The 56,112-nt window shown below is 68.1% G+C and carries 56 protein-coding genes and 1 tRNA gene (2 of these 57 only partly in view); 38 read left to right on the forward strand and 19 right to left on the reverse strand.

Annotation, left to right across the window (positions count from 1 at the left end):
• The 6 genes from KO481_RS06225 to KO481_RS06250 all read left to right on the forward strand — a co-directional run.
• Positions 1 to 351: the 3' portion of an LLM class F420-dependent oxidoreductase gene (locus tag KO481_RS06225; protein ID WP_215916045.1), read on the forward strand. 687 nt of this gene lie to the left of the window's left edge; the window shows 351 of its 1,038 coding nt (coding positions 688-1,038); its start codon lies off the left edge, out of view; it ends in the stop codon at positions 349 to 351.
• Between the two features lie 203 nt (positions 352 to 554).
• Complete coding sequence (locus KO481_RS06230; protein WP_215916046.1) at positions 555 to 2,201, forward strand: acyl-CoA synthetase; 1,647 nt, start codon at positions 555 to 557, stop codon at positions 2,199 to 2,201.
• Between the two features lie 201 nt (positions 2,202 to 2,402).
• Positions 2,403 to 3,380 carry an aldo/keto reductase gene (locus KO481_RS06235; RefSeq protein ID WP_215916047.1) on the forward strand — a complete coding sequence of 326 codons (978 nt, stop codon included), beginning with the start codon at positions 2,403 to 2,405 and terminating at the stop codon, positions 3,378 to 3,380.
• Positions 3,381 to 3,439: 59 nt separating this feature from the next.
• A complete protein-coding gene (locus KO481_RS06240; RefSeq protein ID WP_215916048.1) occupies positions 3,440 to 4,204 on the forward strand; it encodes a DUF3658 domain-containing protein in 765 nt (254 codons plus the stop codon).
• Positions 4,205 to 4,357: 153 nt separating this feature from the next.
• On the forward strand, positions 4,358 to 5,344 hold the full coding sequence (locus KO481_RS06245; protein ID WP_215916049.1) for a sigma-70 family RNA polymerase sigma factor: 987 nt from the start codon (positions 4,358 to 4,360) through the stop codon (positions 5,342 to 5,344).
• A gap of 206 nt (positions 5,345 to 5,550) precedes the next feature.
• The gene (locus KO481_RS06250; protein WP_245400581.1) at positions 5,551 to 5,964 is read left to right on the forward strand and encodes a DUF4189 domain-containing protein; all 414 of its coding nucleotides are present in this window, start codon (positions 5,551 to 5,553) and stop codon (positions 5,962 to 5,964) included.
• Positions 5,965 to 5,973: 9 nt separating this feature from the next.
• Here KO481_RS06250 and KO481_RS06255 read toward each other — a convergent pair whose 3' ends face one another.
• Entirely contained in the window at positions 5,974 to 7,317 is a 1,344-nt protein-coding gene (locus KO481_RS06255; RefSeq protein ID WP_215916051.1) for a serine/threonine-protein kinase, read from the reverse strand.
• 354 nt (positions 7,318 to 7,671) lie between these two features.
• On the opposite strand from KO481_RS06255, the gene KO481_RS06260 reads away from it, so the two are divergent.
• Complete coding sequence (locus tag KO481_RS06260; RefSeq protein ID WP_215916052.1) at positions 7,672 to 9,027, forward strand: pyridoxal phosphate-dependent decarboxylase family protein; 1,356 nt, start codon at positions 7,672 to 7,674, stop codon at positions 9,025 to 9,027.
• 6 nt (positions 9,028 to 9,033) lie between these two features.
• On the opposite strand, the gene KO481_RS06265 is transcribed toward KO481_RS06260, so the two are convergent.
• From KO481_RS06265 to KO481_RS06275, 3 genes are all read right to left on the reverse strand, one after another.
• Positions 9,034 to 9,447, reverse strand: a complete 414-nt coding sequence (locus KO481_RS06265) for a VOC family protein (RefSeq protein ID WP_215916053.1) — start codon at positions 9,445 to 9,447, stop codon at positions 9,034 to 9,036.
• Positions 9,448 to 9,663: 216 nt separating this feature from the next.
• On the reverse strand, positions 9,664 to 10,137 hold the full coding sequence (locus KO481_RS06270; protein WP_215916054.1) for a hypothetical protein: 474 nt from the start codon (positions 10,135 to 10,137) through the stop codon (positions 9,664 to 9,666).
• A gap of 149 nt (positions 10,138 to 10,286) precedes the next feature.
• On the reverse strand, positions 10,287 to 10,805 hold the full coding sequence (locus KO481_RS06275; RefSeq protein WP_215916635.1) for a TetR/AcrR family transcriptional regulator: 519 nt from the start codon (positions 10,803 to 10,805) through the stop codon (positions 10,287 to 10,289).
• A 426-nt stretch (positions 10,806 to 11,231) separates the two neighbouring features.
• Here KO481_RS06275 and KO481_RS06280 point away from each other — a divergent pair, with 426 nt between their 5' ends.
• The gene (locus tag KO481_RS06280; protein WP_215916055.1) at positions 11,232 to 12,128 is read left to right on the forward strand and encodes an aldo/keto reductase; all 897 of its coding nucleotides are present in this window, start codon (positions 11,232 to 11,234) and stop codon (positions 12,126 to 12,128) included.
• Between the two features lie 246 nt (positions 12,129 to 12,374).
• Here KO481_RS06280 and KO481_RS44680 read toward each other — a convergent pair whose 3' ends face one another.
• The 3 genes from KO481_RS44680 to KO481_RS06295 all read right to left on the reverse strand — a co-directional run bounded on the left by KO481_RS44680 (position 12,375) and on the right by KO481_RS06295 (position 15,088).
• Positions 12,375 to 12,596, reverse strand: coding sequence for a PIN-like domain-containing protein (locus KO481_RS44680; RefSeq protein ID WP_215916056.1), 222 nt, complete (start codon positions 12,594 to 12,596; stop codon positions 12,375 to 12,377).
• A 157-nt stretch (positions 12,597 to 12,753) separates the two neighbouring features.
• A complete protein-coding gene (locus KO481_RS06290) occupies positions 12,754 to 13,878 on the reverse strand; it encodes an acyl-CoA dehydrogenase family protein (protein WP_215916057.1) in 1,125 nt (374 codons plus the stop codon).
• 16 nt (positions 13,879 to 13,894) lie between these two features.
• The gene (locus KO481_RS06295; protein ID WP_215916058.1) at positions 13,895 to 15,088 is read right to left on the reverse strand and encodes an acyl-CoA dehydrogenase family protein; all 1,194 of its coding nucleotides are present in this window, start codon (positions 15,086 to 15,088) and stop codon (positions 13,895 to 13,897) included.
• A 175-nt stretch (positions 15,089 to 15,263) separates the two neighbouring features.
• Between KO481_RS06295 and KO481_RS06300 the strand changes: the two genes are divergently transcribed.
• The 12 genes from KO481_RS06300 to KO481_RS06355 all read left to right on the forward strand — a co-directional run bounded on the left by KO481_RS06300 (position 15,264) and on the right by KO481_RS06355 (position 26,993).
• Positions 15,264 to 15,452, forward strand: a complete 189-nt coding sequence (locus KO481_RS06300; protein WP_215916059.1) for a ferredoxin — start codon at positions 15,264 to 15,266, stop codon at positions 15,450 to 15,452.
• A 43-nt stretch (positions 15,453 to 15,495) separates the two neighbouring features.
• On the forward strand, positions 15,496 to 16,401 hold the full coding sequence (locus KO481_RS06305) for a 3-oxoacyl-ACP reductase (protein WP_215916060.1): 906 nt from the start codon (positions 15,496 to 15,498) through the stop codon (positions 16,399 to 16,401).
• Between the two features lie 271 nt (positions 16,402 to 16,672).
• Positions 16,673 to 17,437 carry an MlaE family ABC transporter permease gene (locus tag KO481_RS06310; RefSeq protein ID WP_215916061.1) on the forward strand — a complete coding sequence of 255 codons (765 nt, stop codon included), beginning with the start codon at positions 16,673 to 16,675 and terminating at the stop codon, positions 17,435 to 17,437.
• 4 nt (positions 17,438 to 17,441) lie between these two features.
• Entirely contained in the window at positions 17,442 to 18,293 is an 852-nt protein-coding gene (locus KO481_RS06315) for an MlaE family ABC transporter permease (protein WP_215916062.1), read from the forward strand.
• Between the two features lie 5 nt (positions 18,294 to 18,298).
• Positions 18,299 to 19,504: an MCE family protein gene (locus tag KO481_RS06320; RefSeq protein WP_215916063.1), complete on the forward strand. Its 1,206-nt coding sequence runs from the start codon at positions 18,299 to 18,301 to the stop codon at positions 19,502 to 19,504.
• Positions 19,501 to 20,532 (forward strand): MCE family protein, encoded by a 1,032-nt coding sequence (locus KO481_RS06325; RefSeq protein ID WP_215916064.1) that lies wholly within the window; start codon positions 19,501 to 19,503, stop codon positions 20,530 to 20,532. The genes KO481_RS06320 and KO481_RS06325 overlap by 4 nt, the downstream gene beginning before the upstream one ends.
• Positions 20,529 to 21,587, forward strand: a complete 1,059-nt coding sequence (locus KO481_RS06330) for an MCE family protein (protein WP_215916065.1) — start codon at positions 20,529 to 20,531, stop codon at positions 21,585 to 21,587. Before KO481_RS06325 ends, KO481_RS06330 begins: the two co-directional genes overlap by 4 nt.
• Complete coding sequence (locus KO481_RS06335; RefSeq protein WP_245400524.1) at positions 21,584 to 22,843, forward strand: MCE family protein; 1,260 nt, start codon at positions 21,584 to 21,586, stop codon at positions 22,841 to 22,843. Before KO481_RS06330 ends, KO481_RS06335 begins: the two co-directional genes overlap by 4 nt.
• Complete coding sequence (locus KO481_RS06340; RefSeq protein ID WP_372451927.1) at positions 22,840 to 24,075, forward strand: MCE family protein; 1,236 nt, start codon at positions 22,840 to 22,842, stop codon at positions 24,073 to 24,075. The genes KO481_RS06335 and KO481_RS06340 overlap by 4 nt, the downstream gene beginning before the upstream one ends.
• On the forward strand, positions 24,072 to 25,499 hold the full coding sequence (locus KO481_RS06345; protein WP_215916067.1) for an MCE family protein: 1,428 nt from the start codon (positions 24,072 to 24,074) through the stop codon (positions 25,497 to 25,499). The genes KO481_RS06340 and KO481_RS06345 overlap by 4 nt, the downstream gene beginning before the upstream one ends.
• A 73-nt stretch (positions 25,500 to 25,572) precedes the next feature.
• Positions 25,573 to 26,499 carry an Rv1363c family protein gene (locus KO481_RS06350; RefSeq protein ID WP_215916068.1) on the forward strand — a complete coding sequence of 309 codons (927 nt, stop codon included), beginning with the start codon at positions 25,573 to 25,575 and terminating at the stop codon, positions 26,497 to 26,499.
• Positions 26,496 to 26,993, forward strand: coding sequence for an Rv1363c family protein (locus KO481_RS06355; RefSeq protein WP_215916069.1), 498 nt, complete (start codon positions 26,496 to 26,498; stop codon positions 26,991 to 26,993). Before KO481_RS06350 ends, KO481_RS06355 begins: the two co-directional genes overlap by 4 nt.
• Before the next feature lie 20 nt (positions 26,994 to 27,013).
• On the opposite strand, the gene KO481_RS06360 is transcribed toward KO481_RS06355, so the two are convergent.
• From KO481_RS06360 to KO481_RS06370, 3 genes are all read right to left on the reverse strand, one after another.
• A complete protein-coding gene (locus tag KO481_RS06360; protein ID WP_215916070.1) occupies positions 27,014 to 27,988 on the reverse strand; it encodes a hypothetical protein in 975 nt (324 codons plus the stop codon).
• A gap of 223 nt (positions 27,989 to 28,211) precedes the next feature.
• Positions 28,212 to 29,771 (reverse strand): alpha,alpha-trehalose-phosphate synthase (UDP-forming), encoded by a 1,560-nt coding sequence (locus KO481_RS06365; protein WP_215916071.1) that lies wholly within the window; start codon positions 29,769 to 29,771, stop codon positions 28,212 to 28,214.
• A gap of 69 nt (positions 29,772 to 29,840) precedes the next feature.
• Complete coding sequence (locus KO481_RS06370) at positions 29,841 to 30,014, reverse strand: hypothetical protein (protein WP_215916738.1); 174 nt, start codon at positions 30,012 to 30,014, stop codon at positions 29,841 to 29,843.
• Positions 30,015 to 30,212: 198 nt separating this feature from the next.
• Here KO481_RS06370 and KO481_RS06375 point away from each other — a divergent pair, with 198 nt between their 5' ends.
• The 3 genes from KO481_RS06375 to KO481_RS06385 all read left to right on the forward strand — a co-directional run bounded on the left by KO481_RS06375 (position 30,213) and on the right by KO481_RS06385 (position 31,733).
• A complete protein-coding gene (locus KO481_RS06375) occupies positions 30,213 to 31,046 on the forward strand; it encodes an alpha/beta fold hydrolase (protein WP_215916072.1) in 834 nt (277 codons plus the stop codon).
• A 228-nt stretch (positions 31,047 to 31,274) separates the two neighbouring features.
• Entirely contained in the window at positions 31,275 to 31,517 is a 243-nt protein-coding gene (locus KO481_RS06380) for an MbtH family protein (protein ID WP_215916073.1), read from the forward strand.
• A 141-nt stretch (positions 31,518 to 31,658) separates the two neighbouring features.
• Positions 31,659 to 31,733: transfer RNA gene (locus KO481_RS06385), tRNA-Thr, on the forward strand.
• Positions 31,734 to 31,782: 49 nt separating this feature from the next.
• On the opposite strand, the gene KO481_RS06390 is transcribed toward KO481_RS06385, so the two are convergent.
• Positions 31,783 to 32,841, reverse strand: coding sequence for an AraC family transcriptional regulator (locus KO481_RS06390; RefSeq protein WP_215916074.1), 1,059 nt, complete (start codon positions 32,839 to 32,841; stop codon positions 31,783 to 31,785).
• Between the two features lie 553 nt (positions 32,842 to 33,394).
• On the opposite strand from KO481_RS06390, the gene KO481_RS06395 reads away from it, so the two are divergent.
• Positions 33,395 to 34,132, forward strand: coding sequence for a response regulator transcription factor (locus KO481_RS06395; protein WP_215916075.1), 738 nt, complete (start codon positions 33,395 to 33,397; stop codon positions 34,130 to 34,132).
• Positions 34,129 to 35,655: a sensor histidine kinase gene (locus KO481_RS06400; RefSeq protein ID WP_245400525.1), complete on the forward strand. Its 1,527-nt coding sequence runs from the start codon at positions 34,129 to 34,131 to the stop codon at positions 35,653 to 35,655. Before KO481_RS06395 ends, KO481_RS06400 begins: the two co-directional genes overlap by 4 nt.
• Before the next feature lie 15 nt (positions 35,656 to 35,670).
• Here the strand turns inward: KO481_RS06400 and KO481_RS06405 are convergent, their stop codons facing one another.
• Positions 35,671 to 36,096 (reverse strand): HIT family protein, encoded by a 426-nt coding sequence (locus KO481_RS06405; protein WP_215916076.1) that lies wholly within the window; start codon positions 36,094 to 36,096, stop codon positions 35,671 to 35,673.
• 102 nt (positions 36,097 to 36,198) lie between these two features.
• On the opposite strand from KO481_RS06405, the gene purD reads away from it, so the two are divergent.
• Positions 36,199 to 37,476: a phosphoribosylamine--glycine ligase gene (gene purD / locus KO481_RS06410; RefSeq protein WP_215916077.1), complete on the forward strand. Its 1,278-nt coding sequence runs from the start codon at positions 36,199 to 36,201 to the stop codon at positions 37,474 to 37,476.
• Between the two features lie 253 nt (positions 37,477 to 37,729).
• Here the strand turns inward: purD and KO481_RS06415 are convergent, their stop codons facing one another.
• A complete protein-coding gene (locus tag KO481_RS06415; RefSeq protein WP_215916078.1) occupies positions 37,730 to 38,683 on the reverse strand; it encodes a M23 family metallopeptidase in 954 nt (317 codons plus the stop codon).
• Between the two features lie 459 nt (positions 38,684 to 39,142).
• Between KO481_RS06415 and KO481_RS06420 the strand changes: the two genes are divergently transcribed.
• The 4 genes from KO481_RS06420 (at position 39,143) to KO481_RS06435 (ending at position 43,372) form a co-directional block, all read left to right on the forward strand.
• Positions 39,143 to 40,303 (forward strand): pyridoxal phosphate-dependent aminotransferase, encoded by a 1,161-nt coding sequence (locus KO481_RS06420; protein ID WP_215916079.1) that lies wholly within the window; start codon positions 39,143 to 39,145, stop codon positions 40,301 to 40,303.
• 187 nt (positions 40,304 to 40,490) lie between these two features.
• Positions 40,491 to 41,213 carry a TetR/AcrR family transcriptional regulator gene (locus tag KO481_RS06425; protein WP_215916080.1) on the forward strand — a complete coding sequence of 241 codons (723 nt, stop codon included), beginning with the start codon at positions 40,491 to 40,493 and terminating at the stop codon, positions 41,211 to 41,213.
• A gap of 253 nt (positions 41,214 to 41,466) precedes the next feature.
• Entirely contained in the window at positions 41,467 to 42,888 is a 1,422-nt protein-coding gene (gene purB / locus KO481_RS06430) for an adenylosuccinate lyase (RefSeq protein WP_215916081.1), read from the forward strand.
• A 46-nt stretch (positions 42,889 to 42,934) separates the two neighbouring features.
• Complete coding sequence (locus KO481_RS06435) at positions 42,935 to 43,372, forward strand: HIT family protein (RefSeq protein WP_215916082.1); 438 nt, start codon at positions 42,935 to 42,937, stop codon at positions 43,370 to 43,372.
• Positions 43,373 to 43,454: 82 nt separating this feature from the next.
• Here the strand turns inward: KO481_RS06435 and KO481_RS06440 are convergent, their stop codons facing one another.
• Complete coding sequence (locus tag KO481_RS06440) at positions 43,455 to 43,667, reverse strand: DUF397 domain-containing protein (protein WP_215916083.1); 213 nt, start codon at positions 43,665 to 43,667, stop codon at positions 43,455 to 43,457.
• Positions 43,668 to 44,015: 348 nt separating this feature from the next.
• On the opposite strand from KO481_RS06440, the gene KO481_RS06445 reads away from it, so the two are divergent.
• Both KO481_RS06445 and KO481_RS06450 read left to right on the forward strand, forming a co-directional pair.
• Positions 44,016 to 44,228 (forward strand): hypothetical protein, encoded by a 213-nt coding sequence (locus KO481_RS06445; protein WP_215916084.1) that lies wholly within the window; start codon positions 44,016 to 44,018, stop codon positions 44,226 to 44,228.
• Between the two features lie 147 nt (positions 44,229 to 44,375).
• Positions 44,376 to 46,550 (forward strand): S9 family peptidase, encoded by a 2,175-nt coding sequence (locus tag KO481_RS06450; RefSeq protein WP_215916085.1) that lies wholly within the window; start codon positions 44,376 to 44,378, stop codon positions 46,548 to 46,550.
• 117 nt (positions 46,551 to 46,667) lie between these two features.
• Here KO481_RS06450 and KO481_RS06455 read toward each other — a convergent pair whose 3' ends face one another.
• A complete protein-coding gene (locus tag KO481_RS06455) occupies positions 46,668 to 46,961 on the reverse strand; it encodes a hypothetical protein (RefSeq protein ID WP_215916086.1) in 294 nt (97 codons plus the stop codon).
• A gap of 110 nt (positions 46,962 to 47,071) precedes the next feature.
• A complete protein-coding gene (locus tag KO481_RS06460) occupies positions 47,072 to 47,365 on the reverse strand; it encodes a hypothetical protein (RefSeq protein WP_215916087.1) in 294 nt (97 codons plus the stop codon).
• A gap of 177 nt (positions 47,366 to 47,542) precedes the next feature.
• Here KO481_RS06460 and KO481_RS06465 point away from each other — a divergent pair, with 177 nt between their 5' ends.
• The gene (locus tag KO481_RS06465; protein WP_215916088.1) at positions 47,543 to 48,244 is read left to right on the forward strand and encodes a DUF2334 domain-containing protein; all 702 of its coding nucleotides are present in this window, start codon (positions 47,543 to 47,545) and stop codon (positions 48,242 to 48,244) included.
• Positions 48,245 to 48,393: 149 nt separating this feature from the next.
• Here KO481_RS06465 and gad read toward each other — a convergent pair whose 3' ends face one another.
• Entirely contained in the window at positions 48,394 to 49,809 is a 1,416-nt protein-coding gene (gene gad / locus KO481_RS06470; protein ID WP_215916089.1) for a glutamate decarboxylase, read from the reverse strand.
• 358 nt (positions 49,810 to 50,167) lie between these two features.
• Between gad and KO481_RS06475 the strand changes: the two genes are divergently transcribed.
• Positions 50,168 to 51,538 carry a dipeptidase gene (locus tag KO481_RS06475; RefSeq protein ID WP_215916090.1) on the forward strand — a complete coding sequence of 457 codons (1,371 nt, stop codon included), beginning with the start codon at positions 50,168 to 50,170 and terminating at the stop codon, positions 51,536 to 51,538.
• Positions 51,539 to 51,602: 64 nt separating this feature from the next.
• On the opposite strand, the gene KO481_RS06480 is transcribed toward KO481_RS06475, so the two are convergent.
• Positions 51,603 to 52,247 carry an MBL fold metallo-hydrolase gene (locus tag KO481_RS06480; protein ID WP_215916091.1) on the reverse strand — a complete coding sequence of 215 codons (645 nt, stop codon included), beginning with the start codon at positions 52,245 to 52,247 and terminating at the stop codon, positions 51,603 to 51,605.
• Positions 52,248 to 52,388: 141 nt separating this feature from the next.
• Here KO481_RS06480 and purS point away from each other — a divergent pair, with 141 nt between their 5' ends.
• Together purS and purQ are read left to right on the forward strand one after the other, a co-directional pair.
• A complete protein-coding gene (purS, locus tag KO481_RS06485; RefSeq protein ID WP_215916092.1) occupies positions 52,389 to 52,622 on the forward strand; it encodes a phosphoribosylformylglycinamidine synthase subunit PurS in 234 nt (77 codons plus the stop codon).
• Positions 52,622 to 53,299 carry a phosphoribosylformylglycinamidine synthase subunit PurQ gene (gene purQ, locus KO481_RS06490; protein ID WP_215916093.1) on the forward strand — a complete coding sequence of 226 codons (678 nt, stop codon included), beginning with the start codon at positions 52,622 to 52,624 and terminating at the stop codon, positions 53,297 to 53,299. Before purS ends, purQ begins: the two co-directional genes overlap by 1 nt.
• 12 nt (positions 53,300 to 53,311) lie before the next feature.
• Here purQ and KO481_RS06495 read toward each other — a convergent pair whose 3' ends face one another.
• Positions 53,312 to 54,397 carry a substrate-binding domain-containing protein gene (locus KO481_RS06495; protein WP_215916094.1) on the reverse strand — a complete coding sequence of 362 codons (1,086 nt, stop codon included), beginning with the start codon at positions 54,395 to 54,397 and terminating at the stop codon, positions 53,312 to 53,314.
• Positions 54,398 to 54,445: 48 nt separating this feature from the next.
• On the opposite strand from KO481_RS06495, the gene KO481_RS06500 reads away from it, so the two are divergent.
• The gene (locus KO481_RS06500) at positions 54,446 to 54,886 is read left to right on the forward strand and encodes a MarR family winged helix-turn-helix transcriptional regulator (RefSeq protein ID WP_215916095.1); all 441 of its coding nucleotides are present in this window, start codon (positions 54,446 to 54,448) and stop codon (positions 54,884 to 54,886) included.
• 14 nt (positions 54,887 to 54,900) lie between these two features.
• A protein-coding gene (locus KO481_RS06505) for a M18 family aminopeptidase (RefSeq protein WP_215916096.1) crosses the window boundary here: on the forward strand, positions 54,901 to 56,112 show its 5' portion. The gene runs 78 nt beyond the window's last position; only the first 1,212 of its 1,290 coding nucleotides appear in the window; it begins with the start codon at positions 54,901 to 54,903; its stop codon lies off the right edge, out of view.

Consider the following 56,112-nt stretch of genomic DNA (forward strand, 5'->3'; position numbering starts at 1 on the left):
GTCATCCTCACCGACGACGTGCGGGCCGAACTGGATCGGCTGCGGCCCTTCATGGCGCTGTACATCGGCGGGATGGGTGCGCAGGAGCTGAACTTCCACGCCGAGGTCTATCGCCGCATGGGCTACGGAGAGGAGGTCGAGGAGATCACCCAGCTGTTCCGCGCCGGCCGCAAGGACGAGGCGGCCGCGGCGGTGCCGGACCGAATGATCCTGGACACCACCATCATCGGCGACGAGGCGCACGTGCGCGAACAGCTCGCGGTGTGGGAGAAGGCCGGAGTGACAATGCTGCTGGTGGGCGTGCAGAGCTTGGATCAGATGCGCCGGCTGGCGCCGATCGTCCGAAGCTGATGCGGCGATTCTGCAATTGCGGTGCGGGGCACACCGATACGCTGATGGGCACCGCGTCCGGCACGGCTGAACTCTGAGCGCCCGCCCGCAGTCGCGGGCGGGCCGACACTGCTGGGTGGTGGCCCGCCGCCGTGCTGCCGGGAATTAGTGAACCCTGTAAACCGAGGGTTGCCAGGCGCAAGAACACGTTCTATTTTTGTCCTGTGAGCCACAACATAGCGGACCTTGTCGAACATGCCATCGACCTCGTGCCCGAGCGCGTCGCACTGGCCGACGACACCCGCTCGGTGACCTACGCCGAGCTGGAGGATCGGGCGAATCGTCTCGCGCACTACCTGCAGTCCCAGGGCGTGCGGCCCGGCGACAAGGTCGGCATCTACTCGCGCAACACCATCGAGGCCGTGGAGGCCATGGTCGCGGTGTTCAAGGCGCGGGCGGTGATGATCAACGTCAACTACCGGTACGTCGAGAACGAACTGCAGTACATCTTCGACAACTCCGACATGGTCGCGCTGATCCACGAGCGCCGCTACACCGACAGGGTGGCCGCGGTCCGGCCGACCTCGCCGAAGCTGAAGACGGTCATCGTCGTGGACGACGGCACCGACATCCCCACCGCCGAGGGCTCGGTGGAATACGAAGCGGCACTGGCCTCCTCGTCCGGGGAGCGCGACTTCGGCGACCGCTCGACCGACGACGTCTTCATGATCTACACCGGCGGCACCACCGGCATGCCCAAGGGCGTGATGTGGCGCCAGGAGGACTGGTGGCGGGTGCTCGGGGGCGGTATCAACTTCGTCACCGGCGAGTACGTCGACGACGAATGGGAGCAGGCGAAGATCGGCGCGGAGAACGCGCAGATGGTGCGCTTCCCGATTCCGCCGATGATCCACGGCGGCGCGCAGGCGGCGGTGTTCCACAGCCTCTTCGGCGGCGGCAAGGCGATCATGCTGCCGGAGTTCAACGCGCACAAGGTGTGGCAGGCCATCGACCGGCACGAGATCAACCTGATCTTCATCACCGGCGACGCGATGGCCCGGCCGATGGTCGACGCCCTGGATGTGGGCAACCCGGAAACCGGTGAGCCGTACCAGCATTCGAAGCTGTGGGCGCTGGCCAGCAGCGCCGCGCTGTTCTCCCCGGCCCTGAAGGACCGGCTGATGGAGCACCTGCCCACCACGATGATCACCGACTCGATCGGCTCCTCGGAGACCGGATTCGGTGGTCTGTCGGTGGCGGCCAAGGGCGCCACCCACACCGGCGGCCCGCGGGTGAAGATCGACGCGGCCACCGAGGTTCTGGACGAGAGCGGCAGCCCGGTCACGCCCGGTTCGGGTCAGGTCGGCCTGCTGGCTCGCAAGGGGCACATCCCGCTGGGGTACTACAACGACCCGGTCAAGACCGCGACGACGTTCAAGGAGTTCAATGGGATTCGATACTCGATCCCCGGCGACTTCGCCCGGGTGGAGGAGGACGGCACGGTCACAATGCTGGGCCGCGGCTCGGTCAGCATCAACAGCGGCGGCGAGAAGATCTACCCGGAGGAGGTCGAGGGCGCGCTCAAGTGTCATCCGCAGGTCTTCGACGCGCTGGTGATCGGCGTCGCGGACGAGCGCTGGGGCCAGCGGGTGGTCGCGGTGGTGCAGTGCCGCGACGGTGCGCGCCCGACCCTCGAGGAGCTGCGTCCGGTGCTGTCGCAGGAGATTTCGGCCTACAAGCTGCCCCGCAGCCTGTGGTTCGTCGATGAGATCAAGCGCTCGCCCGCGGGCAAGCCCGATTACAAGTGGGCGCACGCGGAGGCGGAGTCCCGTCCGGCGGACGAGGATGCTCCGGCGCCGGTGGGCAAGTAGGGTTCACCGCACATTTCGGTCGGGGGCCGTTGTGCGGCAACGGCTTCCGATCGGATAGTGACTGTCAGCGTTTCACAGGCGGCGGGACCGCGTGGGATCGAGCCGACGTCGTGGCCGGCGTGCTCGGATCCATTGGTGTGCCGATGAATCGTATCGGCCTGCCTATTGGCGCGGCCGGAGTTTTCCGGCCAGGATTGTGGCATGCAGCAACGCGAACTAGGCGGCAACGGACTCGGCGTCTCGGCCGTCGGCCTGGGATGTATGGGCTTCTCGCAGGGGTACGGCGCCACCGACGACGATGAGTCGGTCGCGGCGATTCACACCGCGATCGACTCCGGCATCACCCTCTTCGATACCGCGCAGAGCTACGGCGCCGGGCACAACGAGCGGCTGCTCGCGCGCGCACTGCGTGATGCGGGTGACAGTGTCCGGGTCGCAACGAAATTCGGCATCGTGCGCGGTGAGAACGGCGTGTACCTGGACGCGAAACCCGAACGGGTGCGCGAGTATTGCGATGCCTCGCTGGCCCGGCTCGACCGCGAGGTCATCGACCTGTACTACCTGCACCGCATCGACCCGGAGGTGCCGGTCGCCGAAACCATCGGCGCCATGGCCGAATTGGTCGCCGCGGGCAAGGTTCGGCACCTGGGCATCTCCGAGGCCACCCCGGAACAGCTCGCGCAGGCCGCCGCGGTGCATCCGATCGCCGCGGTGCAGTTCGAATGGTCGATGCTGTGGCGCGAACCCGAGAGCGACGTCGTCCCCGCCGCGCGCGAGCTGGGCATCGCGCTGGTGCCCTACAGCCCGCTGGGCCGCGGCCTGCTCACCGCGACCCTCGACACCACGACGGTCACCGCCAGCGATTTCCGCCGCAACGATCCGCGCTTCTCCGGCGACAACCTGGCCAGCAACATGGCCCAGGTGGGCGCGCTGCGCGACTTGGCCGCCCGCCTCGGTCTCACCGCGGGCCAGCTGGCCCTGGCCTGGCTGCTGGCCCAGGGGCCCGATGTGGTGCCCATCCCCGGCAGCCGTCGCGCCCAGCGCATCGTCGAGAATGCCGCCGCGGCCGCGGCCGACCTGACCGCCGACGACCTCGCCGAGCTGGAGAAGATCGTCCCCGCCGACGGGTGGGCCGGGGACCGGCAGTCCTTCGCCGCGCACGGCACCTCGCGCTCGTAGGTGCGGCAGTCGCTGCGCGGCTTCGGGCGTCTCGAAATCGCTTGGGGCACAATGACGGCATGACGACCGTGCATGTCGCGCCGAACGGCTCCTCGGCGGCCTCGATTCGTACCGCGCTTGATGCCGCCGGGGCGGGCGAGGTGGAGGTGGTCGCGTGTAGCGACGATTTGAGCTACGGACCGATCGATGGAGCCGACCGGCGCGAGTGGTGGACCAGTGCGGTCACCGGAGACTTCGGGCGCCGGGTGTCGGGCTGGGGAGAGTCGTTCGAGCTCGACCTGCCGCGGCTTGCCGCACTCGGGCCGGACGTTCGGATCGTGCTCTGGGTCGGTCGGCGGTCCCCGCAGGAGTTCGCCACCTATCTGTATTTGGTCGACTTTTTCCGGATGCGGTCGCTGCACGTCATCGAGGTGAGCGGGCCGCGGGAGCCGGCCGCTGCGGCGGGGCGGGCCGCCGCGTTGCCACCCTCGGAGATCGGGGCCCTGCTGGGGTCCGAGCGAGCGCTCGACGCCACCGAGCGCGAGGAGTTGGTGCGGCAGTGGGCGGTGTTGCGGGCGGAGAACGCACCATTGCGCGTGATGTCCGACGGGCGGCTGGTGTCCGCGCCGATCGACTGGTTCGACGAGGTCATCGTTTCTCATGTCCCCGCGGAGCCGGCGCCGATGCCCAGGGTGATCGCCGAGGCCATGGGTGGGTATCCGGCCGAGACACACGACTACGTGTTGCAACAGCGCGTTGTTGCCCTGATTGATTCCGGGGTTTTGGCCGCCGAGGGCGACCCGTTGACGGCGCGGATGTGCCGGATACGGCGAGTGCCGCGCTGATCAGGGCCCGGAGGTCACACCCTGAGAGTGTCCCACGTCACGTTTGAAGTGTCGTAGCCCCGAAAGCGGGGGTGTTTACTTGTCGGTGCCCTATGCCACAGTGTGGGAATGACCGATCAATGTAGCTGCCCGGCCGGGCGATAGCGAGGGATCATGACCGAGTCGCGTTCTGTCGCCATCGAAGAGGTGCTGCAGCAGTTCGAGGGGTATCGGCGGGAGCTGTGTGCTTACGCCTACCGGATGTTGGGTTCGTCGTTCGAGGCCGAGGACGCCGTGCAGGAGGCGTTCACCCGGGCGTGGAAGGCGTACGACTCGTTCGAGGGCCGGGCGAGCGTCCGGTCCTGGCTCTACAAGATCACCACCAATGTCTGCCTGGACATGCTGGATGGCCCGCAGCGGCGGGCCCGGCCGATGGATCTGTCCGGTCCCTCGCGTCCGGACAGCCCGATGCCGCCGCCGCAGCCGGACTACGTCTGGATCGAGCCGATTCCGAACGGCCTGGCCTTCGGCGCCGATCCGGCCGAGCACGCCACCGCGAAGGATTCGCTGCGCCTGGCCTTCGTGGCCGCGGTGCAGCATCTGCCCGCCACCCAGCGCGCGATCCTGATCATGCGCGAGGTGCTGCGCTTCTCCGCCAACGAGACCGCCGACCTGCTCACCATGTCGCCCGCCTCGGTCAACAGCGCCCTGCAGCGGGCCCGCGCCACCATGTCCAAGGTGCAGCCCGCCGAGGGCAGCTCCTACGACGAATCCGATTCCGAGCAGCGCAAACTCGTCGACGGCTTCGTCCAGGCCTTCGAGGCCTACGATATGGACGCCCTCACCGCCCTGCTCAAACAGGATGTGGCGCTGTCGATGCCGCCGCTGCCACTCTGGGTGTCCGGTCCGGCCGATGTCGCCGCGTTCATGACCAGCCCCGGCCCCGACGGCTGCCGCGGCTCCCGGCTCATCCCGCTCGAGGGCGCGAACGGCCTGCCCGCCTTCGGCCAGTACAAGCCGAGCGAGGTGTCCGGCGTGCTGGAACCATGGGCCGTCATCGTCCTGGAACTCGACGGTGACCGGATCATGGGCCTGAACTTCTTCCTCGACCACGAGCGCTTGTTCCCGCTGTTCGGCCTGCCACCGGAGCTGCGGGTGTAGTCGTGATGCGGCGCTGGGGAACTCGTCGGCTCGCTGCCCGTCGGTGAATCCGGCCCCCAGGCGAACGGCTCGTCCGGGGCGATGCGTCCCGGCGGGGCGGAGAACGGGGGTGGACAGTCGGTGCGATTGCCGCGATGATCGCTCAGGGACAGGTTTTCGACCGTGGGGGTTGCCGCATGTCGTTGTTGGGAAAGTCCGTGCTGGCCATGGTGATTGCCGGTACCGGAGCGTTGGTGGCCGTCGTGCCCGGGACTGCGCACGCGGCCGAGGGCAATCTGTACGCCGCCATCGCCCTCGGGCATCGCAACGTCGGCGAGGCCAAGGACTATCCGGACCAGATTGAGGCCGACCAGGCCGCGCTGGACTCGTGCGAGAAGGGGGCTATTCTCAGCTGCACGATCAAGGCACGGATCCACAACGCGTGCGGCTCGGTGGTCGAACGCGACGAGCAGGAATTGCTGGGTCCGGGGCCGGATTACTTTGTCGGAGTTGGTTACACGGCCGCCGGTGCGGAACACGATGCCATGCGGCGCGAGAGCTCGGTCCTCAACATGTCGCTCACGAAGGTGACGAAGCCCGCGTTCGTCCTGGACACCATTTGCACGTCGAACGTCCGCTAGGACGCGGCGTTACCCGGACCACTGAAACGACCGCGTCTGCGGAACCACCGGTGGCGGTTGGGAGGACGTGAGGCCGCGCGCCGGCGCGGGGATCGCGGGCTGCGGTTGTTCGGCGGTCTGCTGCTCACTGGGCTGCGCGGCGATGGACAGCGGGATGTCGGTCGACGGCGTTCCGGTGGGCGGCGCTGCCGGTTGGGAGGTACTCCGGATCGGAACGGCCGATGATGAAGTCCGTTGCGGTGCAACGGCTACCGACGTCGGAGTGTGGGCTGATTCGGACTCGCTGCGGAGGGCGAACGTGAGGCCGACCGCAAGGCCCGCAGCGGCCAGTAGCATGCCCGCCCCTATCGCGACCCTCCGTCGACGGCGCGAGCCGCGAGGTGTCACATGTAGTCCGGGGCTGATATGCACCGGCCATACCGTATCCCCGATGGAACTGGCGGTGACCGTCTCGAACTGCCTCGGACCACCCGGAACGCTGGTCCGGCGGCGTGCTCGCGGGCGCGTCGCCGAAGCGGGTGTCGTCAGGGCGTACGCCGCCGCCTCGGCGAGGGCGAGGCAGCTGGGGTACCGCTCCCGCGGCGCCTTCGCCAGCGCGGTGGCGATCACGGCGTCGAGCTCGGCGGGCAATTCGGGTCGCAGCTCGCTAGGTGCGGGCGGTGGCTCGGTCAGATGCGCGCCGACCACGGCGGCCTGATCCTTGCGTGGGAACGGCGGCTGCCCGGTCAGCAGCTGAAAAAGGGTGCAGCCCAGCGAATAGATATCGGCGCTGTGGTCCGACGGCGCATTGGTGAACCTCTCCGGTGCGGCATAGGCGAAGCTCGCGGCGATGCCGGACAGGGTGACGGTGTCGTCGAGAGTGCGGGCGATACCGAAATCGGTGAGCATCGCGCGTTCGCCGAGGCGCTGGTTGTTCTCGATGAGCAGATTCGCCGGTTTCACGTCCCGGTGCAGCACGCCCCGCGCATGGGCGTGGTCCAGCGCTCCCGCGGCATCGGTGATCAGCCGCACCACGCGGTCGGGGGCCAGCCCGTCCGGGGTGGCGTCGAGCAGTGCGGCCGCGTCACCGCCGTCGATATAGCGCATTGTCAGCCACAGCTCGGGATCGTCGACGGCGCTGCGGTCGTACACCGGGACGATATTCGGGTGATCCAGCCCCGCGGCAAGCGCCGCCTCGCGGTCGAACGCCGCGCGCGTCTTCGGTGCGGCGCTGAAGGATTCGGCAAGCACCTTCAGCGCGACTAGCCGCTGCAATCGCGGCTGTCGGGCCAGATACACCGTGCCCATGCCGCCCGACCCGACCACTCGCTCGACCGTGAACCCGGCAAACTCGGCACCCGGCTGCAACCCCACTACGCCCTCCCCGGCATACGCATAAGTCCGTGCACCCTAACAGGAGTGCGGCTTCAACGAAGGAGGAAGGCAACCGTCGATACCCGGCACTGCCTACGCTTCAACGGGTTCGCCCTGCCGCATCCGATTGTGGCGCATAGGGCAGTGAACTCGGTGCCAGGTGCGGGGCTGGGTGCGGTCAGCCCAGATTTCGGCGGCTGGCGCAGGCCGCAAAGGCATCGAGGGCAGTTTCGTCGGCACCCAGGGAGGTTGTTCCCGATCGAGGCGCGGCCATGGGGAAATCACTGCCATTCCATGCAGGTCAACGCCGACATCCCTCGAATTCCCCGCCGGCCGAGGTACTACCGTTGGCTGATGTTCGAAGCACTGGCGCACGATCTTGCCGAACTGCCCGCGCTGCTGGAGGAGACCCGCACCTATACGGCGCGGATTCTCGCCGGACTCGACGAGCGGCCCGTCACCGCGGCCGCGGTCGAACACGTGGCGGCCGCGCTGCCCGAGGACGGCGGCGGTCTGCGGGCCGCGCTGCGGGCGTTCGAATCTCGTTGGGAGCCGGGGTTTTCCGCCAGTGCCGGACCCCGCTACCTGGGGTTCGTCACCGGCGGCACGACCCCGGCCGCGCTGTCCGGCGACTGGCTGACCGCGGCGCTGGATCAGAACGCGCACGGCGCGGTCGGTTCCGCCGCAGCGGCGCTGGAACGGGAGACGGTGGCCCGGCTCGGCGAGTTGTTCGGGCTGGATATGCCCGGGGCCTTCGTGACCGGGGCAACCATGTCGAACCTGGTCGGGCTGGCGATCGGGCGGGAGTGGCTCGGGTCGCTGCGCGGGGCGTCCACCGCCGAGGAGGGGGTGACCGCACCGGTGCGGGTGTTGTCCGGCACGCCTCACTCCAGCATCGGCAAGTCGCTGTCGGTGCTGGGTATCGGCCGCAGGCGGCTCGTGTCGGTGGCGACGCTGCCCGGGCGCGAGGCCGTCGACATCGTCGCACTGGAACGGGAGCTCGCGGCCGGACCGGCGATCGTCGTGGCCAATGCCGGGACCGTCAATACCGTTGACTTCGACGATATCCGGGCCATTGCGGCGCTGAAGTCCCGCCACGACTTCTGGCTGCACGTGGATGCGGCCTTCGGCGGCTTCGCGGCCGCATCACCCGCGCACGCGCCGCTGCTGGACGGCTGGGCCGAGGCCGACTCGGTCTGCGTCGACCTGCACAAGTGGCTGAACGTGCCGTACGACTCGGCCGTGCAGTTCACCCGGCGGCAGGATCTGCAGCTGCGGGTATTCGAGAATGTGTCTCCCTATCTCGGAACGCCCGGCGCCACACCGGATTTCATGCATCTGACGCCGGAGACCTCCCGCCGGCTGCGCGCCCTGCCGGCCTGGTTCACGCTGGAGGCCTACGGACGGTCGGGGTACCGGGAGATCGTCGAGCGCGCCATCGAGTGTGCCCGGGAGATGGGCGCGCGGCTCGAGCGCAACCCCCGGTGGCGGCTGCTGGCTCCGGTCCGGCTGAACGTCGTGTGCTTCACCCTCTCCGGTGCCGTCACCACCGAGCGTGTCGCTGCGGTTCTGGAGGAGTTGACCCGCAGCGGCGAGGCATTCCTGACGCCCACCGTGTATCAGGGCGCGCCGGCGATCCGCGCCGCCTTCAGCAACTGGCGCACCACCCTCGCCGACGTCGACCGCGTCTGCGCGGCCCTGGGCGCCTGAGGCGTCTCAGCGCGGATAGTTCATCCAGAACGACTCCCACTGATGCCCGTCCGGGTCGATGAAGGTGCGGCTGTACATGCCGGCCTGCTGTTCCAGCGCGCGCTTGTCCGGATTGACCTCCTCGGTGCCGCCGGCCCGGATCGCGGCCTCGGTGAGCTCGTCGACCTCGTGCGTGCTCCCCAGCGCGAGCCCGTAGATGGATCCGATCGTGATGGTGGTGTCCGACAGCGGGCGCTGGGTGAAGTTCTCGAAGAACGGCTCGATCAGCAGCATCACGCAGATGTTGTCGTCGATGACGACGCAGGCCGCATTGTCGTCGGTGAACTCCTGATTCACCTTCCAGCCCAGCATCTCGTAGAAGGTCTTGGACCGCTCCAGATCAGCGACGGGCAGGTTGATGAAGATCATCTTGCTGGCCATGTCGGTCCTCTCCCCGGACGCCCGGACAGTCGGAAGGTTGTCACCAATACCGACGATCCAGGCCGCGAAAACTCATCGGATGACCGCGCTGCCGGGCATCACTTCCGATGTCGACCGCGCTGCCGGGCATCACTTCCGATGTCGACCACGCTGCCGGGCATCACTTCCGATGTCGACCACGCCGCCGGGCATCACTTCCGATGTGGCGCAGGCGGGTCAGTTGTCGTCGTAGGAGGGAGGGTTCCATTCGTTCGAGCACTCCAGGGCCGGTTTCACCTGGTAGCACTGGTCCTTCAGGTGTTGCTCCTGTGCCAGCAGCGCGGGGTTGCTACCGGCCGCGATGGCGCCGATCGCCGCGCCCGTGGCCGCGCCGACACCGCACCCGACGACGGCGCCGCCGATTCCGAGCGGTATCGAGGCGACGCCCAACCCGACGCCAACACCCGCGGCCCCGCCGACTCCGCCGCCGACCAGGCAGCCGATCCCGGCCCCGGCGGCCGCGCCCTGCCCCTCGGCGGCCTGGCTCTGCGCGTGCCACGCGTTGTCGGCACTGTTGTAGTCGGACCAGGCGTCCACGGGACGAACGGTCGGCTGTGCGGGCGCGGCGGCGTTCGCCGCGGCCACCGCCGGTACACAGAGGCAGCCTGCCGTTGCCGCGACGGCGAAGACTCGGGTGAATATTCTGTTCATGGAGTTGTCCTTGCTCTGAGCGGTCTATGTGCCACGGGTAAGTAAAAGCTGTGAACCCCAATAACTTAGGGGGATGGCGCTGTGAACTTGCTGAGAGCGCGCGACCGTCGCGCGGCCCGGCCAGTCGCGGAACATGTTCGGCGGCACCGTCATCGGCGCAGCCCGGCGATCAGCAGATCCATCATGCGCCCGGCCTGCTCGCGCTGCTCCGGTCGTCCGCAGGCCAGGAAGATTCCCACCAGGCTGGCCACCACGTCCTGGGCTTGGACGTCGTCTCGCAGTGTGCCCGAGGCGATTCCGGCGTCGAGCAGGCTCCCGATGGCGCTGGACAGCTCGGCGCGCGCCTCCTCGGCGGTGATTGCCCCGGAGGCGATGATCTCCCGGAGAGCCTCGGCCATATCGCGTTTGGCCGCGAGATAGTCCCCGAAGCGGTCCATCCAGCTGCGCAGGGCGGTCGCGGCGTCGTCCTCGGGGGTGAGCGCGGCGGCGAATTCGATGGCGGTATCGCACAGGCGGCGGCGCTCGGCGCGATAGACGGCCTCGACGAGTGCCTCGCGGGTGGGGAAGTGGCGGTAGAGGGTGCCGATGCCGACGCCGGCCTCCCGGGCGATCGATTCCAGCGCCACCTTCTCGCCGGAGGTGAAGGCCGCGCGCGCGACCTCGAGCAGGCGCCGGCGGTTGCGTTCGGCGTCGGCGCGCGTGGGTTTGCCGCCGGTGCTCGGCGGTGCAGAGACGGCCCGCCGGGCAGCCGTCGGCGAAGGGGCGGCGGATCGGGCGTCCGTCCGCGAAGGGGGTGCGGACCGCGCAGATGTCGGCGAGGGGGCGGCGGACCGTGCGTCCGTCGGCGAGGCGGCGGCGGACCGGGGAGCCGTCGGGGTGACGGACCGTGCGTCCGTCGGCAGGGCGGCGGCAGACCGGGGAGCCGTCGGGGTGGCGGCGTCCGCGGGGGCTTCGACGGGTAGGCGGCTCGCTCGGGCGTCGCGATTACCGGAAGACAAGCGGAGGGCCCTCCGTTTCTGTTAGGCTCGTGTCTATGCGGAGGTTCCTCCGCATAGCTTCGATTCCACTATCCCATCCGGAACAGGAATGCGCAGATGGCAGCTCATCAGGAGATTTCCGCACCCGGCGGCACCGGTCGGCTGGGGGACGTGCGCGTCGCGCGCATCGGATACGGCGCCATGCAGCTCGCCGATCATCACGGCCGCACCTACGACAAGCAGGCCGCCACCGCCGTCCTGCGCCGCGCCGTCGAGCGGGGTGTCAACCACATCGACACCGCCCAGTTCTACGGGGCTGGCGTGGTCAACGACCTGATTCGCGGGGCGCTCGCGCCATATCCGGAGGATCTGGTGCTGGCCACGAAGGTCGGCGCGGTGTACGACGAGGCCGCGCGCCTGCTGGCCGCGCAGCGGCCGCGGGAGCTGCGCGAACAGGTGGAGGCCAACCTGAAGGCGCTGGGCGTGCACACCCTGGGTGTGGTCAACCTGCGCCGGACGGACATGCCGCCGGGCATCATCGCCGAGGGCGACCAGATCGTCGACCTCGACGACCAGCTGGCCGAGCTGATCGCGCTGCGGGACGAGGGGAAGATCGCCGGAATCGGCCTGAGTCACGTCGACACCGATCAGTTGCGCCGGGCGCTCCCCGCGGGCGTCGTGTGCGTCCAGAACATGTACAACATGCTCGCGCGCTCGGCAGAGCCGGTGCTGGACCTGTGCCGCGCGCATTCCATCGCGTGGGTTCCCTATTTCCCCCTCGGCTCCGCCTTCGAGGGGCTGGCCAAGGTTACCGACCATCCGGCCGTGCGGGAGGCCGCCGCGGCCCTCGATGCCACCCCGGCGCAGATCGGGCTGGCCTGGCAACTGGCCCACTACACCAACACACTGCTCATTCCCGGCACCTCCAACATCGCCCACCTCGACGAAAACCTGGCGGCGGGGGATGTCGTCCTGCCGCCGGACCTGATCGCGACGCTCGACAGCATCGCGTAGACGGGACAGTCCGCCGCGGTTCCGGTCTGCTCTAACAATGCAGCCGACCGCGGGTCAGGAACAGTCGCCCAGCCGGTTCAGGACTGCGCCGTCCGGCGTCGCGCCGCTGCGCCATTGGTATTTGTAGCCGCAGGGTTGTGCGTCGCCCGCGTCCTACGCGGGAATCATATTCGTCGTGGCGGCGGCGACCCATGCCGCGGAGACCACCCGATGCCCTCCGGGGTGCGGCCCTCGTTGCGCATCAGCTCACCAAGCTGGGCGAAATCCCTTGGGCGGGAGAACAACTCCTGCGAGATCGGCGGTGACGAAGACCTCGCAGCCGGCTTCCGCAACGATTCGAAAGAGCTCGATGTCCTGCACACCCTTCGTATTCAGATCCTGGACACCGACGAACTCATGTGGCCGAAAGATTGATAGAAGGTGGTCCGAGAGTGCCTGTGGAAGGTTTTCGTCGAGGAAGAATTTCACGCGGGCCGCCGGATCTGTGCGATCTGCCGCTCGAAGTCGACGGCGTCCGGCACGTCACTCGGATCCACGGTGGGGTAGTAACGCCCGATCTCCGAAAGCCGAACGCCCGCACCGGATCCCGACAGGGTCCGGTGCGGGCGTCGTGTGAAAACCCGAGTCAGTGGCTCTCGGCCAGCTGCGCACCCAGGGCGCGCAGGTGGTCCGTCGCCCCGCCGAGGGCGAATTCGTTGTGCTTGGCGGCGGTGAAGAACTGGTTCACGATGTGGTCGCGGTCGATGCCCACGCCGCCGTGCACGTGGACCACGGTGTGTGCCACGCGATGACCGGCCTCGGCCGCCCAGAACTTCGCAGTGTGGACCTCCGAGGTCGCGGGCAGGCCCTCGGCCAGCCGCCAGGCGGCCTGCTGCACGGCCAGTCGCACGCCCTGCACGTCGATGTACCCGTCGGCCAGGCGCTGGGCCACGGCCTGGAAGCTGCCGATCTTCTTGTTGAACTGCTCGCGCTCGCGGGCGTAGTCGGCGACCAGCTCGAGGCCCTTCTCCACCACGCCCAGCTGGTGCGCGGCCAGGCCCAGCCAGGCCCGGTTCAGCAGCCACTCCAGGATTTCCGCGCCCTGCTCGACGGTGCCGACCAATTCCGCCGGGGTGCCGGAGAATTCGAGCTCGGCCTCGGGGGAGCGGTCGGTGACGATCTGATCGGCGATGCGCACACTCGCATCGGACGGATCGACCAGGAAGACGGCCGCCGCACCGGACACTGTGGCGGGCACCAGGATTCGCGAGGCCTGCCGGGCGAACGGCACGGTGGTCTTGAGGCCGGTGATGCGCCAGCCGCCGTCCTCGGCGGCGGTGGTCACGGGCTTGGCGGGCTCCCAGTTGCGCTCCTCGCTCAGCGCGACCGTGAGAATCGTTGCGCCCGAGGCGGCCTCGGCGGCCAGCGCGCGCTGCGCCTCGGAACCGAACTGCGCCAGCGCGGCCGCGCCGAGCACGATCGACCACAGGTACGGCACCGGCGCGACGGCCCTGCCGAGCTCGCGCAGGATCGCGGTCTGCTCCAGCACGCCGAGATCGCTGCCGCCCACCGACTCGGGCAGGGCCGCGGCCAGCACGCCGGTCTCAGCGAGCGAACTCCACAGCGTTTCGTCGAAGCGCAGCGTCGGGTTGCCTGCGGCGTCGGTGTTCCTGTCCAATTCGCGCAGCCGGTCGGCGGTGACGAGCTTGCCGGTCACCTCGGCGGTGAGCCGGGCCAGATCCTGCTGCGCCTCTGTCTGAGTGAAATCCATTGTGATTCCTGGCTTTCTAGCGTGCCGAGGCCGGCTGCTTCAGGGCGGTCATGGCGATGATGTCGCGCTGCACCTCGTTGGTGCCGCCGCCGAAGGTGAGGATCAGGCAGGCGCGGTGCATGCGCTCGAGTCGCCCGCGCAGCTGCGCACCCGCCGAGTCCTGGCGCAGGTAGGCCTGCGGGCCCAGGACCTCCATCAGCGAGCGGTAGGCCTCGGTGGCCAGCTCGGTGCCGAGCACCTTGCACGTGGACGCGTTCCACGGCTTGGGCGCGGAGTCGCCGCCCGCATCCGCTCCGGACGCAATTTCCCAGTTCAGCAGCTTCAGGTATTCGACCTTGGCGTGCACGCGGGCCAGGTTCAGCCGCACCCACTCGCTGTCGATCACGCGGCCGCCGTTGGAGTCCTTGTTGTTCTTGGCCCAGTCCACCGTCTGGGCGAGCGCGAGCTGCAGCGGCGCGGCCGAGGTCAGCGCGACGCGCTCGTGGTTGAGCTGGTTCGTGACCAGCGACCAGCCGCCGTTCTCGGGCCCGACCATGTCCTTGTGCGGGATCCGCACGTCCTGGTAGTAGGTCGCACTGGTGTCCGGACCGGCCATGGTGTGCACCGGCGTCCAGGAGAAGCCCTCGGCGGTGGTCGGCATGATGAACATGCTGATGCCCTTGTGCTTCTTGGCCGTCGGATCGGTGCGCGCGGCCAGCCAGATGTAGTCGGCGTACTGGATCAGGCTGGTCCACATCTTCTGGCCGTTGATGATCCAGTCGTCGCCGTCACGCACCGCGGAGGTGCGCAGCGAGGCTAGGTCGGTGCCCGCGCCCGGCTCGGAGTAACCGATGGAGAAGTGCAGCTCACCGGCGGCGATCTTGGGCAGGAAGAACTTCTTCTGCTCCTCGGTGCCGTAGTGCATGATCGTCGGCGCGACCGAGTTGATGGTCAGGAACGGCACCGGCGCGCCCGCGATGGCGGCCTCGTCGGTGAAGATCAGCTGATCCATCGTCGAGCGGTCCTGCCCGCCGTACTCCTTCGGCCAGCCCAGCGCGAGCCAGCCGTCGGCGCCCATCTGCGCGACGACCTCGCGGTAGACATTGCCCTCGCCGTACTCGCCGGTCTGCGAGGACAGCGCGGCGCGGCGCTCGGGGGTGATGAGCTTGGCGAAGTATTCACGCAGCTCCGCGCGTAGCTCTTCTTGTTGCGGGGTATACGCAATCCGCATAGCGGTTAACCTCGTTGTTCGTTCGATAGCTAGCCGACATGGGCTAGGCGGTTGTCCCGATCATTGCACAACTACTGAAACATGTTCCAGTATGGACCTGGAATCGGGCCGGAGTCTTCGCCTCGTCGCGGGCGGGCTTGTAGGCTCGGTGTCACCTGCGGTGAAGGAGATATCAATGAAGGTCAGCGTCGATTTCGACCAGTGTGAGGCCAACGGAATCTGCGTCGGATACGCCCCCGACGTGTTCGAACTCGATGACGAGGACAACCTGCACGTCGCCTCGGGTGACGTGGCCGCCGATCAGCTCGAGGCTGTGAAGACCGCGGTCGCCCAGTGCCCCAAGGCGGCGCTGAAGCTCGTCTGAGCCGATGCTTGCCGTTAACTGGAACACGTTCTAGAGTCGGGGCGTGAGTGAATCTGATCTGACCCTGGCCGGCAAAGCAGCGATTGTGACGGGCGCGGGCGCCGGGCTGGGGCGGGCGGAGGCGCTTGCCTTGGCCGCGGCCGGCGCCTCGGTCGTCGTCAATGATCTTGTCGAAAACGACGCGGTGTCTGCGACGCTCGCGGATATTCGCGCACTGGGCGCCAAGGCCGAATTCGTCGCGGGGAGTATTGCGGAACGAACCACTGCCGATGCATTGATTCGCACGGCCGACGAGACCTTCGGCGGCGTCGACATCGTGGTGAACAATGCCGGAATTGTCCGCGACCGAATGCTTTTCAATCTCTCCGACGAGGACTGGGACGCGGTCATCGCGGTGCACCTGCGCGGCCATTTCCTGTTGTCGCGCAACGCCGCCGCGTACTGGCGCGGCAAATCCAAGGAATCCGGCGCGCCGGTCTACGGCCGATTGATCAACACCTCGTCCGAGGCCGGTCTGCTCGGCCCGGAGGGGCAGCCGAACTATGCCGCCGCCAAGGCGGGCATCACGGCGCTGACCTTGTCCGCATCGCGCGCGCTGTCGCGATATGGCGTGCGCGCCAACGCGATCTGCCCGCGGGCGCGCACCGCGATGACGGAAAAGGTGTTTTCCGACGCGCCTGAGCAGGGCGTGGATCCGCTCTCTCCCGATCATGTGGCGCGCCTGGTCGCGTACCTGGCCTCGCCCGCCGCGGATGCGGTGAGCGGTCAGGTATTCGTCGTCTACGGGCCGATGGTGGCGCTGATGGCCGCCCCGGTCGTCGAGGCGCGCTTCGATGCCGCCGGTGCGGAATGGGCGCCCGGGGATTTGGCGGACACGCTCGGCGCATATTTCGCCGAACGTCCCGCGGGGCGTACGTTTTCCGCATCATCGCTGCACGATCTCGGCTGAGTAGGCGACGCCACCGCCGCGTTGGTTGATCGGCGGTCCACCAGTTGGTAGACATGGTGATCGACGGTGTGCGGCGACTCGCATAGGCGCTCCTTACGCTGTATGAACAAGTTCTAACTTTGAATCTACGGCGAGGCGAGAAAGAGCAGTTCAATATCATCAAATGGTGCTCGACAACAGAGTGAACGTGTTCTAATCTTTCAGGCGGATGGCAAGGTGAGACGGCCATCACAGGCTCGACGTGCAAGGCATGGCAAGGAGGAAGTCGGGAATGAACGAGGTTCTTGCCGTGCCGTTGCGAGCGGTCGGCGGGTTCTTCGAACTCACTGCCCAGGTGGCCCGGGCGATCGTCCGGCCGCCCTTTCAGCGCCGTGAATTCGTCGACCAGGCATGGTTCATCGCCCGGGTTTCGATCATTCCGACCCTGCTGGTTGCCATCCCGTTCACCGTCCTGGTGAGCTTCACCCTGAACATTCTGCTGCGCGAGATCGGCGCGGCCGACCTGTCCGGCGCTGGTGCGGCATTCGGCACCGTGACCCAGATCGGCCCGATGGTCACCGTGCTGATCGTGGCCGGCGCGGGCGCCACCGCGATCTGCGCGGATCTGGGCGCCCGCACCATCCGCGAAGAGATCGACGCGATGAAGGTGCTCGGCATCGACCCCATCCAGCGCCTCGTGGTGCCGCGGGTGCTGGCCTCGATGTTCGTCGCGGCCCTGCTGAACGGCCTGGTCTGCGTCATCGGCATCGGCGGCGGTTTCCTGTTCTCGGTCTTCCTGCAGGGCGTCAATCCCGGCGCCTTCGTCAACGGCATCACGCTGCTGACACACCTGCCCGAACTGGTCATCGCCGAAATCAAGGCCACGCTGTTCGGCCTCGCGGCCGGGCTGACGGCCTGCTACCTGGGCCTGAATGTCAAGGGCGGGCCCAAGAGCGTCGGCGACGCGGTCAATCAGACGGTGGTGTTCTCCTTCATGGTTCTGTTCGTGCTGAATGTGGTGGTCACCGCGGCCGGCATCAAGTTCACGGTGCGGTGACGAGATGGCCTCCGTGATACATGCCCGCTTCCCGCGTACGGTACGACGCGTGCGCCGGATGTCCGAATCACTCGACAATGTTGGGCGCCACGCCCTCTTCTATGCCGAATCGCTGCGTTCGGTGCCCAAGGCGTTCTACAGCTATCGCACCGAGACCATCCGGCTGATCGCCGAAATCAGCATGGGCACGGGCGCTCTGGCCGTGATCGGCGGCACCGTGGTGATCGTGGGCTTCCTGACCCTGTTCGCCGGCGGCACGATCGCGGTGCAGGGCTACAGCTCGCTGGGCAACATCGGCGTCGAGGCGCTGACCGGTTTCTTCGCGGCATTCATCAACGTGCGCATTGCGGCGCCGGTGATTTCGGGCATCGGCCTGGCCGCGACCATCGGCGCGGGCGCCACCGCGCAGCTCGGCGCGATGCGGGTGTCCGAGGAGATCGATGCGCTCGAGGTCATGGCGATCCGCCCGGTGCCGTTCCTGATCGGGACCCGGGTGCTGGCCGGGATGATCGCCATCGTTCCGCTGTACTCGCTGGCGGTGATCGCTTCGTTCATCGCCAGTCGCTTTGCGACAGTGGTGATCTACGGCCAGTCGGCCGGCGTGTACGACCACTACTTCTCGACGTTCCTGATTCCCGGCGACATCCTCTGGTCGTTCGTGCAGGCGATATTCATGGCCCTGGCGGTCATGATGATTCACACGTACTACGGCTACCACGCGTCGGGTGGTCCGGTCGGTGTCGGCGTCGCGGTCGGTAATGCGGTGCGTGCCTCGCTGGTCGCGGTGGTGATGGTGACCCTGCTGGTCTCGCTGGCCATCTACGGCACCTCCGGCAATTTCCATCTCTCCGGGTAGGCGGTATGGCGAGAAACAGACTTGTCGAAAAGGCGGGCGGCGGAAGGGGTTTCGGCATCAAGCTGGCGGGCGTGGCCTTCGTGCTGAGCCTGGCCGCGGTGGTCGCGATCGCGCTGACCATGTTCGTGGGCGGATTCACCAGCACCGAGGCGATCTACGTCGACGCACCGCGCGCGGGCCTGGTCATGGACAAGGACGCGAAGGTGAAGATGCGCGGTGTCGAGATCGGCACCGTCCAATCGATCACCTACACCGGCGACGGCGCCCGGCTGCAGCTGGCGATCACGCCGGACCAGCTGAAGCTGGTGCCCTCCAACGCGGGCGTGGACATCGCCTCCACCACGGTGTTCGGCGCCAAGTACGTGAATTTCACGCCGCCGCAACAGCCTTCGGGTGAGTCGCTGCGGCCCGGGCAGACCGTGGACGCGCAGCACGTCACCGTCGAATTCAACACCCTGTTCCAGCAGCTCACGCAGGTGCTGGCAAAGGTGAACCCGGAGAAGCTGAATGCGACGCTGACCGCGCTGGGCACCGCGCTGCAGGGGCGCGGGGACAAGCTGGGGCAGCTGCTGTCCGACAGCGATACCTATTTGAAGGACATCAACCCGAGTCTGCCCGCGCTGCAACGCGATCTGCGCTCGACCGCGGGAGTGGGGAACATCTACGGCGACACGGCCCCGGATCTGTTGCGTACCACCAACAACGCCACGGTTACCAGCAAGAGCATCGTCGATGAGGAGCACAACTTCGACCTGATGCTGGCGAATCTGATCGGCCTGGCCAACACCACGCAGCCGATCCTGACCGACAACCAGAAGCCCTTGGTGACGGCGCTGGATCTGTTGCGGCCCACCACGGACCTGCTCTATCAGGACCGCGCCTCGCTGCCGTGCGTCATCAACGCGTTCGGCGACAACTGGGCGCTGTACCAGCGGATCTTCGGCGGCACCGGACAGGGCCTGCTCCTGGACGCGGGCTTCATGCCGGGCGGCGAGCCGTACCACTATCCGCAGGACCTGCCGAAGGTGAACGCCAGCGGCCCCGTGATCTGCGAGAACCTGCAGAACCGAGTGCCGGGCAGCCACTCCAACTTCCGGGTGTTCGACACCGCCCAGGGTGAGGTGTGGACTCCCGAGCTGCATTGGCACACGAACGGCCCGTCGGTGTTCCAGTTGCTGTTCGCCGGACTGCCGGGGGTGCCGAAGCCATGAGATTCAGACCGCACGCCTCGACCGTCAAGGTCGGGATCTTCACCCTCGTCATGATCGTGGTCCTGGGCTTCCTCGTCGTGATCTTCGATCAGATGCGGTTCTCCAGCGAGACCGGATTCCACGCGGTGTTCAGCAATTCCTCCGGCATGCTGCCGGGCGCGAAGGTGCGCATCGCCGGTGTGCCGGTCGGGACGGTGACGCGGGTGTACGTCGGCAAGGACGATCTCGCGCACGTGGATTTCGACGTCGACAGCCAGTACCAGCTGCTGCGCAGCACCCACGCGACCATCCGGTACGAGAACCTCGTGGGTGACCGCTACCTGGAACTGCTGGACAGTCCCGGCAGCAATCAGCCGCTGTCCAAGGGTGGCACCATCGGGCTCGACCAGACCAAGCCCGCCCTGGATCTGGACATGCTGCTGGGCGGATTCAAGCCGCTGCTGCGCGGCCTGGACCCCAACCAGGTGAACTCGCTGACGAACGCACTGCTGCAGGTCTTTCAGGGCCAGGGCGGCGCGCTTGTGGCCCTGCTGAACAGCGGCGGTTCGTTCGCCAAGACGATCGCCGACCGGGATGCACTGATCGGCAACGTGATCACCGACCTGAACACGGTGCTGGGCACGATCGACGCGCACAGCAAGGAATTCGACAGCACGCTGACCGAGCTCCAGCGGCTGATCAGCGGCCTGGCCGCGGACCGGGATCCGATCGGCGCCGCGCTGCCGAAACTGGCCGATGCGACAACCGACCTGACGGGCCTGCTGCGGGAGGCCCGGCCCGATCTGAACCAGAGCTTCAACCAGCTGGGCCGGGTCGCGACCAACCTCGACGATCACTCCGACGAGGTGCAGGCGATTCTCCAGAAGCTGCCGGCGGCATACAAGCAGCTGGTCCGGGTCGGGTCCTATGGATCGTTCATGAACATGTACTTCTGCGGCGGGCAGGCGCTCGCGACCGGTCCGGACGGCAAGCCGTGGGAGATCGATCTGCCGGGCAACCAGACGACCGGAAGGTGCGCGACCAAGTGAGGGAGAACCGGTCACTGATCAACATCGGCATCGTCGGCCTCGTTATGGCAACGGCAATCGCGTTGTCCGCGTTGCAGTTCGACAAGCTTCCGTTCGTACGATCGGGCGCCGATTTCACCGCGTACTTCGCCGATGCCGGCGGGCTGCAGCCCGGGGACGAGGTCCAGGTCGCGGGCGTGCGCTCGGGCAAGATCCAATCGATCAAGCTCGACGGCGCCAAGGTGCTGGTGAAGTTCTCGCTCGACGAGCAGATCCGGCTGGGGAAGGCGACCAGCGCGGCCATCAAGTCGAATACGGTGCTGGGCCGCAAGTCGCTGGCGGTGACGCCGTCGGGCGACGGGGCGATCCGGGTCGACGACACGATTCCGTTGAGCCGCACCACCTCTCCGTACTCGCTCACCGACGCGCTGGGCGACCTGTCCACCACGGTCCAGGGGCTGGACCTGGGCCAGGTGAACAAGACCCTCGACACGCTGTCGCAGACCTTCGCCGACACCCCGGCGCCGCTGCGGTCGGCCCTGGACGGCGTCACGGACCTCTCGCGCAGCCTGAACAAGCGTGACCAGGCCCTGTCCGATCTGCTCGCGCACGCGCAGAACGTCACCAAGGTCCTGGCCGATCGCAAGACTCAGCTCGACGGCCTGCTGGTGGACGGCAACGACCTGCTCGGCGAGCTGAACAACCGGCGTCAGGCGATCAGCCAGCTGATCGTGTACGTCAACGGGGTGGCGCAGCAGCTCACGGGTTTCGTCAACGACAACGAGGCGCTGCTGAAACCCGCACTGGACAAGCTGAACTCGGTGCTGCAACTGCTGCAGAACAACAAGGACAACCTCGACAAGGCCCTGGACGAGGTCGGTCCGTACGCGGCCGCGCTCGGTGAGCAGGTCGGCAGCGGCCCGTATTTCCAGGCGTACGTGTCCAACTGGACGAGTAAGACGCTGCGCATGCTGGTCGACGGACTGGTGTGGCCGCAGCGGCTGCCGCAGACGTTCGGGGAGTACTCGGCCGGCGGGGTCCAGGTCAAGCCTGCACAGGAGGCGCCGCCGCGATGAACGCGATACGCAGCAATATGTCCCGAGTGCCGCGCTGGGTGCGGATCATTGCCGGGGTCCTGGTGGTAGCCCTGGCCGGCTGGGTCGTCTACGGCGCGGTCACCAATATCGGCAAGACGCACATCACCGCGTACTTCCCGTCGACCAACGGCATCTACTCCGGCGACAACGTGGAGATCCTCGGTGTCAAGGTCGGCAGGATCGATTCGATCGAGCCGGGCAAGGACAACGTGAAGGTGACGATGACGGTCGATCGCGGGGTCGACATCCCGGCCGACGCGCGCGGTGTCATCATCTCGCCCTCGCTGGTGTCGGCCCGGTTCGTCCAGCTCGCCCCCGCCTACACCGGCGGCCCGAAGATGCACGACAACGCCGTGATCCCGATCGAGCGCACCGCGGTTCCGGTGGAGTGGGACGACATCAAGGCGGAACTGACCAAGCTGTCCAAGGCCCTCGGGCCCGAGGGCAACGACAAGCAGGGCTCGCTCGGCCGGTTCCTGAACACCGCCGACGCCAACCTCGCCAACGGCAATGCCCAGTCCCTGCGCGACACCCTGCACGAGCTGTCCACCACGCTCGGCACCCTGTCCGACAGCCGCAGCGACCTGTTCGGCACGATTCGCAATCTGCAGCAGCTGGTCGACGTGCTGTCCAAGAGCAACGACCAGATCGTCCAGTTCGGTGGCCGACTGGCCTCGGTCTCCTCGGTGCTGTCCGGGGTATCGACGGATCTCGGCACGGGACTGGACAATTTGGCCTCGGCCATCGCAGACGTCAAGCAGTTCCTGGACGAACGCGGTCCGGCCCTGACCGAGAGCGTGCAGCGGCTGGGCGACGTCACCCAGATCCTGGTCGACAAGAAGTCCAACCTGGAGAACCTGCTGCACGACGCCCCCAACGGGCTGGCGAACTTCTACCAGATCTACAAGCCCGCACAGGGCAGCCTCGCGGGCGACGTCGTCTTCGACAACCTGGCCAATCCGCTTGCGTTCCTGTGTGGTTCGGTGGAGGCGATCGGCGCGGATGATTCCGCGAAGTCCGCGGCGCTGTGCCGGCAGTTCCTGGCGCCCATCGTCAGCTCGCTGACGGTGAATTATCCACCGCTGCTGCTGAATCCGGTCTCCACCCAGGTGGCGTTCCCGAGTCAGCTCGAATTCAGTACCTCTGCTCTCGCGCAGCAGGCGGCCCGTCAAGGCATTCCGGTCAATGTGCCGAACGGCATCAACGGCCTGGCAGTTCCGGAGGCAAGGCGATGAAGATGCGGACGCGAAAGCGCGCTGCCGGCGCGGCGGTCGGGCTCGCGGTGCTGTTGGGCGCCACGGGATGTCAGTGGGACGGCCTGAACACGCTGCCCATGCCCGGCGCGGCCGGAACGGGCGCGGGCTCGTGGCAGGTGCGCATCCAGATGCCGAATGTCACCACCCTCACCCGCAATTCGCCGGTGATGGTCGACGACGTCACGGTCGGCACGGTGACCTCGATCGAGGTCCAGGACTGGCACGCGCTGGTCACCGTCAGCCTCGACAAGGGCGTGCAGCTGCCGGAGAACACCGTGGCCAGCGTGGGCCAGACCAGTCTGCTGGGCAGCAATCACGTCGAACTGGCCGCCCCGACCGACGCCCCGCCGCAGGGACAGCTGAAGAACGGCGACCTCATTCCGCTGGCCCACGCCGGGGTCTACCCGACCACCGAGCAGACGCTGTCGTCGCTGTCGGTGGTGCTCAACGGCGGCGGCATCTCGCAGCTGCAGACCATCACGCACGAGCTGAACGAGACATTCTCCGGGCGCGAGAACAACATTCGCGATCTGATCCCGCAGCTGCAGCAGCTGACGGCGTCGCTGAATCAGCAGACCGGCGACATCATCAACGCGATGAACGGGCTCGATCATTTCGGCGGCGTGCTGGCCCGGCAGAAGGACGACGTGGCCAACGCCATCCAGAACATCCATCCAGCGCTGACGGTGCTGGCCGATCGTCGCCCGACGATCACCAAGACGATCACGTCGCTGGGCGATCTCAGCGCCGTCGTCGATCAGATCATCAACCAGGGCGGGGACAACCTGAAGGCGGAGCTGGCGGATCTGTGGCCGGTGCTGAAGGGCCTCGCCGACACCGGCAACAACCTGACGACCGCGCTGCAGGCGCTGTTCACCTTCCCCTTCCCGGTCTTCCAGATCGACAAGGCGATCAAGGGCGACTTCTTCAACCTCTACGTCACCTACGACGTCACCGCGCCGCGCCTGGACTCGAACTTCCTGACCGGCACGCCGCTCGGCGGCCACTTCGGCGGCGTGCAGGCGAAATACGGTGTCGAGGCCGCGCTGGGCACCTTCGCCGGAACCGGCGGTGTGAAGGGTGATCCCGTGCAGGGACCGCTGCAGGGGCCGCCCAAGCCGGGCATTCCCGGACTGCCGGCGATCCCCGGCCTCCCGTCCATCCCCGGATTGACGGCTCCGACTGCGCCGCAAGGAGGCTCGGGACGATGAAGCTCACCAGATTCGTCCGGACGCAGCTGGTCATCTTCGCGGTGCTGACGCTGGTCGGCATCGTCGTGATGGCCGGGGTGTACGTGCACCTGCCGGCGATGGTTTTCGGCATCGGGCGCTACACCGTGACGGTCGATCTGCCGGCCACCGGCGGGCTGTATCCCACGGCCAATGTGGCCTACCGCGGCACGAACATCGGCAAGGTCGAGAAGGTCGTGCTCACGCCCGACGGCGTCCAGGCAAAGCTGTCGATCAACAGCGATGCCAAGGTGCCCGACAACGTGAACGCCGATATCAAGAGCGTGTCCGCCATCGGCGAGCAGTATGTGGACCTGGTGCCGCCGGCGTCGGCGAGCAGCAGCAATCTCGCCGACGGCGCGGTTATTCCCGCCGACCGCACCCAGCTGCCGCAGGATGTCGGCGCCATGCTCGACCAGGCCAACCGGCTGCTGGTGAGCATCAGCGACACCAAGCTGCAGCAGGTGATCGACGAGGCGTTCACCGCGTTCGACGGCGCCGGCCCGGATCTGGGCAGGTTCATCGACTCCGCCTCGCTGCTGGTGCAGGAGGCGAAGGCGAACACCGCCGAGACCAAGGACCTGCTGGACAAGATCGGTCCCCTGCTGGACACCCAGAATCAGTCGGCCGCGGCGATTCACGAATGGACCCGCGATCTCGCGACCGTGACCGATCAACTGCGCCAACACGATCCGTCGCTGCGCAAGTTGATCGAGCAGACCCCGTCCTCGGCCGAGAAGATCTCCTCGACCTTCCAGGACCTGAAACCGACGCTGCCGATCCTGCTGTCGAATCTGGTCAGCCTCGGTCAGGTCGGCGTCACCTATCACGCTGGGCTGCAACAGGTCCTGGTCGTGTTCCCGCCGTTGATGTCCGCGCTGATGACCGCCGCGAAGAGCGGTACCAACCCCGAAAAGTATGGTGTGCGTGTGGATTTCGCGCTCGGGCTGAACGACCCGGCGGGCTGCCTGACGGGTTTCCTGCCGCCGAGCCAGTGGCGCTCGCCGGCCGACACCACGACCCCCGACACGCCTCCGAACCTGTACTGCAAGGTCGCGCAGAACGCCCCGGAGGCGGTGCGCGGCATCCGCAACTTCCCGTGTGCCGACCATCCCGGCAAGCGGGCGCCCTCGGTGGAGCTGTGCGACGACCCACGCGGTTACGTGCCGCAGGGCCCCAACCTGCCGCCGATCGGCGGAGGGGTGCCCGGCCCGGCCGCGGACCATTCCCCGGCCCCGGCGGCGGCCACCCATCCGGCGTCCTTCGAGAATCGGCAATACGATCCGGGCACCGGTACCTTCCTCGGGCCGGACGGCCGCACCTACCGCGAGGGCGATATCGCCACGAACGGTTCGGGTACAGTGCCGTCCAGTCTGCAGGCGATGTTGGAGGAGCAGCAGCAATGAGCGAGCTTGCGAGCGAATCACGGGCACAGCGTGCTTCGCGCACGACGGAGCCGAGCGCCAGCGAGGCGGAGTCGTGAGCGATGAAGAGCGAGGTGGGAGGCAGCGGCGCCGCGTTGTGCGGGCTGCGGGACCGGCGGCCGAGAGTGTGGAAAAGCCCGCGACACCGGCGGTCGAGCGGGTCGAACCGGTCACGGTGAAGGTCGAGGCCGCCAGTGCCGCGACCACCACTTCCAGCGCGGCGGCGGCAGAGGCGGACTCGTCTGGCAAGGCCGATGCGTCGGCTCCCGTGGATGAGCCCATCGCGGCCGAGGCGCCGACGGTGAAGCTGGAAAGCTCCGAATCGACTGCGGCCGTTGCCGCGGACGATTCCGGCGCCGACAACTCCGACGAATCCGGGGCGGAACTGTGGACGCCGAAGGTCGTCACATCCGAGCCTTCCGATGCCGAATCTGCTTCTCCAGCAAGCGATTCCGAGGATTCGGACGAGCAGTCCGAGAATTCGGGCCGCAAACTCGGCTGGATCGGCTGGATCGCCGCCGCGGTCGCCGCGGTGTCGGCCCTGGTCCTGATCGGCTCCGGCGGTTTCCTCGTCTACCACCAGCATCAGGTGAGCGCGCTGCAGGAGCGGCGCGCGGCCTACGTGCAGACCGCCAAGCAGGTCGTCCTCAACCTCACCGATATCTCCGGCGATACCGCGCCGCAGGATATCGACCGGGTACTGGCGGTGGCCTCGGGCGACCTGAAGGCCGAATACACCCAGCGCAAGGATGCCTACGCACAGGTCATTCAGCAGGCCAAGGTCAAGGCCACCGGTGAGGTCATCGAGGCGGCGATCGAGAGCGAGGATGCGCACAACGCCGTGGTGCTGGTCGCGGCCAAGCAGACGTTGACCAACGCCGGTTCGCCCGACCCGCAGCAGCGTTACTACCGCTTCCGGATCACCGTCGCCCGCGACGATTCCGGGCAGATGACCGGCTCGAAGGTGGAGTTCGTGGCATGACAAACATCAAGAACAATCTGCGCGCCGTTCTGATCGTCTGTGCGGCAATCCTTTTCGTGGGCGCCGGCGTCGTCGGCGGGTTCGCCGGATTCAAGGTGTGGTCCGACCATCAGACCGAGCAGGCGCGCACCCAGTCCGTCGCCGCCGCCCGGCAGAGCGTCGAATCCATGTTCAGCTACGACTACCACAGCGTCGACACCGAACTCCCCAAGATCGGGCCCAGCCTCACGCCCAGCTTCCGCGCCGACTACATGAAGCTGGTGACCGATGTGATCGCCAAGGGCGCCAAGGAAAAGCAGCTCACGGTTCACGCCACCACGCAGGCCACGGGCATCGTCTCCGCGGACCGTTCGCACGCGGTCGTGCTGCTGTACCTGAACCAGGTGACCACCGGTACGGATTCCCCGCAGGGGACCGTGACCCCCAGCCGCGTCCGGGTGAACCTGGAGCGGGACAACGGGCGCTGGCTGGTCGGGAACGTCACCCCGATCTAGGGCACTGGCCGCGGGCCGCGTCAGAAGACCTGCTTGGCCACGAAACGCACGGCCGTCGTGATCGTTCGCCGCCCCGCGTCCAACGACCGGACCAATGCGATCACCGACGATCCGAAGACGACCGCCGGCGAAATGAATGCCCAATCGGTCAGGTTGGCGGTGTCCAGCGTGACCTTCTTCCCCGGCCAGGGGTAGCTGCCTGTGCCTCGCAGCGTGCTGACCACTAGTCCCAGCTGCATGCCCAGATCCTTGTCGGACGAGACCGTCGCCTGCACCTCGCCGATCTTGGTGTAGAGGTAGAACATGTCGATCAGGGCTAGCGCCGTAACCCCCAGCGCCGCACCGGCAACGATGGTGGCGGCCATCGGATTGCCGCTGCGTATCGTCTCCATCGCCGCCAGCACCGCGACGAAGACCAGGACGCTGGCGAGAAGCGCGTATATGCCGTTGACGTGCGCGCCGGGCGCGTTGTACGGCGACCAGAGCGAGAGGTGGCTGGTGCTGGTGGCGATGGTGCCGAAGGCGTCGCAGGTGACCGAGCCGCTCCAGTTTGCGGCCGTCAGCCAGGGTTTGAACATCAGGCAGAAGTACACGATGCATCCCACCGCGGCCAGGGCATAGGGCCAGGTCCGCGCGAACCGTGCGCTGTTGGGCGGCATCCCCGCGAACGACGTCGGGGAGGGTGATGGGGGAGTAGCGGCGGCGGGCGGTAGTGCCGCGACGGACTCGGAGGTGGCGGTCCCGGGATTCTCCGTGGCGACGGCGAATTCCTGCGCGGTGGCTGCCGGTGGGGGTTCGACGAGCACCTGCGTGGCGGTGCCGACCGCCTCCCCGGCGGCGATCGTCTGCGTGGCAGTGACGACGGGGCGTGAGGTGGCGCCGGACGTCTGTGGGCGACTGGTGACCGGACGCGAGATGGCGCCCGAGGTCTGCGCGGCGGCGGGGGCCGGGCGCGACGTAGCGCCGGACGCCCTCCAGGGAGTTGGTTTCGTCATCACGACCCGCCTCTACGCATCGTCGGCCGGACACCGGGTGAGCAGCGTGCCGCGGAGCCTCGACATGCCGCGAGTCTCGCCACAGGTGTTGGTAGCCAACAACTTCCGTGGCGTAAAAATCATCGAGATTATTTTTCCACGTCCGGGCGGCGGGTTACTTCCCAACGGTAGGAAGCCTCGGATGAGCTAGGAGATCGCTTCTGGTGTCCGGCTGCGACGCCCCTCAGCGCCCCTGATTCACATCGCTGTCCGGATCGGTGTCCATGTCGCTGAGCAACGCGCTGCCGGCCACCCCGTCCTGGGCCAGCGCATCGAGAAACGCCCGCGCCCAGCGGTCGACGTCGTGCGCGAGCACCTGGCGCCGCATCGCCCGCATGCGACGCCGGCGGGTGTCGGCGTCGTCGGTGAGCGCGGAGATGATGGCGTCCTTGACGCTGTCCAGGTCGTGCGGATTGCACAGGTAGGCCTGCCGCAGTTCGGCGGCGGCGCCGGTGAATTCGCTCAGCACCAGCGCGCCGTTGAGTCCGCTGTGGCTGGCGACGTACTCCTTGGCGACCAGATTCATCCCGTCGCGCAGCGGGGTCACCAGCATGGCGTCCGCGGCCACGAAGAAGGCCAGCAACTCGTCCCGGGGGATCGGCCGGTGCAGGTAGTGCACCACCGGATATCCGACGCGCCCGTACTCGCCGTTGATGCGGCCCACCTGACGCTCGATGTCCCCGCGCATCTGGATGTAGCTGTCCACGCGCTCGCGGCTGGGCGTGGCCAGCTGCACCATCGTCGTCTCGGACGGATCGATGCGGCCCTCGCGCAGCAGCTCCTCGAGCGCGGCCAGGCGGATATCGATGCCCTTGGTGTAATCGAGTCGATCCACGCCCAGCAGAATGTATTTGGGATTGCCCAACTCCGCGCGGATCTGCATGGCCCGCTCGCGCACGCTGCGCCGCCGGGACTGCTCGTCCAGCTCGGCCGAGGCGATGGAGATCGGGAACGCGCCCACCCGCACCGTCCGGAAACCTACCTGCACGACACCGAGTTTCGAGCGCACGCCGACCGTGCCGCGCGAAGTCGGCTGTCCGGCAAGACGTCTGGCCAGGTACAGGAAGTTCTGTGCGCCGCCGGGCAGATGGAAGCCGATCAGATCGGCGCCCAGCAGCCCCTCCACGATCTCCCGCCGCCACGGCATCTGCATGAACAGCTCCACCGGCGGGAACGGGATGTGCAGGAAGAAGCCGATGGTCAGATCCGGGCGCAGCATGCGCAGCATCTTCGGCACCAGTTGGAGCTGATAGTCCTGCACCCAGACCGTCGCGCCCTCGGCGGCCACCTTCGCGGTGAATTCGGCGAATCGGCGGTTGACCTCGACATAGGCGGTCCACCAGTGCCGCCGGTACTCCGGGCGCACGATCACGTCGTGATAGAGCGGCCACAGGGTGGCGTTGGAGAAACCCTCGTAGTAGTCGGAGACCTCGTCGGCCGTGAGCGGGACCGGATACAGCTCCAGGCCGTCCTCGATGATGGGGTCGATATCGACGTCCGGGACCCCGGCCCAGCCGACCCAGGCGCCGTTGTTGTTGCGCAATACCGGTTCCAGCGCGGTGACCAGGCCGCCGGGGCTGCGCTTCCACCGTGTCGTGCCGTCCGGCAGACGCTCGAGGTCGACCGGCAACCGGTTGGCGACGACGACGAAACCCGATCCCGCGCCCTGCGCGGCGCCGGGGTGCGTGGCGGCCTCGGCGCCCGGTCTGTACGGGTCGGTCGGGGTGGCGCTCATCTGGTCCATTGCTGGATACTCCGGTCTGCCGGGGGCAGGATAAGCCCTTGTGTAGTTGTGGCGAAAGGAACGTGCCGGTTATTCGCCGCGTCCGCTGGGCCCGATGCCCAGCATCGACAGCAGCATGCGGCACTCGTCCGCGTCCTCAGCGTAGGCGGCGACGACGCGCTGAGCCTGTCGAGCGGTCTCGTCGGCGAGCGGTTCCAGATCGTCGTCCGCGATGTCGTTGGCGCCCTTCGCGGCCATCATCATCGTCCTCTCAGGTCGAATTCGGAGCTTTCTCACAGGTGTAGAACGCCCATGGTATCCGGCCCCGGTATCGGTGCAGTTCGGTCGGTCCATACCGGGGCCCAACCGCAATCCGGGGAGATGGGCCGGTGAAACATCAGCACACCGCCGACCTATACCGTGAGAAATCAGGCAAGCGTCGAGGAAAGGGGCTCCAGCATCATGCCGTTGGCCACGGTGAACGGAATCGCACTGAACTATTCGGTGAAGGGGGACAAAGCCAAGGGCACCGATATCAAGGGCGCCGCTCCGCTGGTCGTGCTGATCATGGGCACCGGGAGCGGGGGCCGGGTCTGGGAACTGCACCAGGTTCCCGCGCTGGTCGCGGCCGGATACCGGGTGTGCACCTTCGACAATCGCGGCATCGCGCCGTCCTTCGAGGCCGCCTCCGGGATGCACATCGACGATCTGGTGCGCGACACCGCCGCGCTGATCGAATTCCTGGACGAGGGCCCGGCGCTGGTCGCGGGCACCTCGATGGGTGCGCGGGTGGCGCAGGAACTCGCGCTGGCCCGCCCCGACCTGGTGCGCAAGGCGGTCTTCATGGCCGGGCACGGGCGGCTGGACCAGTTCCAGAAGACGCTGTCGCTGGGGGAGCACGAACTCGACGCCAGCGGGGTGCGGCTGCCCGCCAAGTACGAGGCCGCGCTGACCGCGGTGATGAACCTGTCCCCGGCCACCCTCGCGAACGCGGATTCCGCGCGCGACTGGCTGGACCTGTTCGAATTCACCGGCGGGCCGGTCAGCCCCGGGATCCGGGCGCAGCGGGCCATGGATCACGACTTCGACCGGCTGCAGGCCTATCGCGGCATCAAGGTGCCGTGCCTGTCGATCGGATTCGCCGACGACCGGATGATTCCGCCGTACCTGTCGCGCGAGCTGGCTCAGGTCATCCCCGCCGCCCGTTATCAGGAGATTCCCGATGCCGGGCATTTCGGATACCTGGAACGTCCCGAGGCCGTGAACAAGGTGCTGCTGGAGTTCTTCGCGGACTGAACCCGCCCGCGCCGCGGCCGCCAAGTCCGCATTGTGCGGGGCTTTCCGTGCATTTCCGGCCCGATGTCTGTCAGGTTGCTGTTGCCGGGGCGGTAGCCCCCGACACGTAACGCTCTCCTTGCTAGGGTCGACAGTATGGATGGGCCAGTTCCGCATGGACGTCCCGTCAGCGTTGTTCGTACCCAAAGCGCGTTCCCATACACACGACGCCAGTATCAGTGAGGTGAAATGAGCACCAACCCCTTCGACGACGAGGACGGCCGCTTCTTCGTTCTGGTCAACGACGAGGAGCAGCATTCCCTGTGGCCGTCCTTTGCGGAGGTTCCGGCCGGTTGGCGGGTCGTGTTCGGTGAGGACAGCCGGGCCGCCTGCGTCGAATACGTCGAGAAGAACTGGACGGACATGCGTCCCAAGAGCCTGCGCGACGCCATGGCCGCGGACGACGCGGCCCGCCAGGGCACCCAGTCCTGATCGCGGTTCGATACCGCCAGGGACCGGCAGACCGGTGACCGCAGGCCCCCTCCTGCGGTCACCGCGCCCGCTCCCGCCCCGCTGAACGCGGGTTTTTTCGCCCAGCCGGTCTCCCGGTTATGATGGGCAACGCTTTTCTATGCCTCCTTAGCTCAGTGGTAGAGCACCGCTCTTGTAAAGCGAAGGTCGTCAGTTCAATCCTGACAGGGGGCTCCACCCGAACGTCCGAAATCGCTTGCGCACAGCGCTGGCGGACCTCGGCCGATCAGCCCGGGGCGCCGTCGTCCTCCGGACGGATCCGGGGCGGAGGGGTGCGATTCGAGCGCGCGAACTGGCCGGGGGTCTGGCCGCTCCGGTCGCGGAATGCCGCCGCGAAGGCCGACACGCTGGAGTAGCCGAGGCGGCTTGCGACCGTGCCGACGGTGCAGCCCGTGGCCAGCAGTTCCTCGGCCAGGATTCCCGTTGTCTCGCAAGCCAGTTCGCGGAACGTGGTGCCCTCGTCGGCGAGCCGGCGGCGCAGCGTGCGCACGCTCATGTGCAGGTCCGCCGCGATCGCCGATTGATCGACAACCCGGCCGTTCCGGATGAGCAGCGCGCGTACCTGCCCGGACAGGCCCGTGCGGGTACGGCGGCTTTCGACGATCTGCTCGCACATCTGCTCGTACTGCCGCCGCATGATCGAATTCGCCTGTGGCATAGGACGGTGCAGGTCCGCGGCGTCCAGTGCCACGATGTTCGCGGGCTGGTCGAACGCGATCTCGCGGATGCCGAGCAGCTTTCCGACCGCCTCGTAGACCGGGGCGTACGACAGCGTCGTCTCGAGCCGATTGGCGACGATGTCCCAGCTCAACAGGTCGCGCTGGACCGTGCGCATCACTGCCAGGTCGCGCTCGATCGCGAACCGGCGCACCCGGGCGGGCGCGGCCTCGGCGTCGAGGGCCACCAGCACCTCGGTATCGACGTCGGCGAGGGAGAGCCGGGTGTAGGCGAAGGACAGATCGGCATAGTGAACCCAGAGCTCGATCATCTCGCGCACGGTCGAGCAACTGCTCAGCGCGATCCCGAGGCTGCCCAGCATCGGCAGGCGCACCGAGAAACCGGCCAGCAGGCCCAGCCCCGGCTCGTCACCGGACGTGGCGAGGATGTTGCCGATGATCCCGAATTCCTGCGCTATGTCGATCTCGACGCCCGGGTCCTCCAGATCGCGCTCGCGCAGGTCGGTACCGGCCAGCGCCGCGGCACGAGTCATGCCTCGGCTAACGGCGAAGTCGACCAGCGTCGCCGCGCTGTGAATCGAACGCACACACCAGGAATCGTCGAGCATGACGCAGATGATCCCCCAATCTCCAGCACCCTCAACATGTATAGGCAATCATGCAGCTACTTCAACTGACTGCGGGCGTGTCGCTCCGGGTCAAGCCGGAGTGCATGGTTGGCCGCAATTCGCAGAAATGTGACCGACAACCAACACTCGAAGGGTACGCCATTTGGGCACGCCCGGAACCGATTTCCGGGCCGGAACTCGGCGCCGGCGGTGGACCGCCGGGTGCTTCGGGAGTATCGCTGACAAGTTGCGAAGATCCCGATCGGTATGGTTTTTGATGCTGATCGCCATGGCCGACAAGTTCCGGCAGGCCGAGGACCTCACGAACGCGACCGTCGACGTGTAGCCGCGCCCAGCGGCTACACGGTGCCCGGCGTCCGGTCTTCCGGATTCGACACGCCTTCCGAACACGCCGGTGCGATGGGCGCTACCCCTCGATACGGGTCCGAAGCGGCTGCTCACCGGGCCTTCTCATCGAAGTTTCAGATCGCTCGCAGGAAACTCCCAGTCAACGTTCAGCGAGTTCGAGCCTGCATGGAGGACGATGGCCTGCATGAACGGTGTGCCAGCGGATCGGACCCCTGAGGCCAGGATTCTGGTCGTCGACGATGAGCCCATGATCGTCGAGCTGCTGTCGGTGAGCCTGCGATATCAGGGCTTCGAGGTGGCGGCCGCCAACAACGGGGCCGAGGGCCTGGACAAGGCCAAGACCTTCCGTCCCGACGCGCTCATCGTCGATGTGATGATGCCGGGCATGGACGGGTTCGGGCTGCTGCGGCGGCTGCGGGCGGACGGCATCGAGTCGCCCGTGCTGTTCCTCACCGCCCGCGACGAGGTGGAGGACAAGGTCACCGGCCTCACCCTCGGCGCCGACGACTACGTCACCAAGCCCTTCAGCCTCGAGGAGGTGGTGGCGCGGTTGCGGGTGATTCTGCGCCGCTCCGGTCACGCGGTCGAGGAGCGCAAATCCTCGCGGATCCGGTTCGAGGACATCGAGCTCGACGACGACACGCACGAGGTGTGGAAGGCGGGGGAGCCGGTGTCGCTGTCCCCGACGGAGTTCACGCTGCTGCGGTATTTCATGGTGAACGCCGGCACGGTGCTGAGCAAGCCGCGCATCCTGGACCACGTGTGGCGCTACGACTTCGGCGGCGAGGTCGGCGTGGTCGAGACGTACGTCTCCTACCTGCGCAAGAAGGTGGACACCGGACCGGACCGGCTGATTCACACGCTGCGCGGGGTCGGCTACGTGATGCGAGCTCCCAGTCGCAGCAAGTCCGCGGCCAAATGAGCATTCGGCAGCTCGGTGACGAGACTGCCGGCGCCGACCCCATGGCCGATATGCCGCCCGCACCCCGCACCAGACCCTTGCAGGCGGCGCGACGGACTCTGTCGCGGTCGTTCGCGTCGGTGCCGCTGCGGGTGACGCTGGTCGTCGCGCTGGTGGTGCTGGCCGGACTCGGTCTGCTGGTGTCGGGGGTCGTGGTGACCTCAGTGATGAACCGGATCCTGATCGACCGGGTCGACACCCAGATCAGGGACGCGCTCGGCGGATTCGCCAATCCCAGTGCGCAGCCGCCCGAGAGACTGCCCACCCGGCACGGGATGGAGCGGCCGCCGTCGCTGTTCTACGTGCGCGTGCAGGATCCCTCGGGCGTGGTGCGGTTCCAGTTCGGCGCCAACGTCAGCGCCCCCGATATTCCGTCCGATCTCGGGCGTCACCCGAGAACGGTGGGCTCGGTGGGGAATGCGGGTGAGCACTGGCGCGCGGCGCGGCTGACGAACGCCGACGGCGCCAGCGTCGTGGCGCTGCGGCTGCAGGAGACCCAGAACATCGTCGACCGGATGGTCGGCCTCGAGGTCATCGTCGGCGCGCTGGTGTTGCTGGCGCTGGCGGTCGTCGCGCAATTCGTGATCCGGCGCAGCCTGCGTCCGCTGCGCGAGGTGGAGAAGACCGCGTCCGCGATCGCGGGCGGCGATCTGCATCGGCGAGTTCCCGTGCACGGCACCAACACCGAGGTGGATCTGCTGTCGCAGTCGCTGAACGGGATGCTCTCGCAGATTCAGCAGGCCTTCGCCGCCACCGAGGCCTCGGAGGAGGCCGCGCGGCGTTCGGAGGCCAAGATGCGGCGCTTCGTCGCCGATGCCAGCCACGAGCTGCGCACCCCGCTGACCACGATCAAGGGCTTCGCGGAGCTGTATCGGCAAGGGGCACTTGCGGATCCGGAGATGCTCATGAACCGGATCGAGCGCGAGGCGAACCGGATGAGCCTGCTGGTGGAGGATCTGCTGATGCTCGCGCGCCTGGACGCGCAGCGGCCGCTGGAGCGCCGGCCGGTCGATCTGCTGGCGCTGGCCAGCGATGCGGTGCACAATGCGCGTGCGGTCGACGCCGCGCAGCGACCGGAGGGGCCACCGCGGCCCATCGATATCGAAATCCGTTCGGGTGAAGGCACTCTGGAGATATCCGGCGACGAGGCGCGGCTGCGCCAGGTGCTGGGAAATCTGCTCAACAATGCGCTCATCCACACCCCGCACGACGCCGCGGTGACCGTCCGGCTGACCCCCGCGTCCGAGGAGGTGCTGCTCGAGGTCGCCGACGCCGGTCCCGGGCTGCCGCCCGGCGAAGCCGAGCGACTGTTCGAGCGCTTCTACCGTGCCGACGCCTCCCGCACCCGCGATACCGGCGGCACCGGGCTGGGCCTGTCCATCGTCCAGGCGCTGGTCACCGCGCACGGCGGCCGCGTCGGATGCGCGAGCGCGCCGGGCGAGGGCACCGTGTTCTCGGTGCACCTGCCCCGCGAGGCGCCCTGAGGCGTCTACTTTCGTTTACTCTGGGACGTTGGCGCCGTAGCCGAGGTTGCGCAGGGCCTGCTTGATCTTGGCCTGAGCCTCGTCGAGGGATTCCTTGCTCGGGTCCGGATCCGCGCCGGAGATGTTGAAGTCCCCGAGCGAGAAGGCGGGGAACACGTGCAGATGCAGGTGCGGCACCTCGAGCCCGGCGATCAGCAGGCCCGCGCGCGGCGCGTCCCAGGCCGCGCGCACTGCCTGCCCGATCTTCTGGGCGACCGCGTTGATCCGCGCGAACGCCTCCGGATCCAGGTCCTGCCACTGGTCGATCTCCCGGCGCGGGACCACGAGCGTATGGCCCTGGGTGATCGGATTGATGGTCAGAAAGGCGACGAATTCGTCGTCCTCCCACACGAATCGCCCTGGCAGCTGGCCGGCAATGATCGCGCTGAAAACGGAAGCCATGCCGGGGACATTACGCCCCGGGGCCCCGGGGTCATCCGATCGTCCGATCGTCCGCGCCGATGCCTGCGTCACGGGAATCGCGCGTCCCCTAAGCTGTGCTGCGTGCGCGTACTCGTCATCGGTTCAGGAGCTCGTGAACACGCCCTGGTCGTCGCCCTGCGCCGGGATCCGGGGGTCACGGCGATCTGCGCCGCGCCCGGCAATCCGGGTATCGCCCAGCAGGCGCAGGTGCGGCCGGTCGATCCGACCAGTGCCGAATCGGTCGTGGGCCTGGCCACCGACTACGAGGCGGATCTGGTGGTGATCGGCCCCGAGGTGCCGCTGGTGCTCGGCATCGCCGACGCGGTGCGGGCGGCCGGTATCGCCTGTTTCGGCCCGTCAGCCGCGGCCGCCCGGATCGAGGGCTCCAAGGCCTTCGCCAAGGACGTGATGGTCGCGGCGGGGGTGCGCACCGCACACAGCGAGATCGTCGACCATCCCGGTGAACTGGACGCTGCGCTGGATCGCTTCGGCCCGACCTGGGTGGTCAAGGACGACGGCCTGGCCGCCGGCAAGGGCGTGGTGGTGACCACCGATCGCTCCGCCGCCCGCGACCACGGCGCCGAGCTCCTCGAACAGGGACATCCGGTGCTGTTGGAGTCGTTCCTCGACGGTCCCGAGGTATCGCTGTTCTGCCTGGTCGACGGCGAGACCGTGATACCGCTGCTGCCCGCGCAGGATCACAAGCGGGTCGGTGACGGCGACACCGGGCCCAACACCGGCGGCATGGGCGCCTATACCCCGCTGCCGTGGCTGCCCGCCGACTCGCTGCGCGAGATCGTCGAGGACGTGGTGAAACCCGTTGCGGCCGAGATGGTCCGGCGCGGGGTTCCGTTCTCGGGCCTGCTGTACGCCGGACTCGCGATGGGCCAGGCCGGGCCCGCGGTGATCGAATTCAATTGCCGCTTCGGCGATCCCGAGACCCAGGCGGTGCTGGCGCTGCTGGACAGCCCGCTGGGCGAGCTCCTGAATGCCACCGCCACGGGCACCCTCGCGCGGGTGCAGGCCCCGCGCTGGCGGGACGGTTCGGCGATCACGGTGGTGCTGGCGGCGGAGAACTATCCGGGCCGCCCGCGCACCGGCGATCTGATCGCCGGGGTGGAGGCCGTGGAGCCGAATACCGAAGTACTGCATGCCGGTACGGCCCAGCGCGCGGGCGGCGGCCTGATCTCCGCGGGCGGCCGCGTGCTGAACGTGGTGGCCACCGGCGCCGATCTCACCGAGGCCCGCGCCCGCGCCTACGAGCGCATTACCAAGATCAAACTGCCGGGCAGCCACTACCGCACGGATATCGCCCTGCCCGCCGTCGAGGATCGGATCGCGCTGCCGACGCGGGTCTGAACGTCGCGCTGCCCATCAGGGTCTGAATGCGGCGCGCCGCCCACTCGGGTCTGAATGCGCGGCGCTGCCCACTCGGGTCTGAATGCGTTGCGCTGCCTGCGTGCGTCCGAATGCGTTGCGCTACTTGCCCGGTTCCGAATGCCGCGCGTTGCCCAACCTGGGTGTGGGTGCATCGTGTTTCCCGCCGGGGTGTGAATGCGTAGCCCTGCTTGTCCCGGGTCCGAATGCGCCGGGTCCTGAGGGTCACGCTGCGTCAGGTGATCGTGATCCCGTGAAAGGCCAACCAGGGCAGGGGATCTACGTGCTGGCCGTTGACGAGGATCTCGAAGTGCAGGTGCGGGCCCGTGGAGTCGCCGCGGTTGCCGACGCGCGCGATCTGCTGACCGGCGCGCACGCGCTGGCCGACTGAGACCGAGAAGTCGTACATGTGGCCGTATACCGAGATGGTGCCGTCGTCGTGGCGGATGCGCACCCACAGTCCGAAACCCTGTGCGGGGCCCGCGTCGATCACGGTGCCGGCGGCGACGGCGTAGATGGGTGACCCGATCGGGGCGGCGATATCGATGCCGTAATGGAAACCGCCCCAGCGCATTCCGTAGCCCGAGCTGAACACCCCGCGGGCGGGCAGCGCGTAACCGCCGAGGGTGGATTCGATGCCGCCAGGCAGCGAGGCGGCGGCGCCGTCGCCGAGCCACGGCGCGGCCTGGCCCGCCACCGCCGCGGCCGCCTCGGCCTTGGCGCGGTCCAGGGTGGCCTGTGAGGCCGCGGCCACCACCTCCTGCTCGCGCAGCCGCTCGCCGTTGTCGATGGCCGCCAGATCCCGTTCGCTGGTCTCCGGATCGGCCTGGACCTGCAGCGGGTATGCGACCGGAATCCGTTGTGCCGTACCAAGTGTCGGTGTGCTATCCACCTGTCGCGGCGGGACGGCGTCCGCGGCCGCGAACAGAGCCACGACCGCGATGCCGCCGACCAGTACCCGGTGCCCGAGCACCCAGGCGCGCCCGTCGGACCAGCGGGCCTGTACGTCCTCGCGCCAATCCCGGCGCAGCAATGCCCGCGCGCCCGCCACGCGACCCGGCAGCCCGTGCAGCGAGGCGACTGCCCGGGTTCGAAATCCGCGTGCCGAGGCGAGGGTGCGGGCTCGGAATCCGCGCAACGAGGCGGCGATCCGGGCCCGGACGCCGCGTCGCCCGGGCTCCTGTCGCATCCGGCCCCCGGTGGCTCCGCGAAACCAGGTTCGCGCCCGGAGACGACGCCTTCGTCCTCGTCCGGCCGATCGCTCTCGCTCCAGCTCTACGCGCCAGTCGGGCCGGACGATGGTCCGACTCCCCTCTGGGATCTTGGTGCGCGCCCGGGAAGGCATTGGCCGACGATAACAGGGCGGTTGTCCGGATCACGGTTGGCGCGGCCACCGGATGGGCGGATCTGTGACGGTGCTCTCACGCCGCGCGGGAGCCCGTTTGCCCAGGTAGCCTCGCTCGGCAATAGGTATTACATCGTCGTGTAGGGAATTCTCGTGGGCACCATCGTCACCTCGTTCGGCAGCATTTTCTCCCTCCTGGGCCACTTTCTCGAGCAGCAGGGAATCCTGCATCACCGCTGATACTCAGCCCGGCTAGCGGCCGCTGGGCGCATGCGGTATCGGCGCGTGCTTTACCGTCATCGGGTGCGCAGTGAATCTCGTCGGTCGACCGTTCCGTCCTTTTACGTCATGGATGTGTGGAAGGCGGCCGCCGCGCGTGCCCGCACCCACGGCGATGTGATTGTGCTGGCCGCCGGGCAGCCCTCGACCCCGGCGCCGGCCCCGGTGCTGCGCGCCACGAAGGCCGCCCTCGATGCCGAATTGCTCGGATACACAGAGACTTTCGGCACTCTCGAGCTGCGCGAGGCGATCGCCGCGCACCACCGCGACGGGTACGGCATCGAGGTGGATGCCGACGATGTGGTGGTCACCACCGGATCATCGGGCGCCTTCACCCTGATCTTCCTTGCCGCCTTCGATGTCGGCGACACCGTGGTGGTGGCCCGGCCGGGCTATCCGGCATACCGGAATACGCTGTCCGCCTTGGGGTGTCGCGTCGTCGAGCTCGACTGCGGCGCGCAGACCCGCTTCCAGCCGACGGTGGCGATGCTCGAGGCGCTGCCGGAACCGCCCGCGGGCCTGATCGTGGCGAGCCCGGCGAATCCGACCGGGACCATGATCGCCCCCGACGAGCTGGCCGCGCTGGCCCGCTGGTGCGACGCGCACGGCACGCTGCTGATCTCCGACGAGATCTACCACGGGATTTCCTACGACGGCTCGACGCCGACCGCGTGCGCCTGGGAGACCTCGCGGGAATCGGTGGTCATCGGTTCGGTGTCGAAGTACTTCTCCATGACAGGCTGGCGGCTGGGCTGGATGCTGGTGCCGCCGGGATTGCGCCCAGCCTTACAGCGGCTGGCCTCGAATATGACGGTGTGCCCGCCCGCAGTCTCCCAATATGCCGCGGTTCACGCCTTCGATCCCGAATCGCGGCGCGAACTCGACGGCCACGTGCGCCGCTACGCGCGGAACCGTGCGCTGCTGCTCGAGGGCCTGCCCAAGCTGGGCATCACCGAGCTGGCGCCCGCCGACGGCGCCTTCTACGCCTACGCCGACATCGCGCACCTCACCGACGACTCGACCCGCTGGTGCGCGGACGTGCTGGCGCACACGGGCGTCGCGCTGGCGCCGGGAATCGACTTCGACACCGTGAATGGAACCCACACGGTGCGCATGTCCTTCGCCGGCGCGACGGCCGATATCGAGGAGGCGCTGGTGCGGCTGGGCCGCTACCTGGACGCTTGATAGGGTGCCTGAACCGGATTGTCCCGCAAAGACTTTCCGCACTCTCCCACCTGAGGGCCGCGGATGCGGTAGAAAAACTGTGGTTGTGTATTCAACACCGCTTGCACATTCGCCCCACTCAACTGGATTGTCACAGATCGCACCGATTTGGCACGGATGAACCGATGATGACTGGCACGATGACACGGTGATCACCGCGACGACACCGAAAGGTGAAAGGCGTCGCCAAGCGTTGGTCGCGGCCGCCGCCGAGCTGTTACTCGAGGGAGGGTTCGACGCCGTCCGTCACCGCTCGGTGGCCACGCGCGCCGATCTCCCCCTGGCCTCGACGACGTACTACTTCGACTCGCTCGAGGATCTGATCGCGCGCGCGGTCGAATTCAGCGGCAATGCGGAACTCGACGCGATGCGCCGGCGCATCGGCGAGGTGCCGCACCGCCGGCGCGGCGCCGACGCGACCGTCGATCTGATCCTGGACCTGCTGGTCGGCGCCGACGGCCCCGACGAGTACACGCGCGGGCGGCTGATCGCCCGGTACGAGCGTTCGGTTGCCTCGGCGCGGCATCCGGAGCTGCGCGAGGTGCAGCTGCGGCTACGGGGTCAGCTCGAGGAATTGCTGGCCGATGTGTTGCGACGGTCCGATCGGGTGGTGCGCCCCGAACAGCTCCGCAGGCTGGTGGCGATGGTCGACGGCGCGGTGGTCGCGGCCCTCACCGAACTCGATCCGCAGCCGCGGCGGATGGCCCGCGGCGCGCTGCTCGAGCTGATCGACGTGATCGCCCCGCCCGCACCGCAGCACCCGATGCCGCCGCATGCCGCGCAACACGCGATCACGCAGCATCCGGCCGCGCCGCCGCACCGAACGGAATCTGTCCAGCATTGCGGCGAGTCCGTCCAGCATCGCGAATAGATGGTCGGCAGTGGGGTTTGTCGCCCGGCGCCGATTCGAACCGAATCGGTCCGGCATCGCGGCGAGTCGGTCCGGCATCGGGAGTTGCCGTCCGGCGCGGCGTCGCATCGGACCGAGGGCCGCGGGCTCGGGCGGCGTGGCATCGGGGGTGTCAAGGGCGCATCGAACGGTCTCGGCTGTGGCGGCCCGACTGTCGCCCGACAGGGTGGAGCCCCGGCAATGCCATCTGCGCCGATCCGTAGACTAACCAGATGTGAGCCTTGTTCCTAACGTCCTCGCCACCCGCTATGCCAGCCCCGAATTGGTGCGGCTGTGGTCGCCCGAGCACAAGATCGTGCTCGAGCGCCGGCTGTGGCTGGAGGTGCTGCGGGCGCAGGCCGAGCTCGGGATCGACGTGCCCGCGGGCGTCGTCCAGGACTACGAGCGGGTGCTCGAGCAGGTCGATCTAGCCTCGATCGCCGAGCGCGAGCGGGTCACCCGGCACGACGTGAAGGCCCGCATCGAGGAGTTCAACGCCCTCGCCGGTCATGAGCACATCCACAAGGGCATGACCAGCCGCGACCTCACCGAGAACGTCGAGCAGCTGCAGATCAGGCTCTCCCTCGAGCACGTCTACGCCCACGGTGTCGCGGTCGCCGCGCGATTGACCGAGCGGGCCGCGGAATACCAGGCGCTGGTGATGGCCGGCCGCTCGCACAACGTGGCCGCCCAGGCCACCACGCTCGGCAAGCGATTCGCCTCCGCCGCAGACGAAGTGCTGATCGCGCTGACCCGGGTGCGCGAGCTGATCGACCGATATCCCTTGCGCGGCATCAAGGGTCCGATGGGCACCGCTCAGGACATGCTCGATCTGCTCGGCGGGGACGCGGCGAAGCTGGCGCAGCTGGAGCAGAAGGTGGCGCGCCACTTGGGATTTGCCTCCGTGCTCACCAGTGTGGGGCAGGTCTACCCCCGGTCGCTGGATCACGACGTGCTCTCCGCACTGGTCCAGATCGGCGCGGGCCCATCGTCTTTCGCGCACACCGTGCGCCTGATGGCGGGCCACGAACTGGTGACCGAGGGCTTCGCCCCCGGGCAGGTGGGCTCCTCGGCGATGCCGCACAAGATGAACACCCGCTCCTGCGAGCGGGTCAACGGCCTGCAGGTGGTGCTGCGCGGCTACGCCTCGATGGCCGCGGAACTGGCTGGGGCGCAATGGAACGAGGGCGACGTGTTCTGTTCGGTGGTACGCCGCGTCGCGCTGCCGGACGCGTTCTTCGCCATCGACGGCATGCTGGAGACCTTCCTGACGGTGCTCGCCGAATTCGGCGCGTACCCGGCGGTGATAGAGCGCGAGCTCAACCGCTACCTGCCGTTCCTGGCCACCACCCGCATCCTGATGGCCGCGGTGCGGGCGGGGGTGGGCCGCGAAACCGCGCACGAGGTCATCAAGGAGCATGCCGTCGCCGTCGCCCTGGTGATGCGTGAGCAGGGCCGCGAGCCCGATCTGCTGGACCGCCTGGCCGCCGACGACCGCATGCCCCTGGACCGCGCCGCCCTGGATGCGGCCCTCGCCGATCGCTCGGCGTTCATCGGGGCCGCGCAGGCGCAGGTGGCCGACGTGATCGCCCAGGTCCAGAAGCTGGTGGACGCCCACCCCGAGGCGGCTCGCTACACCCCCTCGCCCATCCTCTGACGCTGCGTCGCGACGAGGCGCGCGGCCGGACGTAGGCTGGGCGACCATGGATCCCTACACCATCTTCGCCGATATCGTGGCCGGGCGGGCGCCCGCCTCCAAGGTGTACGAGGACTCGGATGTGCTGGCGTTCATGGACATTCGCCCGCTGACGCCCGGGCACGTGCTGGTGGTGCCGAAGGTGCGGGCGCGCAGCCTGTCCGAGCTGGATCCCGAGATCGGCGCCGCGCTGTTCCGGGTGGGGCAGCGGCTCGCGGCAGCGCTGCGGGCCAGCGAGGTGAACTGTGACGGCGTGAATTTCTTTCTCGCCGACGGCGTTACGGCCGGGCAGGAGGTCTTTCATGTACACCTGCACGTGATTCCGCGCACGCCGGGCGACGGTTTCGGGGTCCGCGCGCGCCCGACCACCCCGCCGCGCGCGGATCTGGACTACCTGGCGGCGTCGATCCGCGGCGTCCTGCGGCGGGCCGTTCCGCCGAGCTGAGGATTGCTCGCGAAACGCCAGCTGGCAGGACGCCCTGCACGCCTCCTGGCCCACCGCGGGTTCCGCCCTGGGAGCCTGAGCCTCAGGCCCCGGGACGGTTGAATTCCCCATCCTTGGCCCCGGCGACGAAGGCGGTCCACTCGCCGGGTGTGAAGATCAGCACCGGGCCGTCGGGGTTTTTCGCATCGCGCAGGCCGATGTTGCCTGTGGCCAGGAACGCCACCTCGACGCCGCCGGTCTCGCTGCTGCGGTGCCAGACGGCGTCCGGGTTGATCTCGCGGTTCTTCGCTTCCACAAATCCTCCTGTGCGATCGATCGGGTCCGACGGCGAAAGCCGGTAGGCGGGAGTCGCTTTCGCCGGAATGATCCAGTTGCTCCCCCGGGACTTCGATCTAGACAGTAGTCGGTGCGCGGGCCCCGCGGCGGGATCCGGCGCCGTCGTGCGGCCCGGCTACCCGATCATGAATTTCCGCCCCGGACGTCGGTATTTGCCGTCATACTGGGGCATTTCTCATGGTTTATCCCGCGCGGTAACGGAAACCCCGATGACTGTGGCGGATTTACGGCGTCGGCCGGACTTCCGAGCCGGGGCGCGAACGTCACCGCATGGCACGGCACGGCACGACCAAGGATGGAGCACCGCATGGCACCCGTCTTCGACAGTTGCGCGGTAGTGCCCCGGCACCTAACCGTCGAGCAGGCCCACAACATTCTGCACATCCACCGCGGCTGTCCCGCCGATCAATGCATGCGCCGCAAGGCCGCCCTGTACTTTTTGGTCGATTCCCGCCGGGTCGGCCGCGGCGCGGCGAATGCACCGGGGCGATCGGTCCCGCGGGCCGGGGGACTCGCCTGAGCGCCCATTGGGCGTACCTCCGCATCCGCTCCGGCCGTGCGCGGTCTGGGGACGGCTTCGCCGGCAGCACCCATGGGGTGGGATCGGGCGCGACCGGATAGGCTACCTGCTCCGGGGTCCGGCCGCACGCCCACTACGGTGGAGCGTATGGCTCTCGACAGTGGTACCGGTCCGACCCCGACCGCCGCCGACCTCGCGTCCGTGGTGACGCCGCCGATCGCGAAGCGGGTCCCGGCACAGCGCGTGCACCACGGCGACGTTTTCGTCGACGAATACGAGTGGTTGCGCGAGAAGGAAGACCCCGAGGTGGTCGCCTACCTCGAGGCGGAGAACGCTTACACCGAGGCGGAAACCGGGCATCAGCAGCCGCTGCGGGAGAAGATCTTCGACGAGATCAAGTCCCGCACCCAGGAGACCGACCTGTCGGTGCCCACCCGCATGGGCGACTACTGGTACTACTCGCGCAGCTTCGAGGGCAAGCAGTACGGCGTGCACTGCCGCTGCGCGGTCGACAAGCCGGACGACTGGACGCCGCCGGTGCTCGACGCCGTCGAGACGATTCCCGGCGAGCAGGTGCTGCTGGACAGCAATGTGCTGGCCCGCGACCACGACTTCTTCGCGCTGGGCGCGTTCTCGATCAGCCACGACGGCATGCTGCTGGCCTACTCGGTGGACACCGCCGGCGACGAGCGCTACGTCCTGCGCTTCAAGGATCTGCGGACCGGCGAGAACCTGGCCGACGAGATCCCGGGCACCGCCCCGGGCGCGACCTGGTCGCTGGACGGCACCCACGTCTTCTATCAGACCGTGGACGAGTCCTGGCGGCCCGACACCGTGTGGCGGCACCGCCTGGGTACCCCGAAGGACCAGGACGTGCGGGTCTTCCACGAGCCCGACGAGCGGTACTGGGTGAGCATCGGCGCCACCCGCTCGGAGAAGTATCTGATGATCTGGGTGGGTTCGAAGATCACCAGCGAGGGCTGGGTGCTCGAATCCGATGATCCCGAGGGCGAATTCCGCGTGCTGCTGCCGCGGCGCGAGGGCGTGGAGTACTCCGCCGAACACGCGGTGATCGGCGGCCGGGACCGATTCCTCATCCTGCACAACGACGTGGTCGAGGGCGTCAAGGCGGAGAACTTCGTGCTCGCCGAGGCTCCGGTCGACGACGTCGCGGCCATGACGACCCTCATCGGGCACCGCGACGACGTGCGGCTCGAGGACATCGACTGCTTCGCCGACCATCTGGTGCTGTCCTATCGCCGCGGGGCGCTGCCCCGGGTCGCGGTGTGGCCGTTGACCGCCCAGGGCTACGGCGAGCTCCACGAACTCGAGTTCGGGCTCGAGCTGTTCTCCGCGGGCGTCGGCGCGAACCCTGAGTGGGAGCAGCCAACGCTGCGAATCGTGCTGACCTCCTTCATCACTCCGACGCAGGTGTTCGACCACGTGCCCGCGACCGGCGAGCTGCTGCTGCGCAAGGAGCAGGCGGTCCTGGGTGGCTACGACCCGAACGACTATGAGCAGCACCGGGATTGGGCGGTGGCCGCGGACGGCACCCGGATCCCGATCTCGCTGGTGCGCCGCAAGGACATTCCGGCGGATGCGCCGAATCCATTGCTGCTGTACGGATACGGCTCCTACGAGGCCAGCATCGACCCCGGCTTCTCGGTCTCGCGGCTGTCGCTGCTGGATCGGGGCGTGGTGTTCGCGATCGCGCACGTGCGCGGTGGCGGCGAGATGGGGCGGCTGTGGTACGAGCACGGCAAGACGCTGACGAAGAAGAACACCTTCACCGATTTCGTCTCCTGCGCACGGCATCTCATCGACTCCGGTGTCACCGCGCCCGACCGCATGATCGCCGACGGCGGTAGTGCGGGCGGGCTGCTCATGGGTGCGGTGGCGAACCTGGCGCCCGAGCTGTTCGCGGGAATCCTGGCCAATGTGCCGTTCGTGGACCCGCTGACCTCGATCCTGGATCCCTCGCTGCCGCTGACCGTCATCGAATGGGACGAGTGGGGAAATCCGCTGGAGGATCCCGAGGTCTACGAGTACATGAAGTCGTACTCGCCGTATGAGAACGTCCGTGCCACGGACTATCCGGCGATTCTGGCGATCACCAGCATCAACGACACCCGCGTGCTGTACGTCGAGCCGGCCAAGTGGGTCGCCAAGCTGCGCGCCACCGCGACCGGTGACGCGCAGCTGCTGCTGAAGACGGAGATGAGCGCCGGCCACGGCGGTGTGAGCGGGCGCTACGAGAAGTGGAAGGAAGTGGCGTTCGAATACGCCTGGGTGCTGGACACGCTCGGGGTCGGCGACCGCTGAGCCCGATGCGGCACGGCCCCGGCTGGGGCCGTGCCGCACCAGCAACGGCATCCCATCATTCCGGCCGCCGCATATCCCGGCCGAAGGCGCGCCGGGATTGCGAAGGCGCCTGGGGTATTACTTGATGCCGCAGGCGTGGATCAGCTCGAGCAGCTGCTGGTGCTGCTGGCCCTGGAAGGCCTGGTAGACGATCGGGAGCTTGGCGCCCATCATCTGGTCGTAGGTGGTGGCGATCTGTTCGGGGGTGGCGTTGGGCTGCTTCGCGCGGACGGTGTCCACGATCTGCTGCGTGCTGGTGCACATCTGGTCGGGGGTGGGGTGGATATTGGGGATCGGTCCCTGGGCCTGCGCGAGGGCGGGCGCGAGCAGCGTGAGCGGAATGGCAAGGGCTGTGACGAGAGCAGTCTTCACGCGGCGTGAGCGTATTGCTACCACTCTTCAGCGGGGGGAACGTTGTTATCAACGAATGTGCCGTCCGTCACAGGCGACGGCATCCGGGCGAGCTGGTTGATGTTGACGAGCTAGTGGATATTGCAGCTCTGCATGTGGTTCTTGGTGTACTGCTTCATACCGGCGATGTCGACGAGCGGCCGGTATCCCTGCTGGATCAGAATCTGGTTGTAGGCATCGACGATCTGGTCCGATGTCTTTGCGTCCGGCCGCAGCTTGTGCACAAGATTCACCATGGACCTGGTGGAATCGCACTCCTGCTTCGGGGTGAAGATCGACGGCGGCCCGCTCGGATCGGCATGCGCCACAACGGGTATGGCGAGCATGAACGGCACGGCAAGGGCGGTCAACAGGGTCGTCTTCACCGGTCCGATCCTAAGTGAACGCGCGCGGCCCGAACACCCGAAACCCCAGGTACCGTCCGCACCGGACGGTCCGATTCGGTAGCGCGAATTCGCCGTGGCGTCACCCGGGCAGCACGATGCCGACACCTCGTGCGGTCACCGTGGAACTATTGCTGGTGCAGGACAGGGGAGTCGGACATGCGTGGTCAGCTGATCGTCTCGGTGTCGGGTATTCGGGACAACACCAGGGCACAGGCGCAGGAATTCGCCGCCGAGATGGACAGGCGCGGGGTCCCGCTCTCGCTGCTGGTGGCGCCCCGGCTCAAGGGCCGGTACCGGCTCGTCGACGACGCGCACACGCAGGACTGGCTGCGCGAGCGCCGCGAGGGCGGCGACGCCATCGTGCTGCACGGCTACGACCAGGCCGCCACCAAGCGCCGCCGCGCCGAATTCGCCGCCCTGCCGCGGCACGAGGCGCGGCTGCGGCTGGTGGCCGCGGACCGGGTGCTGGAGCAGGTGGGCCTGCGCACCCGGCTGTTCGCGGCGCCGCGCTGGAACGCCTCCGAGGGCGCGATGGCCGCGCTGCCGGAGGTCGGCTTCCGCCAGGCGCTGAGCCTGACCGCGATCCACGATCTCGAGCGCGATGTGGCGCAGCGGGCGTGGGTGCACGGCATCGGCGAGGGCTTCCGCGCCGAACCCTGGTGGTGCCACGCGCTGGTGATGAGCGCCGCGCGCACGGCTCGTCGCGGCGGCCTGCTGCGCCTGGCCGTCTCGGCCGCCCAGCTCGGCCGCTCCGGCCCGCGCCAGGCCATGATCGACGCGATCGACCTGGCCCTGTTCCATAACGCGGTCCCCGAGGTCTACCACTGGGAGCCCTTCCAGGCGGTCCGCGCCGCCTGATCCCTACGGATCGGCGCTGGGCCCCAGGGCCGCGGCCTTGACGGCGGATCGGCCTGCCGTATTTGCTTGCGCCGCACCGTCTCCGGGCGACCCGGCCCGCGCCGAGCTTGTGCTCGACGCGGGCGTGCGCGCATCGGCCGATCCGGCCGTCACGCGGACCGCTTGGCTCGGCGTTTGCGTATCTCGGCCGTGGACACCTTCGGGGTGGCGCTGTGGGTGAAGCTGCCGGACTCCTCGCGGGTGAGCGAGGTGCTCGGCGGGTGCTTGTCCAGCTGCTCGAGCGCGCGGACCATGTCGGCCAGCAGCAGATCGGCCATGTCGTAGCTGAATCCGTGCCGGACCAGCACCCGCATGATCGTCTCGTCCTGGCGGTCGGCGGGCAGCGGATACGCCGCGACCAGCCAGCCGCGGGTGCGCAGCCGGTCGGACAGGTCGTACAGGTTGAAGGTCTGCTCGCCGGTCATCCGCCACGACACCGCCGCGATGCCCTTGAGCGGATCGCCGGCGTGGATAAGCTCGAACGGCCCGAGCTTCTCGATGCCCCGGGCCAGCTGCTCGGCCACCGCGTACACCGCCCTCTGCACCCGGGTGAACCCGAACCGGCCGAGCCGGATGAACTCGTAGTACGAGGTGACGACCTGCCCGCCGGGCCGGGAGAAGTTCAGGTTGAAGGTGGCCATGTTGCCGCCCAGGTAGTCGACGTTGAAGACCAGCTCGTCGGGCAGATCGGTGGCCTCGCGCCAGATGGCCCAGCCCACGCCCAGCGGCGCCAGGCCCGTCTTGTGGCCCGAGGCGTTGATCGACTTCACCCGCGGCAGCCGGAAATCCCAGACCAGCTCCGGCGCGGTGAACGGCGCGAGAAATCCGCCGCTGGCCGCGTCGACGTGGATCGGAATGTCCAGCCCGGTCTTGGCCTGCAACTCGTCCAGGGCGTTGCTGATGCCCGCGACGTCCTCGAACAGGCCGGTGAAGGTCTGGCCGAAGGTCGGCACGACCATGATGGTGTTCTCGTCGCAGTAGGTGGCCAGATCGTCCGGATGCATCGTCAGCCGATCGCCGCGCAGCGGCACCTGGCGGATTTCGACGTCGAAATAGCGCGCGAATTTCTCCCAGCACACCTGCACTGGGCCGCAGACGAAATTCGGGATGCCCTTGCCGCCCTTGGCACGCCAGCGGAATTTCGCGGCCAGCCCGCCGAGCATCGCGGCCTCGCTGGAACCGGTCGTCGAGGTGCCGCGCGTCCCGGCCGGATCGGGGGAGTGCCACAGGTCCGCGAGCATCCGCACGCAGCGGGTCTCGAGCTCGGCGGTCTGCGGGTATTCGTCCTTGTCGACGATGTTCTTGTCGAGCGATTCGTTCATCAGCCGGCGGGCCTGATCATCGACCCAGGTGGTGCAGAACGTGGCGAGGTTCATCCGGGACACGCCGTCGAGCAGCAATTCGTCATGCACGAGCTGATAGGCGACAGTCGGGAGCATCTCGGGGTGGGGGAATCCGCCCTTCGGGGCGCCGCCTTCAATCTGGGGCAGCGCGAAAAGGTCGTCGGCATCGGATGGGTGGGGCATCATTCTCTCCTGGTGAGCGTACTTGCAGCAAATGTTTGCTACATAATCGATACCAGTTTCGCAGATATCGAAACTGGTTGCAGTACTTACGTATTCGACCAGGTCCTGTGTTTGCCAAGTGATTAAAGTTTACGTCATGGACTATCAGCATCTCATAGAGCAAGTGATGTCCACCACAAAACCACACGTGGGCGAGGGCAAGGTCGCCAGCTACATTCCGGACCTGGCGCGCGTGGATCCTCATCGGGGCGACTTTCCGTGTTCTGATCGCGACCTACTGTCCGGACCATCTGCCCGCCTATCTTCGGCAGCTGGATACGTTGAAGCTGGGCGACACCATACGAAAGTAGAGGGCGATATGACCGACGATTCCCGGACCGCCGCGCTGCGCGCGCAGGTGAGAGCGCTGATGCCCAGGGCGAAAGCCGATCTGACCGAACTGGTTTCGTACAGGTCCGTGCACGATCCCCGGCAGTTCCCGCCCGAGGAGTGCCGGCGGGCCGCGCAGTGGGTGGCCGATGCCTTCGCCGCGGAGGGCCTCACCGACGTCGGACTGCACGAAACCCCGGACGGCAGCGCGGCCGTCGTCGCCCGCCATCCGGCGCCGCCCGGTGCACCGACGGTAATGCTCTACTGCCACTACGACGTTCAGCCTCCCCTCGACGATGCCGCCTGGCACAGTCCGGTGTGGCAGCTCACCGAGCGGGACGGCCGCTGGTACGGACGCGGCGCCGCCGACTGCAAGGGCAACATCGTCATGCACCTGACCGCGCTGCGCGCGCTGCGGGAAATGCTGGGCGGCAAGGACTATCCGGTCGGGATCACGCTGGTGGCCGAGGGGTCGGAGGAGCAGGGCACCGGCGGCCTGGAGGAGTTCGTGCCCGGCAATGTCGAGCTGCTGCGCGCCGACGCGCTGGTGATCGCCGACTGCGGCAACTTCGCCGTCGGCGTGCCGACCTTCACCCAGACCCTGCGCGGCACTGTGAATGTGCTGGTCTCCGTGGAAACCCTGGCCGGGCCGATGCATTCGGGCATGTTCGGCGGTCCCGCGCCCGACGCGCTGGCCGCGATGATCCACCTGCTGGCCACGCTGCGCGACGAAAAGGGCAACACCACCGTGGCCGGGCTGGCCAACGATCAGGTGTGGGACGGCGCGCAGTACCCGATCGAGCAGTTCCGGGCGGACGCGGGCGTACTCGACGGCGTCGACCTGCTCGGCGACGGGACGGTCTCCGACATGGTCTGGGCGCGATCGGCTCTGACGGTGCTGGGCATCGACGCGCCGAAGGTCGTCGGCTCCTCGGCGGCCGTCCAGGCCTCCGCGCGGGCGCGGCTGAATCTGCGCATCCCGCCGGGCGTGGATCCCGCGCAGGCACTCGAAGCCCTGACCGCACACCTGGAATCGCACGCGCCCTGGCATGCGCGGGTGAGCGTGGAGACTGAGGCGACCGGCTCGCCGTTCCGCTCCGGCACCGGCGGCCCGGCCCGTGCGGCGATGGAGGCGGCCTTCGCCGCGTCCTACGGCCGCGCCGCCACCACGCAGGGACAGGGCGGTTCCATCCCGCTGTGCAACGTCTTCGCCGACACCTACCCGGACGCGGAGATCATGCTGATCGGCGTCGAGGAGCCCACATGCCTCATCCACGCTCCCAACGAGAGCGTGGACCCCACCGAGATCGAACACATGGCCCTGACCGAGGCGCTGTTCCTGGCCTCGTACGGCATATAGCCTCGCCGCCGCGGCGAAAATCCCGGCCGAAGGCGTTCCGGGAGTGCGGGTTCGGCAGCGCCGCTCAGAGCTCGGCGCTGTCCTCGGGCTCGATGAGCTTGAATTCCGTATCGGCGGGCCGCATTTCGTTGAGGCGGCCGAAGTAGATCCCCTGGGCGGCGGGCTCGATGATGCCGTAGTGGATCGGCAGCGCGGTGCGCGGCGCGACCGCACGCAGATAGTCCACGGCCTCGCTGATCCGCATCCACGGCGCGGCCGCGGGCAGCGCCAGCACGCCGACCGGGGTGGACGGGACCCACAGCGAATCGCCCGGATGCACGAACCGCGCCGGGTCGTCGGGGGTGCCCAGCTGGAAGACGGTGTTGTCGATGACGGGAATCTCGGGATGGATCACCGCGTGCCGTCCGCCGCCGCCGGTGATCTGCACCCCGCCGATCGTCAGAATCTGCCCGGCGCGCACGCCCTCCCAGGGCTCGTCGCGCAGGCGGGCGGTCTGCGGATCGCTGAGCAGCCGCGCCTGCGGATTCTTCTCGATCAGCTGCTCGATCCGGTTCGGATCGATGTGATCGGGATGCTGATGCGTGACCGCGATCGCATCCAGGCCGGTGATGCCCTCGAACCCGTGCGAGAAATTGCCCGGATCGAACAGGATCTTCACCCCGTCGATCTCGACCAGAACGCAGGAATGACCGAAATGGGCTATGCGCATGTGCCCACGGTATCCCCTGCCGTGCACGCCCGCGCGCGAGACGGCCGATGCCCCGAAATCGCCCCGGCCCCGGCGGCACGCGCTCGACCGGGGCCAACTACGCTGACCAGGTAACCCCCCACCAGCGTGAGGAGCAAACGCGTGGCACGAGTCGTGGTCGAGGTGATGCCGAAGGCCGAGATCCTGGATCCGCAGGGTCAGGCCATCGTCGGTGCACTCGGGCGTCTTGGTTTCCCCGGCGTCTCGGATGTGCGGCAGGGCAAGCGATTCGAACTCGACATCGACGACAGTGTCAGCGATGTGGAGCTCGAGAAGATCGCCGAGGCGCTGCTGGCCAACACTGTGATCGAGGACTGGAAAGTGGTGCGGCTCTGATGTCTGTGCGCATCGGTGTCATCACCTTCCCCGGCACCCTCGACGATGTGGATGCCGCCCGCGCGGTGCGCCTGGCCGGCGCCGAGGCGGTCAGCCTGTGGCACGCCGACGCCGACCTCAAGGGCGTCGACGCGGTGATCGTGCCCGGCGGCTTCTCCTACGGCGACTACCTGCGCGCCGGGGCCATCGCCCGATTCGCCCCGGTGATGGGCAAGGTCGTGGAGGCCGCCGGTAAGGGCATGCCGACCCTCGGCATCTGCAACGGCTTCCAGGTGCTGTGCGAGGCGGGCCTGTTGCCCGGCGCGCTGACCCGCAACGAGGGCCTGCACTTCGTTTGCCGCGATCAGTGGCTGAGCGTGGAGGCGGCGAACACCGCCTGGACCGCCCGCTACGAACCGGGTGCGCAGATCCTGATTCCGGTCAAGAACGCCGAGGGCCGCTACCAGGCCTCGCAGCCAGTGCTGGACGAGCTCGAGGGCGAGGGCCGGGTGGTGTTCCGCTACACGGGCGACAACCCGAACGGTTCGCAGCGCAACATCGCGGGAATCGCCTCGGCGAACGGCCGCATCGTCGGCCTGATGCCGCATCCCGAGCACGCCACCGAACCCCTGACCGGTCCCAGCGACGACGGCCTGGGCATGTTCCTGTCGGTCGTGGACACGCTCGTCGCGGCCTAGGCCCGCCCCGGGCTAGAGGTGCCGGGCCGCGGGATTCAGCGTGTCGATGATGCGCAGATTCACACCCTCGGCGTGGGCGATGAACCCGCTGTCCAGCATCGCGTGGTTGTCGCGGAAGGTTCGTGCGCCCGACGGGGCCTCCAGGGTCAGTCCGTCGATGAGGGCGGCTTGCATCCGGGACACATCGAGGGAGCCCAGGGCCTGCGACATCGAGCGCAGCATGTGCATCGCCTGATAGCTGGTGTTGCCGAAATAGGTGAGCTGAGGCGCGAATTGGCCGTGCAGCCGGTGATAGCGCGCCATCAGGTCCGGATCGCCGGGCCCGTCCGGGAAGAAGGCCGAGGCCACATACAGGTTCTCGCTGGCCGCGGGGCCTGCCGCGAGCAGGCAGGTCTCGTCGATCGCGGGGCTCACCCGGACCTGTTGGGCGGCGCGGCCGGTCCGGGCGAACTGCTGGTTGAAGCGCACCACGTCGGTGCCGACCAGCAGCAGCACGATGCCGTCGGCCGCGGCGAACCGCGGATCGTTCAGGAAATCGCTGAAATCCGTTGTCCCCAAGGGCACGTACTGCTCGAGGGTGATCGCGCCGGGGTGCGCGGCCTTCACCGCGCGCGCCGTCGCCAGCGGCCAGATGTAGTCGTTGCCGATGATCGCCCAGCGCCGCGTGCCGTACTGCCGGTGCAGCCAGTCCATCGCGGGCAGGATGTGCCCGGCGGGGCTCTCGCCGATCATCAGCACGCCGGGCGGCTCGTCGGGCAGGTCCTCGTGCGTGGTCGCGAACAGGTAGGGAACGCGGCCGTCGGCGGCGCGGGCGACCGCCCGCCGGACCGCGGAGATGTGCCACCCGGTGATCGCGTCGATCATGCCGGTGGCCAGCAGGGCCGAGACCTCCGCGGCCACCTCGTGCGGGGCGCGCCCGCCGTCGATGGTGGTGACCCGGACCTCGCGGCCGAGGATGCCGGCGCTGCCGTTGATCTCCGCCACGGCCAGGGCCACGGCCGCCTCGCACGACGGAGCCACAATCCCGCCCGACCCCTGGAGAGGGACGATATTGAGGACTTCTATCACATCGTCTGGACGTTCATGGAACGGCAACATTCGGTACCCTTCTTCTCGTCCTAGTTTTAAATGATGGGCGGAAGAAATATGCCGACGACCATTGTAAGCGGATTCGCAACGCTGCATGGGGCACTGCGAGCGGCCGAGCGCAGTTGGCTGCGGCACCTGGATGCGGCCCTGTGCGCCCGGCAGCTCTCGCCCGATCACTGGGCCATGCTGTCCCATCTGTCCGATCGGGTCGGCATCACGATGACCGAGCTGGCCGCCCGCTCCCAGCTGCCGCCGTCCTCGGCCACCAGGCACGCCGACGCCCTGGCCGAGCGCGGCCTGATCTTCCGCACCGCGGCCGAGGACGACCGCCGCCGGATCCTGATCGGGCTCAGCAAGCGCGGCGTCGAGTTGGTCGAATCGGTGCGCGCGGAGGAGCTGCGCGTGGAGGAACAGCTGCGCAAGCGCATCGGGGCCCGCAATCATGCCGATCTGCTACGCCTGCTCGAGCTGGTCGCCGAGGTGCCGGCCAACGGCTGATTAAGATCGCCGGTATGCCCGTCACGACCGCGACGGCGTCCGGACTGTGTGCCTTCGTCGACGCCTCCCCGTCCCCCTTCCACGTCGTGGAAACCGTTGCGACCGAATTGCGGTCGCAGGGCTTCCAGGAGCTGCCCGAGGCGCGACCCTGGACCACCGGCGCGGTCGGGCGGTTCTTCGTGGTGCGCGGCGGGTCCCTGGTGGCCTGGGCGGGCAGTGCGGAGTCGAGTCCGTTCCGGGTGGTGGGCGCGCATACCGACAGCCCCAATCTGCGGGTCAAGCAGCATCCGGATCTGACCTCGGCCGGCTGGCAGCTGGTGGGCCTCGAGCCCTACGGCGGCGCGTGGCTCAATTCCTGGCTCGACCGCGAGCTCGGCATCTCCGGGCGGATCACGGTGCGAGAGGGAAATACCGTGTCCGAGAAGCTGATCCGGATCGATGAGCCGCTACTGCGGGTGCCGCAGCTGGCGATTCACCTCTCCGAGGACCGGCGCGGGGTGAGCCTGGACCCGCAGCGCCACGTCAACGCGGTCTGGGGCGTGGGCTCCGAGCCCGCGTCGTTCCTGCACTATCTGGCCGAGCGTGCGGATTTCGACCCGCGCGACGCGCTGGGCTGGGAGCTGATGACCCACGACCTGACCCCGAGTCGCCTGGTCGGCCGGGATCTGGACCTGGTCAGCGCGCCCCGGCTGGACAATCAGGGCACCTGCTACGCCGGGCTGCACGCGTTCCTGGCCGCCGCGGCGGAGCCAGGCGCCGCCACCCCGGTGCTGGTGATGTTCGACCACGAGGAGGTCGGCAGCCAGTCCGACCGCGGCGCGCAGTCCGATCTGCTGCCCGCGATCCTGGAGCGGATCGTGCTGGCCCGCGGCGGCGGTCGTTCGGAATACCTTGCGGCACTGGCGGGTTCGGTCGTGGCCTCGGGCGACATGGCGCACGCCACGCATCCGAACTACGCCGAGCGGCACGAGCCCTCGCACCGGATCGAGATCAACGGCGGCCCGGTGCTGAAGGTGAACCAGAATCTGCGCTATGCCACCGACGCGGTCGGTACGGGTGCGTTCGCGCTGGCCTGCGCGCAGGCGGGGGTGCCGATGCAGCGATACGTGCACCGCGCGGATCTGTCGTGCGGCTCCACCATCGGCCCCATGACCGCGGCCCGCACCGGAATGCCGACCGTCGACGTCGGGGCGCCGCAGCTGGCCATGCACTCCGCGCGCGAACTG

Source organism: Nocardia albiluteola, assembly GCF_018860155.1.
Taxonomy (GTDB): domain Bacteria; phylum Actinomycetota; class Actinomycetes; order Mycobacteriales; family Mycobacteriaceae; genus Nocardia; species Nocardia albiluteola.

Excerpts from the sequence above, each read along its gene's own strand:
- KO481_RS06335 (WP_245400524.1), top strand. The coding sequence starts at position 21,584 with ATGAACGCGATACGCAGCAATATGTCCCGAGTGCCGCGCTGGGTGCGG.
- KO481_RS06435 (WP_215916082.1), top strand. The coding sequence starts at position 42,935 with ATGGATCCCTACACCATCTTCGCCGATATCGTGGCCGGGCGGGCGCCC.
- KO481_RS06295 (WP_215916058.1), bottom strand. The coding sequence starts at position 15,088 with ATGCGGATTGCGTATACCCCGCAACAAGAAGAGCTACGCGCGGAGCTG.
- KO481_RS06380 (WP_215916073.1), top strand. The coding sequence starts at position 31,275 with ATGAGCACCAACCCCTTCGACGACGAGGACGGCCGCTTCTTCGTTCTG.
- purQ (WP_215916093.1), top strand. The coding sequence starts at position 52,622 with ATGTCTGTGCGCATCGGTGTCATCACCTTCCCCGGCACCCTCGACGAT.
- KO481_RS06290 (WP_215916057.1), bottom strand. The coding sequence starts at position 13,878 with ATGGATTTCACTCAGACAGAGGCGCAGCAGGATCTGGCCCGGCTCACC.
- KO481_RS06235 (WP_215916047.1), top strand. The coding sequence starts at position 2,403 with ATGCAGCAACGCGAACTAGGCGGCAACGGACTCGGCGTCTCGGCCGTC.
- KO481_RS06365 (WP_215916071.1), bottom strand. The coding sequence starts at position 29,771 with ATGGACCAGATGAGCGCCACCCCGACCGACCCGTACAGACCGGGCGCC.
- KO481_RS06415 (WP_215916078.1), bottom strand. The coding sequence starts at position 38,683 with ATGCGACAGGAGCCCGGGCGACGCGGCGTCCGGGCCCGGATCGCCGCC.
- KO481_RS06475 (WP_215916090.1), top strand. The coding sequence starts at position 50,168 with ATGACCGACGATTCCCGGACCGCCGCGCTGCGCGCGCAGGTGAGAGCG.
- KO481_RS06465 (WP_215916088.1), top strand. The coding sequence starts at position 47,543 with ATGCGTGGTCAGCTGATCGTCTCGGTGTCGGGTATTCGGGACAACACC.
- KO481_RS06390 (WP_215916074.1), bottom strand. The coding sequence starts at position 32,841 with ATGCTCGACGATTCCTGGTGTGTGCGTTCGATTCACAGCGCGGCGACG.
- KO481_RS06280 (WP_215916055.1), top strand. The coding sequence starts at position 11,232 with ATGGCAGCTCATCAGGAGATTTCCGCACCCGGCGGCACCGGTCGGCTG.
- KO481_RS06300 (WP_215916059.1), top strand. The coding sequence starts at position 15,264 with ATGAAGGTCAGCGTCGATTTCGACCAGTGTGAGGCCAACGGAATCTGC.
- KO481_RS06500 (WP_215916095.1), top strand. The coding sequence starts at position 54,446 with ATGCCGACGACCATTGTAAGCGGATTCGCAACGCTGCATGGGGCACTG.
- KO481_RS06370 (WP_215916738.1), bottom strand. The coding sequence starts at position 30,014 with ATGATGATGGCCGCGAAGGGCGCCAACGACATCGCGGACGACGATCTG.
- KO481_RS06345 (WP_215916067.1), top strand. The coding sequence starts at position 24,072 with ATGAAGCTCACCAGATTCGTCCGGACGCAGCTGGTCATCTTCGCGGTG.
- KO481_RS06315 (WP_215916062.1), top strand. The coding sequence starts at position 17,442 with ATGGCCTCCGTGATACATGCCCGCTTCCCGCGTACGGTACGACGCGTG.
- KO481_RS06325 (WP_215916064.1), top strand. The coding sequence starts at position 19,501 with ATGAGATTCAGACCGCACGCCTCGACCGTCAAGGTCGGGATCTTCACC.
- KO481_RS06340 (WP_372451927.1), top strand. The coding sequence starts at position 22,840 with ATGAAGATGCGGACGCGAAAGCGCGCTGCCGGCGCGGCGGTCGGGCTC.
- KO481_RS06495 (WP_215916094.1), bottom strand. The coding sequence starts at position 54,397 with ATGTTGCCGTTCCATGAACGTCCAGACGATGTGATAGAAGTCCTCAAT.
- KO481_RS06320 (WP_215916063.1), top strand. The coding sequence starts at position 18,299 with ATGGCGAGAAACAGACTTGTCGAAAAGGCGGGCGGCGGAAGGGGTTTC.
- KO481_RS06480 (WP_215916091.1), bottom strand. The coding sequence starts at position 52,247 with ATGCGCATAGCCCATTTCGGTCATTCCTGCGTTCTGGTCGAGATCGAC.
- KO481_RS06355 (WP_215916069.1), top strand. The coding sequence starts at position 26,496 with ATGACAAACATCAAGAACAATCTGCGCGCCGTTCTGATCGTCTGTGCG.
- KO481_RS06400 (WP_245400525.1), top strand. The coding sequence starts at position 34,129 with ATGAGCATTCGGCAGCTCGGTGACGAGACTGCCGGCGCCGACCCCATG.
- KO481_RS06360 (WP_215916070.1), bottom strand. The coding sequence starts at position 27,988 with ATGACGAAACCAACTCCCTGGAGGGCGTCCGGCGCTACGTCGCGCCCG.
- KO481_RS06250 (WP_245400581.1), top strand. The coding sequence starts at position 5,551 with ATGGTGATTGCCGGTACCGGAGCGTTGGTGGCCGTCGTGCCCGGGACT.
- KO481_RS06245 (WP_215916049.1), top strand. The coding sequence starts at position 4,358 with ATGACCGAGTCGCGTTCTGTCGCCATCGAAGAGGTGCTGCAGCAGTTC.
- KO481_RS06310 (WP_215916061.1), top strand. The coding sequence starts at position 16,673 with ATGAACGAGGTTCTTGCCGTGCCGTTGCGAGCGGTCGGCGGGTTCTTC.
- KO481_RS06405 (WP_215916076.1), bottom strand. The coding sequence starts at position 36,096 with ATGGCTTCCGTTTTCAGCGCGATCATTGCCGGCCAGCTGCCAGGGCGA.
- KO481_RS06450 (WP_215916085.1), top strand. The coding sequence starts at position 44,376 with ATGGCTCTCGACAGTGGTACCGGTCCGACCCCGACCGCCGCCGACCTC.
- KO481_RS06270 (WP_215916054.1), bottom strand. The coding sequence starts at position 10,137 with ATGAACAGAATATTCACCCGAGTCTTCGCCGTCGCGGCAACGGCAGGC.
- KO481_RS06395 (WP_215916075.1), top strand. The coding sequence starts at position 33,395 with ATGAACGGTGTGCCAGCGGATCGGACCCCTGAGGCCAGGATTCTGGTC.
- KO481_RS06265 (WP_215916053.1), bottom strand. The coding sequence starts at position 9,447 with ATGGCCAGCAAGATGATCTTCATCAACCTGCCCGTCGCTGATCTGGAG.
- KO481_RS06240 (WP_215916048.1), top strand. The coding sequence starts at position 3,440 with ATGACGACCGTGCATGTCGCGCCGAACGGCTCCTCGGCGGCCTCGATT.
- KO481_RS06260 (WP_215916052.1), top strand. The coding sequence starts at position 7,672 with ATGTTCGAAGCACTGGCGCACGATCTTGCCGAACTGCCCGCGCTGCTG.
- KO481_RS06375 (WP_215916072.1), top strand. The coding sequence starts at position 30,213 with ATGCCGTTGGCCACGGTGAACGGAATCGCACTGAACTATTCGGTGAAG.
- KO481_RS06445 (WP_215916084.1), top strand. The coding sequence starts at position 44,016 with ATGGCACCCGTCTTCGACAGTTGCGCGGTAGTGCCCCGGCACCTAACC.
- gad (WP_215916089.1), bottom strand. The coding sequence starts at position 49,809 with ATGCCCCACCCATCCGATGCCGACGACCTTTTCGCGCTGCCCCAGATT.